The organism is Actinoplanes utahensis, assembly GCF_016862455.1.
Lineage (GTDB): Bacteria > Actinomycetota > Actinomycetes > Mycobacteriales > Micromonosporaceae > Actinoplanes > Actinoplanes utahensis.
In genome coordinates, this window is the sequence record NZ_BOMZ01000097.1 from 1 (window position 1) to 56,799 (window position 56,799).

The 56,799-nt window shown below is 70.8% G+C and carries 56 protein-coding genes (1 of these 56 only partly in view); 39 read left to right on the forward strand and 17 right to left on the reverse strand.

Going from position 1 to position 56,799, the window contains the following annotated elements; translation table 11 throughout:
- Positions 1-236: 236 nt before the first annotated feature.
- A complete protein-coding gene (gene typA, locus Aut01nite_RS35150) occupies positions 237-2,099 on the reverse strand; it encodes a translational GTPase TypA (RefSeq protein ID WP_043521766.1) in 1,863 nt (620 codons plus the stop codon).
- Between the two features lie 149 nt (positions 2,100-2,248).
- Here typA and Aut01nite_RS35155 point away from each other — a divergent pair, with 149 nt between their 5' ends.
- Both Aut01nite_RS35155 and Aut01nite_RS35160 read left to right on the forward strand, forming a co-directional pair.
- On the forward strand, positions 2,249-3,055 hold the full coding sequence (locus Aut01nite_RS35155; protein ID WP_043521503.1) for a transglycosylase SLT domain-containing protein: 807 nt from the start codon (positions 2,249-2,251) through the stop codon (positions 3,053-3,055).
- A gap of 184 nt (positions 3,056-3,239) precedes the next feature.
- Positions 3,240-3,665 (forward strand): uL11 family ribosomal protein, encoded by a 426-nt coding sequence (locus Aut01nite_RS35160; RefSeq protein ID WP_043521504.1) that lies wholly within the window; start codon positions 3,240-3,242, stop codon positions 3,663-3,665.
- A 32-nt stretch (positions 3,666-3,697) separates the two neighbouring features.
- On the opposite strand, the gene Aut01nite_RS35165 is transcribed toward Aut01nite_RS35160, so the two are convergent.
- Entirely contained in the window at positions 3,698-4,315 is a 618-nt protein-coding gene (locus Aut01nite_RS35165) for an ATP-dependent Clp protease proteolytic subunit (RefSeq protein ID WP_043521505.1), read from the reverse strand.
- A gap of 327 nt (positions 4,316-4,642) precedes the next feature.
- Here Aut01nite_RS35165 and Aut01nite_RS44510 point away from each other — a divergent pair, with 327 nt between their 5' ends.
- The 3 genes from Aut01nite_RS44510 to Aut01nite_RS35180 are packed head-to-tail and all read left to right on the forward strand — an operon-like array spanning position 4,643 to position 6,174.
- Entirely contained in the window at positions 4,643-4,984 is a 342-nt protein-coding gene (locus tag Aut01nite_RS44510; protein ID WP_052163057.1) for an aspartate/glutamate racemase family protein, read from the forward strand.
- Positions 4,981-5,490 (forward strand): SigE family RNA polymerase sigma factor, encoded by a 510-nt coding sequence (locus Aut01nite_RS35175; protein ID WP_043521506.1) that lies wholly within the window; start codon positions 4,981-4,983, stop codon positions 5,488-5,490. Before Aut01nite_RS44510 ends, Aut01nite_RS35175 begins: the two co-directional genes overlap by 4 nt.
- A 15-nt stretch (positions 5,491-5,505) precedes the next feature.
- Positions 5,506-6,174, forward strand: coding sequence for a hypothetical protein (locus Aut01nite_RS35180; RefSeq protein WP_043521507.1), 669 nt, complete (start codon positions 5,506-5,508; stop codon positions 6,172-6,174).
- 61 nt (positions 6,175-6,235) lie between these two features.
- On the opposite strand, the gene Aut01nite_RS35185 is transcribed toward Aut01nite_RS35180, so the two are convergent.
- Positions 6,236-6,880, reverse strand: coding sequence for an MBL fold metallo-hydrolase (locus tag Aut01nite_RS35185; RefSeq protein WP_043521508.1), 645 nt, complete (start codon positions 6,878-6,880; stop codon positions 6,236-6,238).
- A gap of 26 nt (positions 6,881-6,906) precedes the next feature.
- Positions 6,907-7,602 carry a maleylpyruvate isomerase family mycothiol-dependent enzyme gene (locus Aut01nite_RS35190; protein WP_043521509.1) on the reverse strand — a complete coding sequence of 232 codons (696 nt, stop codon included), beginning with the start codon at positions 7,600-7,602 and terminating at the stop codon, positions 6,907-6,909.
- 197 nt (positions 7,603-7,799) lie between these two features.
- On the opposite strand from Aut01nite_RS35190, the gene rsgA reads away from it, so the two are divergent.
- The 13 genes from rsgA to Aut01nite_RS35255 all read left to right on the forward strand — a co-directional run bounded on the left by rsgA (position 7,800) and on the right by Aut01nite_RS35255 (position 23,708).
- The gene (gene rsgA / locus Aut01nite_RS35195) at positions 7,800-8,849 is read left to right on the forward strand and encodes a ribosome small subunit-dependent GTPase A (protein ID WP_043521510.1); all 1,050 of its coding nucleotides are present in this window, start codon (positions 7,800-7,802) and stop codon (positions 8,847-8,849) included.
- Positions 8,850-8,903: 54 nt separating this feature from the next.
- Positions 8,904-10,670 carry a hypothetical protein gene (locus Aut01nite_RS35200; protein WP_052163058.1) on the forward strand — a complete coding sequence of 589 codons (1,767 nt, stop codon included), beginning with the start codon at positions 8,904-8,906 and terminating at the stop codon, positions 10,668-10,670.
- A gap of 97 nt (positions 10,671-10,767) precedes the next feature.
- On the forward strand, positions 10,768-13,722 hold the full coding sequence (gene uvrA / locus Aut01nite_RS35205) for an excinuclease ABC subunit UvrA (RefSeq protein ID WP_043521512.1): 2,955 nt from the start codon (positions 10,768-10,770) through the stop codon (positions 13,720-13,722).
- 217 nt (positions 13,723-13,939) lie between these two features.
- Positions 13,940-14,455, forward strand: coding sequence for a Rieske (2Fe-2S) protein (locus Aut01nite_RS35210; RefSeq protein WP_052163059.1), 516 nt, complete (start codon positions 13,940-13,942; stop codon positions 14,453-14,455).
- 91 nt (positions 14,456-14,546) lie between these two features.
- Positions 14,547-16,481 carry an excinuclease ABC subunit UvrC gene (uvrC, locus tag Aut01nite_RS35215; RefSeq protein WP_043521513.1) on the forward strand — a complete coding sequence of 645 codons (1,935 nt, stop codon included), beginning with the start codon at positions 14,547-14,549 and terminating at the stop codon, positions 16,479-16,481.
- A gap of 63 nt (positions 16,482-16,544) precedes the next feature.
- Positions 16,545-17,447, forward strand: coding sequence for an RNase adapter RapZ (gene rapZ, locus Aut01nite_RS35220; RefSeq protein WP_043521769.1), 903 nt, complete (start codon positions 16,545-16,547; stop codon positions 17,445-17,447).
- The gene (locus tag Aut01nite_RS35225; protein WP_043521514.1) at positions 17,444-18,457 is read left to right on the forward strand and encodes a gluconeogenesis factor YvcK family protein; all 1,014 of its coding nucleotides are present in this window, start codon (positions 17,444-17,446) and stop codon (positions 18,455-18,457) included. The genes rapZ and Aut01nite_RS35225 overlap by 4 nt, the downstream gene beginning before the upstream one ends.
- Positions 18,458-18,595: 138 nt before the next feature.
- On the forward strand, positions 18,596-19,576 hold the full coding sequence (gene whiA, locus Aut01nite_RS35230) for a DNA-binding protein WhiA (RefSeq protein WP_043521515.1): 981 nt from the start codon (positions 18,596-18,598) through the stop codon (positions 19,574-19,576).
- A 319-nt stretch (positions 19,577-19,895) separates the two neighbouring features.
- Positions 19,896-20,897, forward strand: coding sequence for a type I glyceraldehyde-3-phosphate dehydrogenase (gap, locus tag Aut01nite_RS35235; protein WP_043521516.1), 1,002 nt, complete (start codon positions 19,896-19,898; stop codon positions 20,895-20,897).
- Positions 20,894-22,096, forward strand: coding sequence for a phosphoglycerate kinase (locus tag Aut01nite_RS35240; RefSeq protein ID WP_043521770.1), 1,203 nt, complete (start codon positions 20,894-20,896; stop codon positions 22,094-22,096). The genes gap and Aut01nite_RS35240 overlap by 4 nt, the downstream gene beginning before the upstream one ends.
- Positions 22,096-22,887, forward strand: a complete 792-nt coding sequence (gene tpiA / locus Aut01nite_RS35245; protein WP_043521517.1) for a triose-phosphate isomerase — start codon at positions 22,096-22,098, stop codon at positions 22,885-22,887. The genes Aut01nite_RS35240 and tpiA overlap by 1 nt, the downstream gene beginning before the upstream one ends.
- A gap of 92 nt (positions 22,888-22,979) precedes the next feature.
- The gene (gene secG, locus Aut01nite_RS35250) at positions 22,980-23,231 is read left to right on the forward strand and encodes a preprotein translocase subunit SecG (protein WP_043521518.1); all 252 of its coding nucleotides are present in this window, start codon (positions 22,980-22,982) and stop codon (positions 23,229-23,231) included.
- Between the two features lie 135 nt (positions 23,232-23,366).
- Positions 23,367-23,708 (forward strand): RNA polymerase-binding protein RbpA, encoded by a 342-nt coding sequence (locus tag Aut01nite_RS35255; protein ID WP_043521772.1) that lies wholly within the window; start codon positions 23,367-23,369, stop codon positions 23,706-23,708.
- Between the two features lie 111 nt (positions 23,709-23,819).
- Here the strand turns inward: Aut01nite_RS35255 and Aut01nite_RS35260 are convergent, their stop codons facing one another.
- Complete coding sequence (locus Aut01nite_RS35260; RefSeq protein WP_043521519.1) at positions 23,820-24,410, reverse strand: GNAT family N-acetyltransferase; 591 nt, start codon at positions 24,408-24,410, stop codon at positions 23,820-23,822.
- Positions 24,411-24,524: 114 nt separating this feature from the next.
- On the opposite strand from Aut01nite_RS35260, the gene Aut01nite_RS35265 reads away from it, so the two are divergent.
- Both Aut01nite_RS35265 and Aut01nite_RS35270 read left to right on the forward strand, forming a co-directional pair.
- Positions 24,525-24,980, forward strand: a complete 456-nt coding sequence (locus Aut01nite_RS35265) for a hypothetical protein (protein WP_152628434.1) — start codon at positions 24,525-24,527, stop codon at positions 24,978-24,980.
- Positions 24,981-25,029: 49 nt separating this feature from the next.
- The gene (locus tag Aut01nite_RS35270) at positions 25,030-25,605 is read left to right on the forward strand and encodes an RNA polymerase sigma factor (protein ID WP_043521520.1); all 576 of its coding nucleotides are present in this window, start codon (positions 25,030-25,032) and stop codon (positions 25,603-25,605) included.
- Between the two features lie 4 nt (positions 25,606-25,609).
- Here the strand turns inward: Aut01nite_RS35270 and Aut01nite_RS35275 are convergent, their stop codons facing one another.
- The 6 genes from Aut01nite_RS35275 to tkt form a co-directional block, all read right to left on the reverse strand.
- Positions 25,610-25,999: a hypothetical protein gene (locus Aut01nite_RS35275; RefSeq protein WP_152628435.1), complete on the reverse strand. Its 390-nt coding sequence runs from the start codon at positions 25,997-25,999 to the stop codon at positions 25,610-25,612.
- A gap of 454 nt (positions 26,000-26,453) precedes the next feature.
- Entirely contained in the window at positions 26,454-27,203 is a 750-nt protein-coding gene (pgl, locus tag Aut01nite_RS35280; protein WP_043521522.1) for a 6-phosphogluconolactonase, read from the reverse strand.
- A gap of 119 nt (positions 27,204-27,322) precedes the next feature.
- A complete protein-coding gene (locus Aut01nite_RS35285; RefSeq protein WP_043521523.1) occupies positions 27,323-28,306 on the reverse strand; it encodes a glucose-6-phosphate dehydrogenase assembly protein OpcA in 984 nt (327 codons plus the stop codon).
- Positions 28,303-29,820, reverse strand: a complete 1,518-nt coding sequence (gene zwf, locus Aut01nite_RS35290) for a glucose-6-phosphate dehydrogenase (protein ID WP_043521524.1) — start codon at positions 29,818-29,820, stop codon at positions 28,303-28,305. The genes Aut01nite_RS35285 and zwf overlap by 4 nt, the downstream gene beginning before the upstream one ends.
- Before the next feature lie 77 nt (positions 29,821-29,897).
- Positions 29,898-31,034 (reverse strand): transaldolase, encoded by a 1,137-nt coding sequence (tal, locus tag Aut01nite_RS35295; protein WP_043521525.1) that lies wholly within the window; start codon positions 31,032-31,034, stop codon positions 29,898-29,900.
- A 39-nt stretch (positions 31,035-31,073) separates the two neighbouring features.
- A complete protein-coding gene (gene tkt / locus Aut01nite_RS35300) occupies positions 31,074-33,188 on the reverse strand; it encodes a transketolase (protein ID WP_043521526.1) in 2,115 nt (704 codons plus the stop codon).
- A gap of 264 nt (positions 33,189-33,452) precedes the next feature.
- On the opposite strand from tkt, the gene Aut01nite_RS35305 reads away from it, so the two are divergent.
- From Aut01nite_RS35305 to Aut01nite_RS35315, 3 genes are all read left to right on the forward strand, one after another.
- On the forward strand, positions 33,453-34,403 hold the full coding sequence (locus Aut01nite_RS35305) for a heme o synthase (RefSeq protein ID WP_083998422.1): 951 nt from the start codon (positions 33,453-33,455) through the stop codon (positions 34,401-34,403).
- Positions 34,404-34,607: 204 nt separating this feature from the next.
- Positions 34,608-34,901, forward strand: a complete 294-nt coding sequence (locus Aut01nite_RS35310; protein WP_043521528.1) for a hypothetical protein — start codon at positions 34,608-34,610, stop codon at positions 34,899-34,901.
- A complete protein-coding gene (locus tag Aut01nite_RS35315; protein ID WP_043521775.1) occupies positions 34,901-35,779 on the forward strand; it encodes an ATP-grasp domain-containing protein in 879 nt (292 codons plus the stop codon). The genes Aut01nite_RS35310 and Aut01nite_RS35315 overlap by 1 nt, the downstream gene beginning before the upstream one ends.
- Positions 35,780-36,259: 480 nt before the next feature.
- Here Aut01nite_RS35315 and Aut01nite_RS35320 read toward each other — a convergent pair whose 3' ends face one another.
- Positions 36,260-37,189, reverse strand: a complete 930-nt coding sequence (locus Aut01nite_RS35320) for a COX15/CtaA family protein (protein ID WP_043521776.1) — start codon at positions 37,187-37,189, stop codon at positions 36,260-36,262.
- A gap of 192 nt (positions 37,190-37,381) precedes the next feature.
- Here Aut01nite_RS35320 and Aut01nite_RS35325 point away from each other — a divergent pair, with 192 nt between their 5' ends.
- The 15 genes from Aut01nite_RS35325 (at position 37,382) to Aut01nite_RS35395 (ending at position 51,984) form a co-directional block, all read left to right on the forward strand.
- Positions 37,382-38,110 (forward strand): helix-turn-helix transcriptional regulator, encoded by a 729-nt coding sequence (locus Aut01nite_RS35325; protein ID WP_052163062.1) that lies wholly within the window; start codon positions 37,382-37,384, stop codon positions 38,108-38,110.
- Positions 38,103-39,524: a Fe-S cluster assembly protein SufB gene (sufB, locus tag Aut01nite_RS35330; protein WP_043521529.1), complete on the forward strand. Its 1,422-nt coding sequence runs from the start codon at positions 38,103-38,105 to the stop codon at positions 39,522-39,524. The genes Aut01nite_RS35325 and sufB overlap by 8 nt, the downstream gene beginning before the upstream one ends.
- Before the next feature lie 43 nt (positions 39,525-39,567).
- Positions 39,568-40,695 (forward strand): Fe-S cluster assembly protein SufD, encoded by a 1,128-nt coding sequence (sufD, locus tag Aut01nite_RS35335; protein WP_043521530.1) that lies wholly within the window; start codon positions 39,568-39,570, stop codon positions 40,693-40,695.
- Positions 40,685-41,017: a Rieske (2Fe-2S) protein gene (locus Aut01nite_RS35340; protein ID WP_083998424.1), complete on the forward strand. Its 333-nt coding sequence runs from the start codon at positions 40,685-40,687 to the stop codon at positions 41,015-41,017. Before sufD ends, Aut01nite_RS35340 begins: the two co-directional genes overlap by 11 nt.
- On the forward strand, positions 41,014-41,772 hold the full coding sequence (gene sufC, locus Aut01nite_RS35345; protein ID WP_043521531.1) for a Fe-S cluster assembly ATPase SufC: 759 nt from the start codon (positions 41,014-41,016) through the stop codon (positions 41,770-41,772). The genes Aut01nite_RS35340 and sufC overlap by 4 nt, the downstream gene beginning before the upstream one ends.
- A 21-nt stretch (positions 41,773-41,793) precedes the next feature.
- Positions 41,794-43,023, forward strand: a complete 1,230-nt coding sequence (locus Aut01nite_RS35350) for a cysteine desulfurase (RefSeq protein WP_043521532.1) — start codon at positions 41,794-41,796, stop codon at positions 43,021-43,023.
- Entirely contained in the window at positions 43,023-43,478 is a 456-nt protein-coding gene (gene sufU, locus Aut01nite_RS35355; RefSeq protein WP_043521533.1) for a Fe-S cluster assembly sulfur transfer protein SufU, read from the forward strand. The genes Aut01nite_RS35350 and sufU overlap by 1 nt, the downstream gene beginning before the upstream one ends.
- A gap of 257 nt (positions 43,479-43,735) precedes the next feature.
- A complete protein-coding gene (locus Aut01nite_RS35360) occupies positions 43,736-44,152 on the forward strand; it encodes a metal-sulfur cluster assembly factor (protein WP_152628450.1) in 417 nt (138 codons plus the stop codon).
- A gap of 101 nt (positions 44,153-44,253) precedes the next feature.
- A complete protein-coding gene (locus Aut01nite_RS35365; RefSeq protein ID WP_043521534.1) occupies positions 44,254-45,012 on the forward strand; it encodes a maleylpyruvate isomerase family mycothiol-dependent enzyme in 759 nt (252 codons plus the stop codon).
- 305 nt (positions 45,013-45,317) lie between these two features.
- Positions 45,318-46,571, forward strand: a complete 1,254-nt coding sequence (locus Aut01nite_RS35370) for an aspartate aminotransferase family protein (protein WP_173476622.1) — start codon at positions 45,318-45,320, stop codon at positions 46,569-46,571.
- Complete coding sequence (locus Aut01nite_RS35375) at positions 46,568-47,632, forward strand: zinc-dependent alcohol dehydrogenase (RefSeq protein WP_043521535.1); 1,065 nt, start codon at positions 46,568-46,570, stop codon at positions 47,630-47,632. Before Aut01nite_RS35370 ends, Aut01nite_RS35375 begins: the two co-directional genes overlap by 4 nt.
- Positions 47,625-48,734, forward strand: coding sequence for a glycosyltransferase family 2 protein (locus tag Aut01nite_RS35380; RefSeq protein ID WP_043521536.1), 1,110 nt, complete (start codon positions 47,625-47,627; stop codon positions 48,732-48,734). Before Aut01nite_RS35375 ends, Aut01nite_RS35380 begins: the two co-directional genes overlap by 8 nt.
- Before the next feature lies 1 nt (position 48,735).
- Entirely contained in the window at positions 48,736-49,527 is a 792-nt protein-coding gene (locus Aut01nite_RS35385) for an inositol monophosphatase family protein (RefSeq protein ID WP_043521537.1), read from the forward strand.
- On the forward strand, positions 49,508-51,142 hold the full coding sequence (locus tag Aut01nite_RS35390; protein WP_052163064.1) for a glycosyltransferase family 2 protein: 1,635 nt from the start codon (positions 49,508-49,510) through the stop codon (positions 51,140-51,142). Before Aut01nite_RS35385 ends, Aut01nite_RS35390 begins: the two co-directional genes overlap by 20 nt.
- The gene (locus Aut01nite_RS35395; RefSeq protein WP_043521538.1) at positions 51,139-51,984 is read left to right on the forward strand and encodes an LLM class flavin-dependent oxidoreductase; all 846 of its coding nucleotides are present in this window, start codon (positions 51,139-51,141) and stop codon (positions 51,982-51,984) included. The genes Aut01nite_RS35390 and Aut01nite_RS35395 overlap by 4 nt, the downstream gene beginning before the upstream one ends.
- A 77-nt stretch (positions 51,985-52,061) precedes the next feature.
- Here Aut01nite_RS35395 and Aut01nite_RS35400 read toward each other — a convergent pair whose 3' ends face one another.
- The 4 genes from Aut01nite_RS35400 to Aut01nite_RS35415 all read right to left on the reverse strand — a co-directional run bounded on the left by Aut01nite_RS35400 (position 52,062) and on the right by Aut01nite_RS35415 (position 55,677).
- Positions 52,062-53,309, reverse strand: coding sequence for an MFS transporter (locus tag Aut01nite_RS35400; RefSeq protein ID WP_052163065.1), 1,248 nt, complete (start codon positions 53,307-53,309; stop codon positions 52,062-52,064).
- A gap of 49 nt (positions 53,310-53,358) precedes the next feature.
- On the reverse strand, positions 53,359-54,048 hold the full coding sequence (locus Aut01nite_RS35405) for a histidine phosphatase family protein (protein WP_043521539.1): 690 nt from the start codon (positions 54,046-54,048) through the stop codon (positions 53,359-53,361).
- Positions 54,049-54,718: 670 nt separating this feature from the next.
- On the reverse strand, positions 54,719-55,000 hold the full coding sequence (locus Aut01nite_RS35410; protein ID WP_052163066.1) for a hypothetical protein: 282 nt from the start codon (positions 54,998-55,000) through the stop codon (positions 54,719-54,721).
- Positions 54,997-55,677, reverse strand: coding sequence for a DNA alkylation repair protein (locus Aut01nite_RS35415; protein WP_043521540.1), 681 nt, complete (start codon positions 55,675-55,677; stop codon positions 54,997-54,999). The genes Aut01nite_RS35410 and Aut01nite_RS35415 overlap by 4 nt, the downstream gene beginning before the upstream one ends.
- 156 nt (positions 55,678-55,833) lie before the next feature.
- Here Aut01nite_RS35415 and Aut01nite_RS35420 point away from each other — a divergent pair, with 156 nt between their 5' ends.
- Positions 55,834-56,487: an acVLRF1 family peptidyl-tRNA hydrolase gene (locus tag Aut01nite_RS35420; RefSeq protein WP_043521541.1), complete on the forward strand. Its 654-nt coding sequence runs from the start codon at positions 55,834-55,836 to the stop codon at positions 56,485-56,487.
- On the opposite strand, the gene ypfJ is transcribed toward Aut01nite_RS35420, so the two are convergent.
- Positions 56,465-56,799, reverse strand: partial view of a KPN_02809 family neutral zinc metallopeptidase gene (ypfJ, locus tag Aut01nite_RS35425; protein ID WP_043521542.1) — the 3' portion only. It continues 571 nt past the right edge of the window; only the last 335 of its 906 coding nucleotides appear in the window; its start codon lies off the right edge, out of view — the gene reads right to left on this strand; it ends in the stop codon at positions 56,465-56,467. The two genes, Aut01nite_RS35420 and ypfJ, sit on opposite strands and share 23 nt — an antisense overlap.

Below are 56,799 nucleotides of genomic sequence, written 5' to 3' on the forward strand. Positions count from 1 at the left end.
CAAGGCCGCAGGCGTGACGCGGACCGGGACCAGGCGACCACGCAAGGTTTTGGGCGGCGCCTTGCCCACGGAGGGATCAAGCCTGACCGCCCGGAGTGGGCAAGGCGCCGCCCAAAACCGTCCCCCGGTAGGCCGGAAGCAAATCCGGCCCGCCCAAAACCGTCCCCCGGTAGGCGGAAACGTTTCCGGCCCGCCCCGAAAGATCGAGGCGGGCCGGAAAGAAGAGCCGGAAAGGCTTACTGGTGCTTACGCCGGGCCGCGGTACGCCCACGAACCGTCTGGTCGAGCTCCACCTTCCGGATCCGAACCGCCACCGAGGTGACCTCGACGCATTCGTCCTCGCGGCAGAACTCGAGGGACTGCTCCAGGGACAGCTTGCGCGGCGGGATCACCTTCTCGGTGTTGTCCGCGCTCGCCGCACGCATGTTGGTGAGCTTCTTCTCCTTGGTGATGTTGACGTCCATGTCGTCCTCGCGCGAGTTCTCGCCGACGATCATGCCTTCGTAGACCTCGGTGCCCGGCTCGACGAAGAGCTGGCCGCGCTCCTGGAGGTTGATCATCGCGAAGCCGGTGACGGCGCCGGCCCGGTCGGCGACCAGGGAGCCGTTCTGGCGGGTGCGCAGCTCGCCGAACCACGGCTCGTGCTTCTCATAGAGGTGGTGCATGATGCCGGTGCCGCGGGTCTCGGTGAGGAACTCGGTGCGGAAGCCGATCAGGCCACGCGCCGGGACCAGCCACTCCATGCGGAGCCAGCCGGTGCCGTGGTTGATCAGCTCCTCCATCCGGCCCTTGCGGGTGGAGAGCAGCTGGGTGATGGCGCCCATGTACTCGTCGGGGGCGTCGATGGTGACCCGCTCGACCGGCTCGTGCACCTTGCCGTCGACGACCTTGGTGACGACCTGCGGCTTGCCGACGGTCAGCTCGTAGCCCTCACGGCGCATCTGCTCGACGAGGATGGCGAGGGCCAGCTCGCCACGGCCCTGGACCTCCCAGGCGTCGGGGCGGTCCGTCGGGAGGATGCGGAGCGAGACGTTGCCGATCAGCTCCTTGTCGAGGCGGTCCTTGACCATGCGGGCGGTGACCTTGGCGCCCTTGACCTTGCCGACGAGCGGCGAGGTGTTGGTGCCGAGGACCATCGAGATGGCGGGCTCGTCGACGGTGATCAGCGGCAGCGGGATCGGGTTCTCCGCGTCGGCGAGGGTCTCACCGATCATGATCTCCGGGATGCCGGCGAGGGCGATGATGTCGCCGGGGCCGGCGCTCTCGGCGGGCTTGCGCTCGAGGCCCTCGGTGACCAGCAGTTCGGAGATGCGCACGTTGGAGATCGTGCCGTCGGTCTTGCACCAGGCGACGGTCTGGCCCTTGCGGATGGTGCCCTCGTGCACGCGACAGAGCGCGAGACGGCCGAGGAACGGCGAGGCGTCCAGGTTGACGACGTGTGCCTGGAGCGGGGCGCCCTCGGTGAACGTCGGCGCCGGGATGGTGTCGAGGATCGTGCTGAACAGCACCTCGAGGTCGGTGGAGTCCTCGGGGACGGTGCCGTCCTTGGGCTGGGTCAGCGAGGCGATGCCGTCGCGGGCGCAGGCGTAGACGATCGGGAACTCGATCTGGTGCTCGTCGGCGTCGAGGTCGAGGAACAGCTCGTACGTCTCGTCGACGACCTCCTTGATGCGAGCGTCGGGCCGGTCCACCTTGTTGATGATCAGGATGATCGGGAGCTTGGCGGCGAGGGCCTTGCGCAGCACGAAGCGGGTCTGCGGCAGCGGGCCCTCGGACGCGTCGACGAGCAGCGCGACACCGTCGACCATGGTGAGGCCGCGCTCGACCTCGCCACCGAAGTCGGCGTGGCCCGGGGTGTCGATGATGTTGATGATGACCGGGTCGCCCTCGGCCGGCTGGTAGCTGATCGCCGTGTTCTTGGCGAGAATGGTGATGCCCTTTTCCCGCTCCAGGTCCATGGAGTCCATGACGCGGTCGGCCATCTCGCCGCGCGCGTGGGACTGGCTGCCCTGGCGCAGCATGGCGTCGACCAGGGTGGTTTTGCCATGGTCGACGTGAGCGATGATGGCGACGTTGCGTAGGTCGGTGCGGGTCTGCATGCCGTCCATTGTTCCCGGCTCAGGTTGCCGTTCGCGACACGGGGTCAAGTCCCGAATCTTGTGGCCTTCTGTCCGGATTTCCGGCCTGCGAAGATCATCTAGCCGCTGATAACGTTCGCCTTCGATGTTCAACGGGGAGGTGTCCGTCGATGGATAGGCGTGTCAGCGTGGCGGCCGCGGTGGTCGCACTGGTGGTCACCGCCGGGTGCGGGCTTCTGGGTTCGGGCGGCGACGACCGGGCCGCGGCGCCGGATCCGGCCTCCGAGTTGGTGTCGGTCGCGCCGGCCACGACCGAGCCGACCGTGGAGCCGACGGTCGAGCCGACGACACCGTCGCCGGCGCCGACCACGGTGAAACCCTCGGCGACCACGAAGAAACCGGCGCCGAAGCCGACGGCTCCGACGTTCAACACCCAGCTTCCGGACTGTGTGCGGTACGTCGGCAAGCCGGTCACCTACGCCAAGGCGAAGGCGGCGCTGAACGCGGCGGCGAAGAAGACGTACTGGCCGGGCTCGGCGCCGGATCTGAAGGTGCCGGCCGACCTGATCCGGGCGACTGCGTGGCACGAGAGCGGCTGGACGTCGAACATCGAGAACTGTGACGGCGGCTTCGGCCTGATGCAGGTGATGCCGGACACCGAGGCGTTCATCAACCAGCGGTTCGAGCAGTCGTACGACTATCGCGACTACCGGCAGAACGCGATCCTCGGCGCCAACCAGCTGGCCTGGCTGACGAGGTACTTCGGGGAGAAGTATTTCAAGAAGAACTACGACCTGGGCACCGCGAAGTGCAAGTCCGACGCCTCACCCTGCCTGCTGAACCTGGTGATCGACGGGTACAACATGGGCTACGGCTCGACCGAGGCGGCGTTCGTGGCGGGCAAGAAGCTGTCCAACCCGAAATACGTGCACCTCATCCGGGCGAACATGCGCGAATGTGACTGCGACACCCTCTGATCCGGGGCGGTCCCGGGGCCTCCGGAGTCGCGAGCTACACTGGTCGGCGGACCCGAGACCCCGCTTACCAGCCGTTTTGACCCTGTCGTCGACGCGGTAGTAAGGTCTCGGGGTTGTCGTGTGTCGTTGATGCTGGCGAGCTGCGTTGTCTCGGCCCGCAGCTCACCCTAAGGAGCCTTACCCAATGCCTCCCAAGAAGAAGACCCATGAGGTAACCCTCGCGCTTGAGGCGGGTAACGCCGCGATGGTCGACCTCGGTAAGATGCTCGGCCCGACCGGTGCCAACATGCGTGCCGTCAAGGTCGAGTACGACGAGGCCACCGCGAAGAACCGGGGCGAGATCATCCCGGTCATCGTGTCGGTCTACGAGGACCGCAGCCACACGCTGGCCTACAAGACGCCGCCGACCAGCTTCCTCATCCGGAAGACCCTGGGCATCAACTCCGGCGCGGCCAACCCGCTCACCACGACCGTCGGCACGCTCAGCGCCGACCAGGTCAAGGCGATCGCGGAGCGCAAGCTGCCCGACCTCAACGCGAACGACCTCGACGCCGCGATCAAGATCGTGGCCGGCACCGCCCGCTCCATGGGTGTCAAGGTCGCTGTCTGAGGTTCCTGATCTGAAGCGCGGGCCCCGGTGTCTCACCGGGGCCCGTTCTTTTTCGGTGTCACCACCTCGTCGATCAGTCCGTACTCCAGGGCCTCGGCGGCGCTCAGCGCCCGCCCGGCGGACAGGTCGTCCTCGATCCGGCTGCGCGGTTTGCCGGTGATCGCGGCCAGCCGGACCACCACCTCCTCCAGCTCCCGCAGGTGCTGCCCGGCCGCGGCGGCCACCTCGTCGGCGGTGCCGGTCACCCCGGCGGCGCGCGGCTCGGAGAGTTTGAAACGGGCGTGCCGGTACGCCGCCCGCTGATCCGCCGCCGCCAGCACCGCCAGCGCCGCCCCGCCCGCCTCGGACGTGACGAGCGCGTGCACCGGGGCGGACAGCGCGTCCAGCACGTCGACCACCGACAGCGCGGCGCCCAGCCCTCCGCCCGGACTGGACACGTGCAGGTGGACCACCTCCGGCCCGGCCGAGTCGAGGGTGAGCAGCGCCGCCGCGATCCCGGACGCGGTCTCGTGGGTGATCTGGCCGCGCAGCATCACGATCCGCTGGTCGAAGAGGCGCTCCTCGAGCCATCCCGGGAAGCCGGGGGTGAGGGCGGGCGGATGTGGCGGTTGCCATTCGGGCTGATGGTGCGGGTGCGGGAAGAGCGGCATGACGCCAGCGTAACCAGGCGGCCGCGAAACGTGCCGATAACCGGAGGCGGCTAGGGTCCGGCCATGTCCGGGCCCGGCGGCGTTCCGCCCTGCTCGCCCGGCTCGCCGATCGGCCGGCCGGCAGCGCCGGAACGCGATCGTCGACGAGTTGCGGTCCATCATCCTGTACGGCGAGGTGCCGCCCGGTTCGGCGATCCCGGTCGATGCGGTGGCGGCGGCGTTCGGGATGAGCCGGACCTCGTGGAACCTCTACAACAACCCGGAGGTGATCCACTACACCCTGGAGACGCTGGGCGCCTTCATCGGCCCGCTCGTGAGCGGTCCGGCGTGGACGGCTACGTCGTCGCCTGCTTCGGCGACCCCGGGCTCGACGCGGCCCGGCACGCCCCGGACCACGACGGCTCCGACGTCATCGTGCTCGGCTGCGCCGGGATGGCCGGGCTCTGCGCCGAGGTGTCCGCCGCCCTGGGCGTGCCGGTCGTGGACGGGGTGTCCGCGGCCACCCTGCTGGTGCAGTCGCTAGTGACATCGGGGCTGCGCACGTCGAAGCGGGACGAGTACGCTGCGCCCCCGGTCAAGCCGTACACCGGGATCTTGAACGGCTTCATGCAACCTGCGGGAGGTGAGAGTCGTCAGGGAGGCGTGAAAGCAAAGGAGGGACTCGTGTGAAGAACGAGCGTGATGAGCAATTCCACCGGTTCGTGGCCAGCCGGAGGGCCGCGCTGGTGCGGACGGCGACTCTGCTCACGGCGGGTGACGCCCACCTGGCCGAGGACCTCGTCCAGTCCACGCTGACGAAGCTGTACGTCGCCTGGCCGGCGTTCCAGCGAGCCGACAACCCGGAGGGGTACGTGCGGCGCACGCTGGTGAACGCGCTGACCGACGAGCGGCGGCGGTGGTGGCGGCGCAGTGAACGGTCGATGGCCGAGGTTCCCGACCGGGCAGCCGCGCCACATGCCGAGGGCGATCTCTCCGACGGGCTGCGCGTGGCCCTGCGGGATCTGCCACCACGGATGCGGGCGGCGCTGGTGTTCCGCTACTTCTACGACCTCGACGTCGCCGACACCGCCGACGCCCTCGGATGCTCCGAGGGGACGGTGAAGAGCCAGACCGCCCGGGCCCTCGACCGGCTCCGCGCGGTGCTCGGCTCGAACCCCTCCCTGGCAACCCTCTGATCAGGAGAAACTGAGATGATGAACCTTCACGACGGGTTGGCGCAGCTGGCCGGCCCGGCCGCTGAGCCGACTCCGGACACGGTCGCGGCCGACCTGGCCCGGGGCCGGCGGGCGCTGCGCCGCCGCCGGACCGCGCAGGCCGCCGCCGGATCCGCCTTCACCGTCGCCGCCGTGGCCGCGGCGTTCGCGTTCGCCACCGCCGGTTCGACGGCGCCCACTCCCGGCCCGGTCGAGGCGAAGGCCCCGGCCACCGTCGCCACGATCCCGGCCGGCGGTTTCAAACTGGTCGACTACCGCGGCGCCCAGCCGGAGGCCTTCACCGTCGGCAAGGTCCCGGCCGGCTGGGAGGTCCAGGGCGTCACCGTGAGCTCCCTCACCGTCGGCCCGGTGGGCATGGCCGACAAGGACCCGAACAGCTTCGTCGGCAAGGTCGCCGTGATGCTGCAGTCCGCCGACGAGCACGGCGAGATGCCCGGCACACCGACCCGCGTGCGGGTCGGCGACCAGGAGGGCTTCTTCGTGCAGCGAACCGGCTCCCAGGGGGTGACGCTGTTCGTCAAGCAGCCCAACGGCATCAACCTGGAGATCCAGGTCTGGGAGGGCATCGACTGGACCCGTGACCAGATCGTCGCGTTCGCCGAGGGCGTGCACGTGAGCCCGGACGCCAAGCAGGGCGTGGGCTGACAGTAAGGAAGAGGACGGGGAGACCGGGACGAGGTAAGCGCCCCGGTCTCCCCGCGTCCGGTCACCAGCTGCGGGCGCGCCACTCCGGCAGGTGCGGGCGCTCGGCGCCGAGGGTCGAGTCCCTGCCGTGGCCGGGATAGAACCAGGTGTCGTCGCCGAAGCGGCCGAAGATCTTGTGCTCGACGTCGTCGATCAGCGAGGCGAAGTCCTTCTTCACCCCGCGCGTGTTGCCCACCCCGCCGGGGAAGAGGCTGTCGCCGGTGAAGAGGTGGGCGCCCCGGTAGGCCAGGACGATCGAGCCCGGGGTGTGCCCGACCACGTGGATCACGTCCAGGACGTGGCCGCCGACCTCGACCGTGTCGCCGTCACGCAGCGTGCGAGTCACCACCGGGATCTCCGCCGCGTCGTCGGCGTGGGCCAGCGACTCGGCGCCGGTGGCCTTCACCACCTCGGCCAGGGCCTGCCAGTGGTCGCCGTGCCGGTGGGTGGTCACGACCGTGCGCAGGCCGGCCGGGCCGATCAGGTCCAGCAGGGTCGCCGCGTCGTTCGCCGCGTCGATCAGGAGCTGCTCGCCGCCGGCACTCAGCAGGTAGGCGTTGTTGTCCATCGCGCCGACCGAGACCTTCGCCAGGGTCAGGCCGTCGCCCAGGTCACGGACGGCGGGCTCGCCGCCGCGGACGACGTCTCCGGTGTATGCGGTGCTCATCTACCACCCCGGTATGCGGTGCTCGTCTACCACTTCGCGGGCGTGGGAAGCTCGCCGTCCGGCGAGACGGTCAGGTCGGCGCCGTCGGCCCGGCCGGCCAGCCAGGCCGCGAGCGACCGGGTCGGCCCGCCGATCACCGGGCCGTCCGCCGAGCCGATCACCAGCGGATGCTCCAGACCGGCCGGGCGCAACACCATGTCGGGCGAGCCGGGCGGCGGGTCGCCGACGGTCGTGCGGAGCAGCCGCAGCGCGAACGCCTCCGGCCAGTCCCCCGGGGTGTAGCCGCGGCCCAGATCGACCCGGTGGATCTCCACCTCGCACAGCCGCAGCCACGGCACCACCGCCGCGCTGCGGGCCATCGGCAGCGGGGTGGCCCAGGCCGCCGCCGGCATCGCCGCGGCCGCGTCGGCGAACCGCTCGTGCGCGGCCCGGATGTCGGCGACCTGCTCGGCGACCGGGCGGGCGGCGCCCGCGGCGATGCCGGCCTCGCGGGCCTCCGGTGACGCGTAGGCCGGGGTCTCCACTCCGGTCCGGGCCCAGGTCAGCAGGTTGGTCAGAGCGTCCGCGTTGCGCGCCAGATGGGTCAGCACATGCCCGACGGACCAGCCGGGCAGCAGTGATGGGGCGCCGACCTCGCCGTCGGACAGCGGCTCCGCGGCGCGCAGCAACGCCGCGGTGGCGTCCTCCACGTCGGTCATCAGCACGAGCGGATCGATCGTCACCCACCGACCCTAACCGGCCGGGGCGGAATTCGCTTTCGCGCCGCATCCCTCCGCCGTACCGTCGTTGCCAGACACGATCGTTCGACCCGCGGAGGAGGTGAGGACCGTGCAGTTCCGAGTCGCCGTGTCCCTTCACCAGGGGGCCTTCGCCTGATCTCGCAGGCCACGCCGTCCCCGAAAGACCGTAAAGGGTTCCCATGTCGTACCACCTGTCCCAGCTCGGCTGGGACGAGCACTTCACATCCTCGTTCCGCCGGTTCGACCGGGCCGACTCCAGCCCGGGGCGGGTGCTCCGCGCCGACCGCGGCGTCTGCACGGTGCTGACCGCGGACGGGCCCACCCGGGCCGGTCTCGGCGGGTCCGTCATGCTGGACGCCGCCCGGGATCCCGCCAACCTGCCCTGCACCGGCGACTGGGTGGTGTTACGCCACTGGCCGGACCGGCGCACCACGATCGAGCTGGTGCTGCCGAGACGTACCACCCTGATCCGGCGCACCGCCGACAAGGACTCGTCCGGGCAGGTCCTGGCCGCCAACATGGACACCGTCGCGGTCGTCGAGCCGATCCATCCCGAGCCCGACGACACCCGGGTGGAGCGTCTCCTCGCCCTCGCCTGGGAGTCCGGCGCCGACCCGATCCTCGTCCTCACCAAGAGCGACACCACCACCGATCCGGCCGCCGTGGCCCGGCAGCTCGGCGACCTCGCGCCCGGCGTGCCGGTCCTGCCGGTCAGCGTCCAGCGCGGCGAAGGACTCGACGCCCTGCGCGGGTACGCCGGCCCCGGCCGCACCCTGGCCCTGCTCGGCCGGTCCGGCGCCGGCAAGTCGACGCTCGTCAACGCCCTCGCCGGGACGACCGTCATGCCGGTGCAGGCGATCCGGGACGCCGACGGCAAGGGCCGGCACACCACCGCCTACCGCAACCTGGTCGTCGTCCCGGGCGGCGGCACGGTCATCGACACCCCGGGCATCCGGGGCGTCGGCCTGCTCGACACCGGCAGCGGCCTGGAACGCGCGTTCGCCGACGTCACCGACCTGGCCGGCCGGTGCCGCTTCGACGACTGCTCGCACGACAGCGAGCCGGGCTGCGCCGTCCAGACCGCCCTCGCCGACGGTTCCCTGCCACCGCGCCGCCTGGCCAGCTGGCGCAAACTCCGCCGTGAGGTCGAGGTGGAGAGCGGCCGGCGCTCGGCCCGGCTGGCCCGCCAGCGCCGCATTCCCACCCCGCCGAGCGCCCGGCGGCTGTGACCGGTCACCGCGGCGCCGGACGTCGCGGACGGGCCCTCTGGCAGAATTCGGCCGGTGCATGCGGCTGACGAGATGACCGGGGAGCCGGCGGCGCAGGTCGCGGAGCGCAGGCCGCGGCGGTGGCGGTGGCGGTCGATCGACACCGTGGTCCTGCTCGGGTTCCTGGGGCTGGCCGTGCTGGTGCTCGGCCGGCTCTGGGCCGACCCGAACGGGCGGGTGCTCGACGGCAACGACGACGACCACGGCATCTTCCTGTTCATGCTGGCGCACGCCGAACGGGTGGTCTTCGACGGCGCCGCACCGTTCGTCACCGACCGGTTCAACGTGCCGGTCGGGGTCAACATGATGGCGAACACGTCCATCCTGGCCCTCGCCCTGCCACTGGCCCCGCTGACGCACTTCCTCGGCGGCGGGGTGACCGTCGCGCTGCTGATCACCGGCGGCCTCGCCGGGACCGCGTTCGCCTGGTACTGGGTGCTCTCCCGTCATCTGCTGGAGAGCCGCCTCGCGGCCTGGATCGGCGGGCTCTGGTGCGGGTTCGCGCCGGCGATGATCTCGCACGCGGCCGGGCATGTGAACTTCGTCAACAACTACGTGCTGCCGTTCATCGTCTGGCAGGTGCTGCGGCTGGCCGAGCCGGGCCGGGTCCGCCGGGGCGGGATCGTCCTCGGGCTGCTGATCGTGCTGCAGATCTTCATCAACGAGGAGGCGCTGCTCTTCACCGCGCTGACCCTGGGCGTCTTCGCGGTCGCCTGGGCCGCGATGGCGCGGGACGAGGCGCGGCGGGTGTGGCGGCACTTCACCGCCGGGATCGGGGTGGCCGCGCTGACGTCGGGCGTGCTGCTGGCGTACCCGCTCTGGTATCAGTTCTTCGGGCCCGGCAACTATCATGGGCAGCCGTTCCGGCCCACCGACTACGTCACCGACCTGGCCTCGCTGGGTGCGTTCCCGCGGCAGTCGGTGGCCGGCAGCGAGGCGATCGCGCAGCGGCTCAGCGTGAGCGCCACCGAGGACAACACGTTCTTCGGGCCGGCCGGGCTGGTGATGATCCTGGTGGCCGCGGTGGTGCTGTGGCGTTCGGTGGCGTTGCGGGCGACCACGATCGCCGGGCTGGTGCTGCTGCTCATGTCGTTCGGGCCGAAGCTGCGGGTGGCCGGGCAGGACACCGGGATCCCGTTGCCGTTCGGCCTGATCAGTCATGTGCCGGTGATCGACCTGGTCAGTGTGACGCGGTTCGCGATGGTGCCGGCGACGGTCGCCGGGGTGCTGCTGGCGTTCGCCGCCGACCGGATCCGGCGCCGGCGGCGGCTGTTCTGGATCGGGATGGTCCTCGCCCTGGTGCCGCTGGCGCCGAAACCGCTGCCGGTGGTGCAGGGGATCCCGATGCCGGAGTTCCTCACCGCGGGGACCTGGCGGCAGTACGTCCCGGAGGGCCGGACCCTGGTCACGGTGCCGCTGCCGGACGTGACGAGTGGCCGGACCGGGCAGCGCTGGGCCACCCTCAACAATCTGGACTACCCGACGCCGCGCGGCTACTTCATGGGCCCGGCGCGGCCACCGTTCGACGACACCGGCTCCTGGTCGGCGCCGCACACCTACACCTCGCGGCTGCTGCTGAACGTGCAGATGTACAACCGGCCACCGGTCGCCGTCGACCGGGCCGCCGTGCTGGCGGACCTGGCGTACTGGCGGGCGGCCGTGGTCGTGCTCGTCCCCGGGGTCCGCAACGGCGACCTGCTCCGCACCGTCCTGGTCGGGGCTCTCGGCGAGCCACAATGGGTGGGCGGCGTGGAGATCTGGCGGGTTCCCCCGGAAGAGTGAGGGGGCTGCTGCCGGAAAATGTCGTACCCCGTCGTTAGAGTGACTGGTCGACTTCAAACACCTGTACGGACTCGCCTTCAAGGCAGAGAGGCTGGCCGTGGCCGACCGACTGACAATCCGTGGCGCGCGCGAGCACAACCTGCGCGACGTCAACCTCGACCTGCCCCGCGAAGCCATGATCGTCTTCACCGGGCTCTCCGGTTCGGGCAAGTCCAGCCTCGCGTTCGACACGATCTTCGCCGAGGGGCAGCGGCGTTACGTCGAGTCCCTGTCGTCGTACGCGCGGCAGTTCCTCGGCCAGATGGACAAGCCGGACGTCGACTTCATCGAGGGTCTGTCGCCGGCGGTGTCGATCGACCAGAAGTCGACGAACCGGAACCCGCGTTCCACCGTCGGCACGATCACCGAGGTCTACGACTACCTGCGGCTGCTGTTCGCCCGGACCGGCATCCCGCACTGCCCGGTCTGCAAGGAGCGGATCAGCAAGCAGACCCCGCAGCAGATCGTCGACCGGGTCCTGGCGATGCCCGAGGGCACCAAGTTCATGGTCCTCGCCCCGGTGGTCCGCGGCCGTAAGGGGGAGTACGTCGACCTCTTCGCCGACCTGCAGGCCAAGGGCTACGCCCGGGCCCGGGTCAACGGCGTGGTGCACGCGCTCACCGAGCCGCCGAAACTGAAGAAGCAGGAGAAGCACACCATCGAGGTGGTCATCGACCGCCTCAGCGTGAAGTCGTCCAGCAAGCAGCGCCTCACCGACTCGGTCGAGGCCGCGCTCGGCCTGGCCGGCGGCATCGTCCTGCTCGACTTCGTCGACCTGCCGGAGGACGACCCGGACCGGGAGCGGCGCTTCTCCGAGCACCTGGCGTGCCCCAACGACCACCCTCTCGCCATCGAGGACCTGGAGCCGCGGGTCTTCTCCTTCAACGCGCCGTACGGCGCGTGCCCCGAGTGCACCGGCCTCGGCACCAAGAAGGAGGTCGACCCCGAGCTGATCATCCCGGACGAGGAGAAGAGCCTCAGCGCCGGCGCGATCCAGCCGTGGGCCGGCGGTACCACCCAGGAGTACTTCCTGCGCCTGCTGGAGGCCCTCGCCAACGCCGAGGGCTTCTCCCTGGACGCGCCCTGGCGGGCGCTGCCCAGCCGGGTGCAGAAGACGATCCTGTACGGCGCCGACGACCAGGTCCACGTGCGGTACCGGAACAAGTACGGCCGCGAGCGCTCCTACTACACCGGCTTCGAGGGCGTGGTGCAGTGGATCGAGCGGCGCCACAACGACACCGAGAGCGACTGGTCGCGCGAGAAGTACGAGGGGTACATGCGCGACGTGCCCTGCTCGGTGTGCGGCGGCGCCCGGCTCAAGCCCGAGGTCCTGGCCGTGACGGTGGCCGGCAAGAGCATCGCCGAGGTCTGCAACCTGTCCGTCGGCGACTGCGCTCAGCTGCTGGCCGGTCTCCAGCTCGACGACCGGCAGAAGATGATCGCCGAGCGGGTGCTCAAGGAGATCAACGCCCGGCTGCGGTTCCTGGTCGACGTCGGCCTGGACTACCTCTCGCTGGACCGGGGCGCCGGCACGCTGTCCGGCGGTGAGGCGCAGCGCATCCGGCTCGCCACTCAGATCGGCTCCGGCCTGGTCGGCGTGCTCTACGTGCTGGACGAGCCGTCGATCGGCCTGCACCAGCGGGACAACCACCGGCTGATCGAGACCCTGGTGCGGCTGCGCAACCTGGGCAACACGCTGATCGTGGTGGAGCACGACGAGGACACCATCCGGCAGGCCGACTGGATCGTCGACATCGGCCCGGGCGCGGGGGAGCACGGCGGGCAGATCGTGCACTCCGGCACGGTGGACGGGCTGCTGGCCAACGAGAAGTCGCCGACCGGCGCCTATCTGTCCGGCCGCAAGTCGATCCCGGTGCCGGCGACCCGGCGGCCGCAGACGCCGGACCGGGAGGTCGTGGTGCACGGCGCCCGCGAGCACAACCTGCGCAACATCACGGTGCCGTTCCCGCTGGGCCAGTTCATCGCGGTCACCGGGGTGAGCGGTTCGGGTAAGTCGACGCTGGTCAACGACATCCTGCACACCGTCATGGCGAACCAGATCAACGGCGCCCGCCAGGTGCCGGGCCGGCACACCACGGTGACCGGCCTGGAGCACGTGGACAAGGTCGTCGGGGTGGACCAGTCACCGATCGGGCGGACCCCGCGGTCCAACCCGGCCACCTACACCGGTGTCTTCGACCACATCCGCAAGCTGTTCGCCGAGACCACCGAGGCCAAGGTCCGGGGGTACGGCCCGGGCCGGTTCTCGTTCAACGTCAAGGGCGGCCGCTGCGAGAACTGTTCGGGCGACGGCACCATCAAGATCGAGATGAACTTCCTGCCGGACGTCTACGTCCCCTGCGAGGTGTGCAAGGGCGCGCGGTACAACCGGGAGACCCTGGAGGTGCACTACAAGGGCAAGACCATCTCCGAGGTGCTGAACATGCCGATCGAGGAGGCCGCGGAGTTCTTCTCGGCGCTCCCGGCGATCCACCGGCACCTGCGCACGCTGAACGAGGTCGGCCTGGGTTACGTGCGGCTCGGCCAGCCCGCCACCACCCTGTCCGGCGGTGAGGCCCAGCGCGTCAAGCTCGCTTCCGAGCTGCAGAAACGCTCCACCGGCCGGACCGTCTACGTGCTCGACGAGCCGACCACCGGCCTGCACTTCGAGGACATCCGCAAGCTGCTGCTGGTGCTCAACGGCCTGGTCGACAAGGGCAACACGGTGATCACCATCGAGCACAACCTGGACGTGATCAAGACCGCGGACTGGCTGATCGACATGGGCCCGGAGGGCGGCAGCAAGGGCGGTCTGGTGCTGGCCACCGGCCGGCCGGAGGAGCTGGCCGAGGTGGCGGAGAGCCACACCGGGCAGTTCCTGCGGCACATGCTCGGACTGTCCGGGGAGGCGGCCGGGGCGGCGGCGGCGACCGCGCGGGCGGCCAAGGCGAACGGCGCCGCGCCCAAGACCCGGGCCACCCGCTCGCGGGCGAAGGCGACCGCGGCGACTTAAGAAGTTCTTAGACGACTCTCAGCGACCGCACCTGGTTGATCTCCTAAGGTCGGCCGGGTGCGGCGGTGGGTCGGCACCCCGACGGACCGACGGGCAAACGCGGAGAAAGCGGGAGAATCTCGCTTTGGTTACGTTGAACTGATCACGGCATCGATCCGTACTCCGTAGCGACTCCGCGTGACATTGGCGGCAGAGAACAGGTAGTGGAGGGCGACAAATGACTGACGTGCAGCCGAGGACCGACGCCGAGATCCAGCAGGACCGTCCCGGGACCACCTCGACCCGCCGCGTCGTCCTGATGGGGGCCGGGGCGCTCGGCGCGACCGCGGTCCTGGCGGCCTGCGGCACCGACTCCAGCGGCTCCAACCCGAACGGCTCCGACTTCGCCGACAACCCGATTCCGGCCGGCAGCACGGCCGCCGACGGCAGCACCAGCGGCGGCGCCGGCGGCACCGTCCTGGTGGCGGCGGCGAAGGTGGCCGTCGGTGGCGGCGTGATCCTGGACGATCTGGTGGTCACCCAGCCGACCGCGGGCACCTACAAGGCGTTCAGCAACATCTGCACGCACCAGCAGTGCAAGGTGTCGGAGGTCAAGAACGGCTCGATCGTCTGCCGGTGCCACAACAGCCTGTTCTCGATCAACGACGGGGCGCCGTCCTCGGGCCCGGCCAGCACGCCGCTGTCCGAGACCAAGGTCGAACTGGACGGCGACAACGTGGTGACCGCGGCCTGACGGAGGTCAGGACCGGAGACCCGGGCCGTGGCGGCGGCGCCGGGCCTCCGGCCGGGCAATTCTGTCAGTCCCACGCACTATCGTTGAGCTTGTGCCAGACCCGTCCACTTATCGCCCCGCTCCCGGTACCATCCCGGAGTCTCCCGGCGTCTATCGTTTCCGCGATCCGGCCGGCCGGGTGATCTATGTCGGCAAGGCGAAGAACCTGCGTAACCGGCTGAATTCCTATTTCGCCGACGTCTGGTCGCTGCACGCCCGGACGCAGCAGATGGTCACCACCGCCGCCGGTGTGGACTGGGTCACCGTCGGCACCGAGGTCGAGGCGCTGCAGCTGGAGTTCTCCTGGATCAAGGAGTTCGACCCCCGCTTCAACGTGAAGTATCGCGACGACAAGTCGTATCCGTTCCTCGCCGTCACCCTCGACGAGGAGTTCCCCCGCCTCCAGGTGATGCGCGGCGCGAAGCGCAAGGGCGTCCGCTATTTCGGGCCCTATTCGCACGCCTGGGCCATCCGCGAGACCCTCGACCTGCTGCTGCGGGTCTTCCCGGCCCGCACCTGCAAACTCGGCGTCTTCCAGCGCGCCCACCAGATCGGCCGGCCCTGCCTGCTCGGTGACATCGGCAAGTGCTCGGCCCCGTGCGTCGGCCGGGTCAGCCCCGAGCAGCACCGGGCGATCGTCGACGAGTTCTGCGACTTCATGGGCGGGCGCACCGACCTGTTCCTCAAGCGGGTCGAGCGGGAGATGCTGCAGGCCTCCGAGGACCTGGAGTTCGAGCGCGCCGCGCGGCTGCGTGACGACCTGATGGCCCTGCGCCGGGCTCTGGAGAAGCAGGCGGTCGTGCTGGGCGACGGCACCGACGCCGACGTCGTCGCGTTCGCCGAGGACCCCCTCGAGGCCGCCGTCCAGGTCTTCCACGTGCGTGGCGGCCGGATCCGCGGTGAGCGCGGCTGGGTGGTGGAGAAGGTGGAGGATCTGACCACCGGCGACCTGGTGCACCACTTCTGCCGGCAGATGTACGGGGAGGAGCAGGGCGAGGGCGACGTGCCCCGGGAGATCCTGGTGCCGGCCCTGCCCGACGACGCCGACGCGCTCGCCGTCTGGCTCTCCGGGCGGCGTGGCAGCCGGGCCACCCTGCGGGTGCCGCAGCTCGGCGACAAGAAGACGCTGATGGAGACCGTCGCCCGCAACGCCTCCGGGGTGCTGCAGCGGCACAAGCTGCGCCGCGCCGGCGACCTGACCACCCGCAACAAGGCGCTCGAGGAGATCGCCGAGGCGCTCGGCATGGACAGTGCGCCGCTGCGGATCGAGTGCTTCGACGTGTCGCAGATCCAGGGGACCGACGTGGTCGCCTCGATGGTGGTCTTCGAGGACGGGCTGGCCCGCAAGAGCGAGTACCGCAAGTTCATCGTCCGGGGCAATCCCGACGGCAGCGGCCTGGACGACCTGTCGGCGATGAGCGAGGTGATGCGGCGGCGGTTCGCGCGGGTCAAGGCCGCTCCGGCGGAGCCCGCCGAGGGCGAGATGCCGGGGATCGACCCGCTGACCGGCAAGGCGCGCAAGTTCGCCTACCCTCCTCAGCTGATCGTCGTCGACGGCGGCCAGCCGCAGGTCAACGCGGTCGCCGAGGTGCTGTCCGAGTTGGGTGTCACCGACGTCGCGCTGTGCGGCCTGGCCAAGCGGCTGGAGGAGGTGTGGCTGCCCGCCGACGACTTCCCGGTCATCCTGCCGCGCACCTCGGAGGCGCTCTACCTGCTGCAGCGAGCGCGTGACGAGGCGCACCGGTTCGCCATCACCTTCCACCGGCAGCGGCGGTCGCAGCGGATGACCGAGTCCGCCCTCGACGACGTCGCCGGGCTGGGCGAGGTGCGGCGCAAGGCCCTGCTCCGGCATTTCGGGTCGCTGAAACGGCTCGCCGAGGCCACCCCGGAGGAGATCACCGAGGTGCCCGGAATCGGCCGGCGGACCGCGGAATCGGTGCTGGCCGCGCTGCGTTCACCCGAGACGGGGAAGACCGCGGAGGGATAGCCCTTCCCGGCCTACCATGTTGTGTCCGCGAAACCGACGCAGGAGGCGTGCGTGACCGAAGCGATGCCGGACCTCGGAAACGACGAGGTTCTGGAACCCGACGAGGCCGGGACGGACCTGGTGGTGGTGACCGGGCTCTCCGGCGGTGGGCGCAGCACGGTCGCTCGGGCGCTGGAGAACGTCGGCTTCTACGTGGTCGACAACCTGCCGCAGGCGCTGATGCTGGAGATGGCCGAGCTGGCGTTCGCGGCCGGCGGCGCCGCCCGGCGGACCGCCATGGTGCTGGACGTGCGCAGCCGCGCCTTCTCCACCGACCTGGCCGGCGCCGTGCGGGCGCTGAAGGAGCGCGGTTTCTCGCCGCGGGTGGTCTTCGTCGACGCCGACGACGAGGTGCTGATCCGGCGCTTCGAGTCGGTGCGGCGCTCGCACCCGCTGCAGGGCGACGGGCGGCTGGCCGACGGCATCGCCGCCGAGCGCAAGCTGCTCGAGGAGGCCCGCGAGCAGTCCGACGTCATCATCGACACCAGTCACCTGAACGTGAACCAGCTGCGCCGCCGGGTGGAGGAGCTGTTCGGCGGGGAGGACAGCCGCAAGCTGCGGATCACCGTCCTCTCCTTCGGCTTCAAGTACGGCCTGCCGCCGGACGCCGACTACGTGCTGGACGCCCGCTTCCTGCCCAACCCGTTCTGGGTTCCCGAGCTGCGCGAGCACACCGGCCTGGAGGAGGGCGTGAGCAGTTACGTCCTGGGCCAGGAGGGCGCCACCGACTTCGTGGCCACCTACGCCGGCCTCATCGCCGCCACCGCCCCCGGTTTCGAGCGGGAGGGCAAGCGCTACCTCACCGTCGCGATCGGCTGCACCGGCGGCAAGCACCGCAGCGTCGCCATCACCGAGGAGCTGGCCGCCCGGCTCAGCGACATGCGCCTGTCCGCCCACACCTCGCACCGCGATCTGGGGCGCGAGTGACGGCGATCCGGGTGGTCGCCTTCGGCGGCGGACATGGGCTGAGCGCCTCGCTGCGGGCCCTGCGGCACAGCGCACGGGACCTCGACCTGGAGATCACCGCCATCGTCACGGTGGGCGACGACGGCGGTTCCAGCGGCCGGCTGCGGGTCGAGCGGGACGCCCTGCTGCCTCCCGGCGACCTGCGCCAGGCCCTCGCCGCGCTGGCCGCCGACAACCCGGCGCACCGGCTCACCGCGACCCTGATGCAGCACCGGTTCGCCTCGATGGCGCCGGGGGCCGCCCCGGCCCCCGGCCGGGGGCCGCGCGTCGAGCGCCGCGCCGACCGCAGCAAGGACACCCTGGCCGGGCACGCGGTCGGCAACCTGGTGCTGCTCGGGCTGATCGAGATGCTCGGCGACCCGGTCGCGGCCCTGGACCACGCCGCCGCCATGGTCGGCGCGCAGGGCCGGGTGCTGCCGATGGCGCTGCACGCGGTCGGGATCGAGGCCGACGTGGTGGCGCCGGACGGTGCCCGGGTCACGGTCTCCGGGCAGCACTCGGTGGCGGTCGCCGACGGCCGGGTGGTGTCGCTGCGGCTGCGGCCGGAGCACCCGCCGGCCTGCCCGGAGGCGGTCGCCGCGGTCCGCGACGCCGACTGGCTGATCTTCGGCCCCGGCAGCTGGTACACGAGCGTCCTGCCGCACCTGCTGGTCCCGGACCTGGCCGCCGCGATCGTGGCCAGCCCGGCCCGGCGGCTGGTCACGCTGAACCTGAGCCCCGACCGGGAGACGTCCGGGCTGTCCACCGCCGACCACCTGGCCGCCCTGCACTGGTACCTGCCGAACCTCCGGGTCGACACGGTGGTCGCCGACGCCAAGTGGGTGGGCGAGCCGGAGCCGGTCCGGGCCGCCGCCGCGGAGCTGGGCGCCGACCTCGTTCTGGTACCCGTCGCCGTTGCCGACGGCAGCCCACGGCATGATCCTGAGTCATTGGGCGCCGCCCTGGTGCCAGTATTGGGCGCCACTCGTTGATTAGAGACGTAGTGCGGCACACCGAGGCTTGTTCATGACCCACCTCGGCCCCGGTGTCGCCGAAGGTAAGGACGACGGTCCCCACCGTCGTGAGTAAGGCTCAGTTGTTCAAGATCCGGCGCATGAGGTGACAACACGATGGCGATGACGGCAGCGGTCAAGGACGAGCTGAGCCGGGTCGACGTGCCCAAGCCCTGCTGTCGCCGGGCGGAGATGGCCGCTCTGCTGCGCTTCGCCGGTGGCCTGCACATCGTCTCCGGCCGGGTGGTCGTGGAGGCGGAGCTGGACACCGGCGCGGTGGCGCGGCGGCTGCGGCGGGAGATCGCCGACGTCTACGGGTACCCGAGCGAGGTTCACGTGCTGGCCTCCGGCGGCCTGCGCAAGGGCAGCCACTACATCGTCCGGATCGTCAAGGACGGCGAGGTCCTGGCCCGCCAGACCGGCCTGCTCGACGTGCGCGGCCGTCCGGTTCGGGGCCTGCCGCAGCACGTGGTCAGCGGCAACGTGTGCTGCTCGGTGGCGGCTTGGCGGGGCGCCTTCATGGCACACGGCTCGCTCACCGAGCCGGGCCGCTCCAGCGCGCTGGAGATCACCTGCCCGGGCCCGGAGGCGGCGCTGGCGCTGCGCGGCGCCGCGCGCCGGATCGGGATCACCGCCAAGGACCGTGAGGTCCGCGGCGTGGACCGGGTGGTCATCAAGGACGGCGACGCGATCGCCGCGCTGCTCACCCGGGTCGGCGCGCATTCCAGTGTGCTGGCCTGGGAGGAGCGGAGGGTGCGCCGTGAGGTGCGCGCCACCGCGAACCGGCTGGCCAACTTCGACGACGCCAACCTGCGGCGCTCGGCCCGCGCGGCGGTCGCGGCCGCGGCCCGGGTCACCCGGGCGCTGGAGATCCTCTCCGAGGAGGCGCCGAACCACCTGACCTCCGCCGGCCAGCTGCGGCTGGAGCACCGGCAGGCGTCGCTGGAGGAGCTGGGCGCCCTGGCGGACCCGCCGCTGACCAAGGACGCGATCGCCGGCCGGATCCGGCGGCTGCTGGCGCTCGCCGACAAGCGGGCCCGGGACCTCGGCATCCCGGACACCGAGGCGGCGGTCACCCCGGAGATGATGGTCTGCTGATCGGGTGATGCCGATCACCCCCGCGGGGGGACCTTCGGTCCTTATCGCCGAGGGGACCGGCGGGGAAGGCTGAAGGTGCTTCCGGTAACGCCGCCGTGATCCAGTTAGGTAACGTTCAGGTCGCGCCCCGGCGCTTCGTGGGCATACGGGCTCGGATAGGGTCACTGGTGACGGCGACGGTGCCGGCAGTCCGGTCGAGCCCCCCGTCTTCGCTTGTGGGCGCGGCAGCTGGACGCCTTGTGCCGGCCGTTCACCCGGTCGGCACGCAGACCCCTCCGCCGGTCGCAGATTCCGGCGGACCGTAAAGAGGAGACCACCTGTGACCATCCGGGTTGGCATCAACGGCTTCGGCCGTATCGGTCGTAACTTCTTCCGGGCGGTTCTCGCCTCCGGCGCCGACATCGAGATCGTCGGTGTGAACGACCTGACCGACAACGCCACGCTGGCTCACCTGCTGAAGTACGACAGCATCCTGGGCCGCCTCGGCCAGGAGGTCAAGGCGACCGCGTCGGACATCACGGTCGGCGGCAAGACGTTCCGCGCCTCGGCCGAGCGTGACCCGAGCAAGCTGGCCTGGGACGCCGTCGGCGCCGACATCGTCATCGAGTCGACCGGCTTCTTCACCGACGCGCAGAAGGCGAAGGCGCACGTCGACGCCGGCGCCAAGAAGGTCATCATCTCGGCTCCGGCCAAGAACGAGGACGTCACCATCGTGATGGGTGTGAACGACGGCACCTACGACGCCGCGGCGCACACGATCATCTCGAACGCGTCCTGCACCACCAACTGCCTCGCCCCGATGGCGAAGGTCCTGAACGACACGATCGGGATCGAGAAGGGTCTGATGACCACGATCCACGCGTACACCCAGGACCAGAACCTGCAGGACGGCCCGCACAGCGACCTCCGTCGCGCCCGCGCCGCCGCTCTGAACATCGTCCCCACCTCGACCGGCGCCGCCAAGGCCGTCAGCCTGGTGCTGCCGGAGCTCAAGGGCAAGCTGGACGGCTTCGCGCTGCGCGTGCCGATCCCGACCGGCTCCGCCACCGACCTGACCTTCACCGCCGCCCGTGACACCACGGTCGAGGAGGTCAACGCCGCGATCAAGGCCGCCGCCGAGGGCCCGCTCAAGGGCATCCTGGTCTACACCGAGGACGCGATCGTGTCGGCCGACATCGTCACCGACCCGGCCTCCTGCATCTTCGACGCCGGCCTGACCAAGGTCATCGGCGGCAACCAGGTCAAGGTCGTCGGCTGGTACGACAACGAGTGGGGCTACTCGAACCGCCTCGTCGACCTGGTCAAGCTCGTCGGAGCCTGATCTTGAAGACTCTCGACGACCTGCTCGCCGAGGGTGTCTCGGGTCGGCGCGTCTTCGTGCGCGCCGACCTGAACGTGCCCTTCGACAAGAGCAAACCGGGTGTCATCAGCGACGACGGCCGTGCCCGCGCGGTGTTGCCGACGCTGATCGCCCTGCGTGACGCGGGCGCCCGCGTGATCGTGGCGTCCCACCTCGGCCGCCCGAAGGGCGCGCCGGACCCCAAGTTCACCCTCGCGCCGGTCGCGACCCGTCTCGGTGAGCTGCTCGGCTCGTCGGTGGTCTTCGCTTCCGACACCGTCGGCGTCGACGCTCAGGCCAAGGCCGGGGCGCTCGCCGACGGTGAGGTGCTCCTGCTGGAGAACCTGCGTTTCAACGCCGGCGAGACGTCGAAGGACGACGCTGAGCGGGCCGCCTTCGCGGACCAGCTGGCAGCGTTCGCCGACTTCTACGTCGACGACGCCTTCGGCGCCGTGCACCGCAAGCACGCCTCGGTGTACGACGTCCCCGCCCGTCTCCCGCACTACGCCGGTGGTCTCGTCCTGAAAGAGGTCGAGGTCCTGCGCAAGGTGTCGGAGACGCCGGAGCAGCCCTACGTGGTCGTGCTCGGCGGCTCGAAGGTCTCCGACAAGCTCGCCGTCATCCAGGCGCTGCTGCCGAAGGTCGACAAGCTGCTGGTCGGCGGCGGCATGTGCTTCACCTTCCTCAAGGCCCAGGGCCACGAGGTCGGCAAGTCGCTGCTCGAGGACGAGATGGTCGCCGTCTGCGCGGACCTCCTCGCGCAGGCCGACGGCCGGATCGTGCTGCCCGTCGACGTCGTGGCCGCCACCGAGTTCTCGGCCGACGCCACGCACGACGTCGTCGCGGCGTCCGAGATCCCGGCCGACCGGCTCGGTCTGGACATCGGCCCGAAGTCCACGGAGCTGTTCGCGTCGGCGATCGCCGGAGCGAAGACGGTGTTCTGGAACGGCCCGATGGGCGTGTTCGAGCTGGCGCCGTTCGCCGCGGGCACCCGCGGCGTGGCCCAGGCGATCACCAAGATCGACGGCTTCTCGGTCGTCGGCGGCGGTGACTCCGCGGCCGCCGTGCGCACGCTCGGCCTGGACGAGTCCGCGTTCGGTCACATCTCCACCGGCGGGGGCGCGTCCCTGGAGTACCTCGAAGGCAAGACGCTGCCGGGCGTCGCCGCTCTGGAGAAGTGATGGGTGACGTGACCCGCAAGCCGATCATCGCCGGCAACTGGAAGAGCAACCTCAACCACTACGAGGCCAATCTCCTGGTGCAGAAGCTGGCCGCCAGCCTGACCCCCGAGCAGCTCGCCGCGGTCGAGACCGTGGTGCTGCCCCCGTTCACCGACCTGCGCACCGTGCAGACCGTGATCGAGGGCGACAAGCTGGCCATCGGGTACGGCGCGCAGGACATCTCGGCGCACAACGGTGGCGCGTACACCGGTGAGATCGCCGGGTCCTTCCTGGCGAAGCTGGGCGCCACCTACGTAGTGGTCGGGCACTCCGAGCGCCGTGAGTACCACAACGAGAGCGACGAGCTCATCAACGCGAAGAACAAGGCGGCCTTCGCGGCCGGCCTCGTGCCGATCTTCTGCGTGGGTGAGGGCCTGGACATCCGCGAGGCGGGCAACCAGGTGTCGCACGTGCTGGCGCAGGTCGACGCGGGCCTCGAGGGCCTGAAGACCGAGCAGCTCCAGCAGATCGTGATCGCGTACGAGCCGGTCTGGGCGATCGGCACCGGCAAGACCGCGACGCCGGAGGACGCCCAGGAGGTCTGCGGCGCGATCCGGGGCCGCCTCGCCGAGAAGTTCGGCGCCGAGGTGGCCGACGTGGTCCGCATCCAGTACGGCGGATCCGTCAAGTCCGGCAACATCGCGCAGATCATGGCGAAGCCCGACGTGGACGGCGCCCTGGTCGGCGGCGCGAGCCTGGACGCCGAGGAGTTCGCCTCCATCGTGCGTTTCCCGGAGCACGTCGCACGCTAGAAGCAGAATCGCGCGTGCCCGGCCGTATCATGCGGCCGGGCACCCGCTATTGTGGGACCGCTGCTGTGCCCTTCGAGAGGAATGACCCGACGATGCCGATCGCGTTCGCTTACACGTTGATCGTGTTGCTGATCATCACGAGCATCCTGCTGACGCTGCTGATCCTGCTGCACCGGGGCAAGGGCGGCGGCATGTCGAGCATGTTCGGCGGCGGCGTTACCTCCAGCCTCGCCGGATCCTCGGTCGCGGAGAAGAACCTGGACCGATACACGGTGCTGGTGGGAATCATCTGGTTCGCCTGCATCGTCGGGTTGGGCTTCTGGCTGAAGGTCCAGATCGCCTGACAGCGCGCCGTAGTCGTACAATCTGCCGCGCGGCCGGTTCTTCCGGCCGCGCGGTTTTTCGTCTCCGCTGTCCGGTTCAGCCCTCCCCGCGGTGGCGGACAGCCTTCGAGGCCCCTCGAGACAGGAGTGACGTCCGTGTCCAGTGGCAGCGCTATCCGCGGTAGCCGCGTCGGGTCCAGCCCGATGCGTCCCGACGAGCGCACCGAACCCGCGCCGCGCAGGCAGGTCACCTATTACTGTGCGGCCGGGCACGACAGCATCATCTGGTTCGCGGCCGAGGCCGCCAACCCCGACACCTGGGACTGCCCGCGGTGCGGGCAGCCGGCCGGGCTCGACCGGGCCAACCCGCCGGGAAAGGCGCGTACCGAGCCGTACAAATCGCATCTCGCGTATGTGAAGGAACGCCGCAGCGACGAGGACGCCGCAGCGATCCTCGCCGAGGCCCTCGCCAAGGTCCGCCGCCGCCGCGGCGAATGACGACCGGCGTACGGAGTTCGGGCGCGCACATGACGGCCGGACTCCGCACGCCGGTGACGGCTGGTGTCGCGGCCGCGCTCCGCACGTCGGGGGCGGCCCGCACCGCACAGGTCAGAGAGGGCTGGTGTCGCGGCCGACGAAACGCGCGCCGGCGTCCGCCACCTCCAGGTCGTGGAAGCCGAGCCGGCGGTAGAAGGCGTACGCGCCGTGGTTCTCCGCCGCCATCCCGAGGTGCACCCGCAGGACCCCGGCGGCGCGCAGACCGTCCAGGAAAGCCCTCATGAGCCCCTTGCCCTGGCCCTTGCCCTGCCAGTCCGGCAGCAGGTCGATGTGCAGATGTGCCGGGTAGTCCGCGAACTCCGGGCGGATCATCCGCTCCGGGTTGCGGTGCAGGGCGGCCAGTTCCTCGTCGTCCACGAACCGGTCGATGGTCGCCGGCAGCCACGTCGACCGGTACCAGTCCACGAAGGCCGGGGTGTCGGCAGTGCCCAGGATGTAGCCGACCGCTCGGCCGGTGCCGTCGTCGAGGACGTGCGCGTGCTCCGGCTCCCGGGTCACGTAGGGGGCCGCCCACACGTCGCCGAGCAGGCGGTCCGAGCTGTGCCTGCCGCGTGCGTCACCACCGGACGCGGCGGTGCGCACACAGATGTCGTAGATCGCGTCGAGGTCGCCGGGCCGGTAAGCACGGATGATCGGCTGCATCCCGGAAGTTTATGATCGTGACCCGCATCACATCGACCCCGCCAACCTTCCCGGGGGCCGCGCGTCTACTCCTGCGACAGCGCAAGCAAGGCGATGACAAGCAGGAGAGTCCCGATGCGTATCTCGTCCCGTGGCCTGGCCATCACGTTCGGCGCGGCAGCAGTCCTGGCGGTCGGCGGCCTGTCGGCGGCGGCGTTCGCCGACGACGCCGCCCCGGCCCCGAAACCCGCCCCCACGACGGCCGCCCCGGCGCCCGCGGAGCCCGCCGCGTCCCCGACGGCCGCGCACCCGGCGCCCGCGAAGCCCGGCGCCACCCCGTCGGCCTCGCACCCGGCCACGGCGGCGCCCGCGAAGCCCGGCGCCACCCCGGCAGCCTCGCACCCGGCCACGGTCAGGCCCGCGAAGCCCACCGTCAGCCCGGCACCCGGGAAGCCGGCCGCCACCCCCGGGTCCGGGAAGCCAGCCGCCACCGCAGCGCCCGGGAAGCCGGCTGTCAGCCCGGGATCGGGCAAGCCCGCCGCCACCCCGGCGCCCGCGAAACCGGCCCCCACGCCGTCGCGGTCGCTCTGACCCGGAAGGTACCGTTCGTTTCCGCCGATCGACCTCCGAGGCCGCGCCTGTGATCTCCGTTCTGCCGTTCCCCGCACTGCTGGCCTGGCTGCGTGGGCTCTCCGCCGGGGTGTGGACCCCGGGCCGTGACGCGCCGGACACGCCGCCCGCGATCAACGAGCTCTACCACGCACGGCGGCTCAGCCTGGTCCGGCTGGCGGTGCTGATGGTCGACGACCTGCCCACCGCGGAGGACATCGTGCAGGACGTGTTCACCGCCCTCTACCGCAAGCACGGGCCGGAGCTGCGGGGCGTGACGGATCCGCACGCGTACCTGATCACCGGCGTGACCAACGCGGCACGGTCCGCGCTGCGCCGCCGCCGGACCGCCCGCGCCTATGTTCCACCGCCACCGGGCGCGGTGCCGGCGGCGGAGGACGAGGCGCTGCTCGGGGCGAGCGACCGGGAGATGCTGCGGGCGCTGCACGGCCTGACCGCCCGGCAGCGGCAGGTGCTGGTGCTGCGCTACTGGTCGGAGCTCTCCGAGGGGGAGATCGCCGACACGCTGCGGGTCTCCCGCGGCACGGTCAAGTCGACGGCGCACCGGGCGCTGGCGATCCTGCGGGACAGATTGGGGGAGCGGTGACCGATCAGGTCGAGGCACGGCTGAGAACCGCCCTGGCGGCCCGGGCCGCGCAGATCACGCCTGACCGGCTGCGGTTCGGAACGCCGCCGACGCTGGCCACGGCACCCGCCCGATCACCGTGGCGGCGGTGGCTGCCGCTGCCGGTCGGGGTGGGGATCGCGGCGGGGGTGCTGGCGTTCACCCTGCTACCCGGTTCCCCGCCGCCGGACCCGCCGGCCCCGCCCGCCGGGCCGGCGGTGGTCACGCCGTCGCCATCGTCCGTCTCGCCCACACCGACGGCCTCCGGGACGCCGTCGCCGTCCGGCTCCCGGTCACCGGCGGTGTCCCGTTCGGCGTCACCGGCGACGTCCGCGCCGGGCAAGCCGGCCGTCTCGACGGGCTCCCCCCCGGACACCGCGGCCCCTGAGGCGACCCCAGCCGGCTGAAGCAGCCCGCCGCAGGTCACCACGCCGCCGCGCCGCAGGTTGGGTGGTGTTCTGCGGCGCGCAGCGCGCCACACGTCACCACAATGCCGTGGCGCGGATTGTCGTAGCGTGCCGCGGGCCGCCACCTTCCTCGTACTGCGGATGGTGTGGTGTTCTGCGGTGCGTGGTGCGCCACAGGTCGCCACCTTGCCGTGGCGCGGGTTGTCGTAGCGTGCCGCGGGCCGCCACGTTCGTCGTGCTGCGGGTGGTGTGGTGCTCTGCGGTGCGTGGCGTGCCGCAGGTCGCCACGCGGCCGCGCTGCGGGTTGTGTGTGGTCTCTTGCGGCCCGTAGCGCGCCGCACGTCGCCACGCAGCCGCGTTACAGCCCGTGTGGTGACCTGTGGCTCGATTCGAGCCACAGGTCACCACACGGGTTCGCGGGGGTTATGGCTGAGCGGGCACGTTCGCGGCGGCTGCCTTGTCCAGGAGCCAGAGCGTCCTGTGTACGCCCGTCGCGTTCGCCGCCGGCAGATGGCCGCCGGACAGCACGGTGCCGATCGGGGCGGCCTTGTCCGGCCCGGCCGCGATCAGCCACACCTCGTCGGCGCTCTGGATGGTCGGCAGGGTGAGCGTCACCCGGACGGGCGGCGGTTTCGGGCTGTCGAAGGTGGCGGCCGTCGTGCCGGTCTCCTGCAGCACCGGGTGGTCCGGGAAGAGTGACGCCACGTGCCCGTCCTCGCCGACGCCGAGCATCAGCACGTCGAAGCGGGGCAGCGGGCCGGCGCCGGGACCTGCTGCGGCGGCGAGTTCGCCGGCGTACCGGCCGGCGGCGGCGATCGCGTCCCCACCGTCCGGGCCGTCGGAGGCCGGCATGGCGTGCACCCGGGCGGGGTCCAGCGGCAGTTCGTCGAGCAGCGCCTCGCGGGCCTGGGTCTCGTTGCGGTCCGGGTCGCCGGATGGAAGGTACCGTTCGTCGCCCCACCACAGGTCCACCCGGGACCAGTCGATCGCGGCGGAGGCGGGTAGTTCCCGTACCGAGCGCAGCACCTTCGCCGCGACCCGGCCGCCGGTCAGCACCACGCTCGCCGAGCCGTGCGCCGCCTGAGCGTCGATGATCTTGATGACGAGCCGAGCCGCCACCGTGGACGCCAGGATGTCGGCGTCCGGAACCACCACGACCACGGTCTCACTCAATGGGGTTGTCTCCCTTATGAAGCGGCCGCCCACCGCGGTGCGGCGGGCGGCCTCGATCTTGAAACTTGCGGTGTGTGCGGTTCGGCCGCGGTGTGCGCCCGAACCACTCACATGGATATCTAGGCGGGCGAGCCGGCGATCGCGGCGAGCGCCGGATCCTTCCAGACGTGCACCCGCTGCGGGCTGCGGTGGTCCAGGCCGGACAGGCCGGCCATGGCGCCGAGCGCCTCCGCGTAGATCTGGTCGGGGTCGAGACGGCGCAGCTCCTCGGCCAGCTCGTCACCGACCGGCCGCTTCGGCAGCGGCATGTAGCGGTCCTCCTGGCCGGTCCGGCTGAACAGCGCCGTGCCCTCCTCGCGGGTGACCCGGACGCAGTCGCCGTTCTCGCACTGCAGCTCCACCGCGTGCATGCGCGGAGCCCGGTCGGTGTGCTCCAGCACCGGTTCGATACCGAGCCGGGACTTCAGCCAGCCGAGCATCAGCCAGGCGGTGGGGTCCCGGTCCGGCGCCACGATCCGGGCGCCGATGACGCGCGCCTCGGTGCTGTCGAACGCGCCGGCGACCAGGGTCCGCCACAGCGTGATCCGGGTCCAGGTGAGGTCGGTGTCGCCGGGCGCGTAGTCGACGGCCCGCTGCTTGAGAGCGGCGACCGGGTCGGGCGACTGTGCGCTGTCGGTGATCCGCCGTTCCGAGACGACGCCCAGGAAGTCGTTGGCGATCATGTTCGGCGGCTCCTCGTGCCACCAGGTGACCACCGGCACGTCCGGGGCGAGCAGCGGCATCACGACCGACTCGGCGTGCAGGGCGAGACGGCCGTACATCCGCATGACGACCGCCTCGGCCGGGCCGAGACGCCCGCCTACGACGATCTCGGCGTCCAGCCGGCTGCGGCCCTCCAGGTCGGAGCGGACCACGATGAGCAGGCGGCACGGGTGCGCGGCGGCGGCGATGGTGGCCGCGGCCTCGGCCTCCCGGACCTTCTTCTCCTCGACCACGGCGATCAGGGTCAGCGCCAGGCCGGAGGCCACGCCGCCGGCGCTGCGGCGCTCCGCGGCCAAGGCCTTGACGACCTCGTTGCCGGTGGTGTCCCACAGACCGATCATGCCCGCCTCCAGGTACGGCCTTCACGCGCCAGCATCTCGTCGGAGGCCCGTGGCCCCCACTCGCCGGCCCGGTACGGTTCCGGCTTGGTGTCCGCCCAGGCGGCTTCCAGGGGGTCGATGACCCGCCAGGACTGTTCGATCTCGGCGGCGTCCGGGAAGAGGGTCCGGTCACCGATCAGCACGTCCAGGACGAGACGCTCGTACGCCTCCGGGCTGGACTCGGTGAACGCCTCGCCGTACTGGAAGTCCATCGCGATGTCGCGGACCTCCATCGAGGTGCCCGGCACCTTGGAGCCGAACTTCAGGACCACGCCCTCGTCCGGCTGCACGCGGATGACCAGCTGGTTGTGGCCCAGCATCTCCACGTCGGCCGGGTCGAACGGCAGGTGCGGCGCCCGCTTGAAGAGGATCGCGATCTCGGTGACCCGGCGCGGCATCCGCTTGCCGACCCGCACGTAGAACGGGACGCCGGCCCAGCGCCGGTTCTGGATGCCGAGGCGGACGGCCGCGTACGTCTCGGTGGTGGAGCCGGCCGGGATGTTCGGCTCCTCCAGATAGCCGACGGCACGCTCACCGGCGACCCAGCCGGGAAGGTACTGCCCGCGGACGGAGCCGGTGGAGATGTCCGGCGGCAGACTGATGGCCCGGAGGACCTTCAGCTTCTCCGCGCGTACCTCCTGGGGGTCGAAGCTCGTCGGCTCCTCCATGCCCACCAGGGCGAGCAGCTGCAGCAGGTGGTTCTGCAGCACGTCGCGGGCGGCGCCGGAGGCGTCGTAGAACGCCGCCCGGGTGCCGATGCCGACGTCCTCGGCCATGGTGATCTGCACACTGTCGACGTACTTCGAGTTCCACACCGGCTCGAACAGGCTGTTCGCGAAGCGCAGCGCCAGGATGTTCTGGACCGTCTCCTTGCCGAGGTAGTGGTCGATCCGGAAGACGTCCTGCGGGTTGAAGACGTTGTCGACCAGCTCGTTGAGCTGCACGGCGCTCTGGTAGTCGTGGCCGAACGGCTTCTCCACGACGACCCGCCGCCAGCCGCCGGTCTTGGCGTTGTCGGCCAGGCCGGTCCGGTTCAGCTGGTTGAGCACCAGCGGGAACGCGGCAGGCGGGATGGAGAAGTAGAAGGCGGTGTTGCCGGTGATGCCGTTACGGACGCGGAGGTCGTCGAGGGTCTCGGCGAGCTTGTCGAAGTCCTCGTCGTCGTCGAACGATCCGGGAACGAAGTGGAACTGGCTGGTCAGGCGCTGCCAGACATCCTCGCGCCACGGGGTCCGGGCGCCCTTCTTGGCGGCCGCGTAGGCCAGCGACTCGAAACTGCCGTCACCCCAGTCGGCGCGGGCGAAGCCCACCACCACGAAACCCGGGGGCAGCAGACCGCGGTTGGCCAGGTCGTACACGGCCGGGATGAGCTTCTTTCGGGACAGGTCACCGGTGACCCCGAAGATCACCAGAGCGCAGGGCTCCGGGATCCGTGGTAGCCGTCGGTCCTGTGCGGTGCGCAGCGGATTACCCACGTTGCCATCCTGCCAGTTTTTTGAAGACGGAGCGGCCTGTCGCGAGGTCTCCCGCGACAGGCCGCTGATGCTGCTCGTCAGGCAGCGTCGCTGGGGTTCTTCGCGCCGGAGGAGGCGGCCTTGAGGGACTTGGCGACGCCCTCCAGGAGCTCCTTCCAGCTGGCCTCGAACTTCTCGACGCCCTCGTCCTCCAGGACCGTGAAGACGTCGGCGAGGTCGACGCCGACGGCCTCGAGGTCGCTGAAGACCTTGTGGGCGTCCGCGTAGGCGCCGGTGATGGTGTCACCGCGGGTGGTGCCGTGGTCCTCGTACGCGAAGATGACCGACTCCGGCATGGTGTTGACCGTGCCCGGCGCGATCAGCTCCTCGACGTAGATGGTGTCGAGGAAGTCGGGGTTCTTCGTGCCGGTGGACGCCCAGAGCGGACGCTGCGGGTGGGCGCCGGCGGACTCCAGGGCCTTCCAGCGGTCGGTGCCGAAGACCTCGGTGTACGCCTCGTACGCCAGCCGGGCGTTGGCGATGGCCGCCTTGCCCTTGAGCGCCTTGGCCTCGTCCGAGCCGGTCTTGTCGAGGCGCTTGTCGATCTCGGTGTCCACGCGGGACACGAAGAACGACGCGACCGAGCCGATCTTGGAGAGGTCGTGGCCGTTCGCCTTCGCCTGCTCCAGGCCGGCCAGGAACGCGTCCATGACCGCCCGGTAACGCTCGACCGAGAAGATCAGCGTGACGTTGACGCTGATGCCCTCGGCCAGCACCCGGGTGATGGCGGGCAGGCCGGCCAGCGTCGCCGGGATCTTGATGTAGAGGTTGGGCCGGTCGACCAGCCACCACAGCGTCTTCGCCTCGGCGACGGTGGACTCCGTCTCGTGCGCCTTGCGCGGGTCCACCTCGATCGAGATCCGGCCGTCGACGCCGTTGGACGCGTCGTACGCCGGGCGGAACACGTCGGCCGCCCAGCGGACGTCCTTGGCGGTCATCAGGCGGATCGCCTCTTCGACCGTCACACCCTGCGCGGCCAGGTCACGCAGCTGCTCGTCGTACGCGTCGGCGTCGGACAGCGCCTTCTGGAAGATGCTCGGGTTCGTGGTCACGCCGACCACGTGCTGCTCGGTGCGCAGCTTGTCCAGCGAGCCGCTGGTCAGCCGGACCCGGGAGAGGTCGTCGAGCCACACCGCGACACCCTGGGCGGACAGTTCGGCCAGTCTGTCGGTCATTTCCCTCAACTCCTGAATGAAGGTCGAATCGAATAGAAGTCAGTTGCCGGTCTTGTGACCGGTGATCTCGCCGACCCTGGCAAGGGAGGCATGGGCCTTCGCGACGACGTTGTCAGCGGTGAAGCCGAACTGCTCGAACAGGACCTTCGCCGGCGCGCTGGCGCCGTAGTGCTCGATGCTGACGGCCTCGCCGGCGTCGCCGAGGAGACGGTCCCAGCTCATCCGGATGCCGGCCTCGACGGTGACGCGGGCCTTCACCCCGTTCGGGAGGACCTGCTGCTGGTAGGCGGTGTCCTGCTGGAAGAACCACTCCTGGCAGGGCATCGACACGACCCGGGTCGGGGTGCCCTCGGCCTCCAGGCGCTCCTGCGCGGTCAGCGCGATCGACACCTCGGAGCCGCTGGCGATCAGGATCACGTGGGGCTGGCCGCTGGACGCCTCGGAGAGGATGTAGCCGCCCTTGAGGGTGCCCTCCGCCGACGCGTACTTGCTGCGGTCGACGGTCGGCAGGTTCTGCCGGGACAGCGCCAGCGCGGTCGGCCGGTCGGTGTGCTCCAGGGCGCCACGCCACGCGTACGCGGTCTCGTTGGCGTCGGCCGGGCGGACCACGTCGAGGCCGACGATGGCGCGCAGCGCGGTCAGCGTCTCGATCGGCTGGTGCGTCGGGCCGTCCTCGCCGAGACCGATCGAGTCGTGCGTCCACACGAAGACGACAGGCAGCTTCATCAGCGCGGAGAGGCGAACCGAGCCGCGCATGTAGTCGGAGAAGACCAGGAAGGTGCCACCGTACGGCCGGGTGCCGCCGTGCACCGCGATGCCGTTGAGGATCGAGCCCATGCCGTGCTCACGGATGCCGAAGTGCAGCGTGCGGCCGTACTCGTGGCCGGGGAACTCCTTGGTCGCGTACTCCGTGGGGATGAAGGACGGCTCGCCCTTCATGGTGGTGTTGTTGCTCTCCGCCAGGTCGGCGGAGCCACCCCACAGCTCGGGGAGCACCGGCGCGAGCGCCTCCAGGATCTTGCCGGACGCGGCGCGGGTGGCCAGGCCCTTCTCATCCGCGGGGAACTCCGGCAGCGCGGAGTGCCAGCCCTCCGGCAGGGTCCGGGTGGAGAGCCGGTCGAACAGCGCCTTGCGCTCGGCGTTGGCGGAGGCCCAGGCGTCGAACTTCTGCTGCCACTCCGCGTGCGCGGCCTTGCCCCGCTCGACGACCTGCTGCGCGTGCTTGACGACCTCGTCGTCGATCGCGAAGGGCTCGTCGGCGAAGCCCAGGATCTCCTTGGTGGCGGTGATCTCGGCGGCGCCCAGGGCGGAGCCGTGGATCTTGCCGGTGTTCTGCTTCTTCGGCGCCGGGTAACCGATGATCGTCTTGAGGACGATGAACGACGGCTTGTCGGTCACCGACTTGGCGGTCTGGATCGCGTCCCAGAGCGCCTCGACGTCCTCGTTGTACTCACCCTCGCCCCGCCAGTTGACGGTCTGGACGTGCCAGCCGTACGCCTCGTAGCGGGCGCCGACGTCCTCGTTCTTGGCGATCCGGGTGTCGTCCTCGATGGAGATCTCGTTGTCGTCGTAGATCACCACGAGGTTGCCGAGCTTCTGCACCGACGCGATGGCGCTCGACTCGTGGCTGACGCCCTCCTCGATGTCGCCGTCGGAGGCGATCGAGTAGACGTAGTGGTCGAACAGGGACTCACCGGCCGGGGCGTCCGGGTCGAGCAGGCCGCGCTCCCGGCGGGCCGCCATGGCCATGCCGATCGCGTTGCCGATGCCCTGGCCGAGCGGCCCGGTGGTGATCTCGACGCCGGGGGTGTGCCCGTACTCCGGGTGGCCCGGGGTCAGCGAGTCCCACTGGCGCAGGGACTTGAGGTCGTCGAGGGACAGGCTGTATCCGTTGAGGTACAGCTGCACGTAGAGGGTGAGGCTGGAGTGACCGCAGGACAGCACGAACCGGTCGCGCCCCGCCCACTCCGGGTCCGTGGGGTCGTGCCGCAGCACTTTGTTGAACAGCAGGTAGGCCGCGGGCGCGAGGCTCATGGCGGTGCCGGGGTGGCCGTTGCCGGCCTTCTCCACGGCGTCCGCGGCCAGCACCCGGGCGGTGTCCACCGCCTTGCGGTCGAGGTCGGACCAGTTGAGAGCGGGGTTAGTGGCAGCCACGTCGGTTGTGCTCCTCGGGCAAAATTATGGAACCCTTTTCGGCTTGACCCTATCCAGTAGGGCTAAACGTCCGCGCAGCGAACGCCCCAGGCACATACGCTGTGAGCGGACACGCCAGTTCAACGGATGTGACCGTCTGCACCCGTACCGGGTGCCCCCAGCAGCGGAGACGACGGCGCGTAGGCTGTCCGGGCGAGCCGCCGGGTCGTACCCGGTTCACGGCCGCGAAATAAAGCCGATGCCGGAAGGTGGCTGTCCGTGAGCATGATCACCGAGCGTCCCGTCCAAAGGCGGACGCCCGGCGTGGCAGAGCGCCCTGCGGGCGCCGAGGCCCGGCGGAGCTGGCTCGCGCTCTTCCGGGCGTACCTCGCCCTCACCAAACCGCAGATCGTCGAACTGCTGCTGGTCACGACCGTGCCCACGATGATGCTCGCGGCGAAGGGCTGGCCGGATCCGGTCACCTTCGCTGCGGTGCTGGTCGGAGGCGGTCTGGCGGGTGGCGCGGCGAGCGCGCTCAACTGCTACATCGACCGTGACATCGATCAGGTGATGCGGCGTACGAAGCGGCGCCCGCTCCCGGCGAACGTGATCACCCCGAAGGCCGTGCTCATCTTCGGCCTGACCCTGGCTGTGATCTCGGTCGCGCTGATGGCGGTTCTCACCAATTGGTTGGCCACCGCGCTGACCGCCTTCTCGATCTTCTACTACGACGTCGTCTACACGCTCTGGTTGAAGCGGCGCACCCCGGCGAACACGTTCTGGGGTGGCGTGTGCGGCGCGGCGCCGGTGGTCATCGGATGGGCCGCGGTGACCGGGACGATCCCGGCGATGGCGTGGGCCCTGTTCGGCATCGTCTTCTTCTGGCAGATGCCGCATTTCTACGCACTTGCCGTGAAGTACAAGGACGACTACGCCCGGGCCGGCATTCCGATGCTGCCGGTGGTGCGCTCGATGCAGCGGGTGAACTTCGAGATCCTCGTCTACACCGTTCTCACGGTGGTGGTCTCGCTGGTCGCCTGGCCGCTGGGGCACGGACTGGGCCCGATCTACGGGGTGACGGCGATCGTGATGGGCGGTGTCTTCCTGGCCGAGGCGATCCGGCTGGTCCGGCAGACCCGGGCCGGCGTGACGGTCAAGCCGATGCGACTGTTCCATCTGTCCATCACGTACCTCACGGTGGTCTTCATGGCCGTCGCGGTCGACGCTCTGATCTGACCCGGCCGTCGCACAGGATGCCCGGATTGCCCACTAGTGCTAGTTACTGTCCGTCACTCGAAGGGCGGATTGGCGGGCGCGTCGCAATTCGGGCGTAATCGGTCTAAAACAATGGCCCGAATCTTGAAACCTGCAGGTAACACGAGTCACAAAAATCGATCGGAGTGCACACGGCGCGCCGGTTGACTGCTTAGGCTGCGGACCATGGCAGAAGGTTCCGTAACGACGCTGACCTCAGAGATCAAGTCTTTCGCCGCCGGTCACGGCGGCGCCAAGGCGGTGATCGAGTACGTCGGCAAGCGCGGCGCCCGCATCGTCCTCGTCGGAGGCGACGGCGAGTGGTCCGACCAGTTCGCCCCGGACACCGGTGTCGCGCGTGAGGCGTGCGACCACGCGGGCGTCCAGGTGGAGAACGAGTGGGAGCGCGAGCTCCTGGAGCAGATGCGGCCCAGCAACGACCTGTGGCGTTCGATGTCGCGGCGGAGCATGGCCCGCTGATGGGCCGTGACGCCCGGATCGCCCTGGTCACCTCGGCGGACCTCCCCGATCTGTGGGACGACGACCACCCCCTGCGCGACGCGCTGCGCGAGCGCGGGGTGACCGTCGAGGCGGTCCGCTGGGACGATCCGGCGGCCGACTGGTCCGGCTACGACCTCGCGGTGATCCGGTCCCCATGGGACTACGTGGCCCGCCGTGAGGAGTTCGTCGCCTGGGCCCGCACCGTCCCGCGCCTGGCCAACCCGGCCGCGATCGTCGCCTGGAACACCGACAAGCGGTACCTGCGCGACCTCGCCGCGGCCGGCATCCCGATCATCCCGACCGAGTTCATCGGCCCGGGGGAGAGCTGGACCCCGCCGTCCCAGGGCGAGTGGGTGGTCAAGCCGACGATCAGCGCCGGCAGCCAGGACACCTCCCGGTACCGGCTCCCCGGCGACGCCACGCTCGCCACGGCACATGTGGAGCGGCTCACCGGCGCCGGGCGGACCGCGATGATCCAGCCGTACCTGTCCGCGGTGGACACCGCCGGCGAGACCGCGGTGCTGTGCACCCCGGACGCCTCCGGCGAGCTGACGTTCAGCCACGGCATCCGGAAGGCGCCGATGCTGACCGGGCCGGCCGGCGCGCCGATCGACGCGAGCTCGGAGCGCATCACCCCGCGTGACCCCTCGCCGGCGGAGATCGAAGCGGCGGCGCGGGTCCTCGCGGTCATCCCGGGCGGGGCCAAGCAGCTGCTGTACGCGCGGGTCGACCTGATCCCCGGCCCGGACGGCACGCCGACGCTCATCGAGCTGGAGCTCACCGAGCCGTGCCTGTTCCTGCGGACCGCACCCGGTTCCGCCGACCGCCTGGCCGACGCGATCCTGGCCCGCCTCTGACCCGGCGGCGGCCCTTGCCCGCCTCCGGCGCGGCGGCGTTCATCGCCGTCTCCGGCACCACGAAAGGCCGCCTCCGGCGGCCTTTCGTATGCGGGGACCGACCGGTCTTCCCTGGTGCTGCCGCGGCCCATCGCGTCGAGTGGTTCCGCAGTTCTGCGTGGACAGCTGCGGTCCGTTTCGTGCCGCAGCTGTCCACGCAGTGGTGGGGGCGGTTGTGTGGTGGGTTGCGGTCCGTTTCGTGCCGTAACTGTCTACGCAGTGGTAGGGCTGGTTCTGTGGTGGGTTGCGGTCCGATGCGAGCCGCAGCTGTCCACGCAGCCCTGCCCGTCCCGGTCGGGGTGACCGGGACGGGCATGCATGATCGGCACCGGGGGACGGCCGGGAGGGAACGCCTGCCGCAGCCGCCGCGAGTCACGGGACCTTCGTGGCGCGTACCGGAGAAGGGTCTGGGAAGAGCAACCGCGGACCGTCAGCCGGGGGTTATGCCGGGATCGGTTCGCTGACCCGGGCCGGGGTGGCGGGGGTCAGGGCCGGGCGGGAGCGCAGCGACCACAGCACCGCCAGGGTCGAGGTCCAGACCAGCGCGGAGCCCAGCATGTGCGCGGCGACCAGTGCCACCGGCAGGTGGGTGAAGTACTGCACGAAGCCGATCAGCCCCTGCCCCATCTCGACCCCGAACAGCACGGCGGCGGCCCGGACGGCGGCGGCCGGGGCGTTCACGGCGCGCAGCGCGAACCACAGCGCCACGGTCAGGCCGATCAGCAGGAACACCAGGTCGGCGTGCACCTGGGAGATCTGCACCGGGTCCAGGCCGTTGCGCTTGGCCCCCTGGTCGCCGGAGTGCGGGCCGCTGCCGGTCACCACCACGCCGGCGGCGATCACCGCGAAGCCGGCGGCGACGGTCACCCAGGCCAGCTGCCGCAGCGGGGCGGGGACCAGCGGGACCGGGTCGCCGTCGCCCTCGTCCACCCGGCGCCACAGCGCGTACGCCCCGGCGACCAGCGCGATCGACAGGATGAAGTGCAGGCCGACCACCCACGGGTTGAGGTTCGTGAGCACCGTGATGCCGCCGATGACACCCTGGCCGGGGATGCCGATCGCGACCGCGACCGCGAGCTTGACCAGGGAGCGGCGCCGGCGGGCCAGCGCGCCGAGGACGCAGGCGATCGCGATCGCGACGAGCACGAAGGTGAGCAGCCGGTTGCCGAACTCGATGACGCCGTTGATGCCCATCTCGGGCGTGGTCGTGTACGACTCGTCGGTGCACCGGGGCCAGGTCGGGCAGCCGAGCCCGGATTTGGTGAGGCGGACCGCGGCGCCGGTGACGATGATGCCGATGTTGGCGATCAACGAGGCGAGCGCCAGGCCGCGCAGCGAGGAGCCCAGCCGGCGGAGCGGGCGGGAATCCAGGACGGCGAGCGCCCGGTCGCGCGGGGAGGGCCGGGATCCGGGGAATCCGGACGCCGGGCGCACCTTGGAGGACTTCACCCCGCGCATCGTACGCGCGCGCCCGAGCGTGATTTCCCCAGCTCCGGTAGCCGGTGGGGTGGATCACCGGGGTGCGGTTTGCAGGGGTCGAAGGAAATACGTAACGTTGGCGTAGTGAAAAACGAGGTGTTGATCCAGATCGGCGTGGCGGCTCCGGCCGGCGCGGCCGACGGTCGCACCCGTGACCGGGTCGCCCAACTGCTGCTGAAGCGTGGCGCGACCACCGCGGCCGAGCTCGGGGCCGCGCTAGGCTTGAGCTCCGCCGCCATCCGCAAACACCTCGACGCGATGCTCGCCGAGAACCTCGTGGAGACCCGCGAGGTCCGCCGGGACAAGCCGCGCGGCCGGGGCCGGCCCGCCAAGGCCTTCGTGCTCACCGCCGCCGCCCACGAGGATCTGAATCCTCATCACTACGACGGCATCGCCACCGCCGCGCTGCGCTGGATCGCGCAGCAGCACGGTCCGGAGGCCGTCTCCGCCTTCGCGTCCGCTCAGGTCGAGGCGCTCGAGGAGCGCTGCACGGCGGCGCTGCGCGAGGCCGGCTCCGATCCGATCGTCCGTGCCGAGGCTCTCGCCGAGGTCCTGACCGCCGAGGGTTACGCTGCCAGCGCCTCGACGATCGCGTCCGGCGGGCAGCTGTGCCAGCATCACTGCCCGGTGGCTCACGTGGCTGCCGAGTTCCCTCAGCTGTGCGACGCCGAGACCGAAGTCATCTCGCGGCTCATCGGCACCCACGTGCAGCGCCTCGCCACCATCGCGCACGGCGACGGGGTGTGCACCACGCACATCCCATCCGCGCCGGGCGCACCACCGCAATCACGGTTAGGACAGATACATGACTGACCAGATCGTCACTCAGGAAGAGCACCTCGCCGCTCTTGGTCGGTACGAGTACGGCTGGGCCGACACCGACACCGCGGGCGCGACCGCTCAGCGTGGCCTGTCCGAGGCCGTGGTGCGTAACATCTCCGGGCTCAAGAGCGAGCCGCAGTGGATGCTGGACCTGCGACTGAAGGGCCTGCGGCTGTTCGACCGCAAGCCGATGCCGCACTGGGGCGCCGACCTCACCGGGATCGACTTCCAGAACATCAAGTACTTCGTGCGCTCCACCGAGAAGCAGGCCGCTTCCTGGGAGGACCTGCCCGAGGACATCAAGGCGACGTACGACAAGCTCGGCATCCCGGAGGCGGAGAAGCAGCGTCTCGTCGCCGGTGTCGCCGCGCAGTACGAGTCGGAGGTCGTCTACCACGCGATCCGTGAGGACCTGGAGCAGCAGGGCGTCCTGTTCCTGGACACCGACACCGCGCTGAAGGAGCACGAGGAGCTCTTCAAGGAGTACTTCGGCACCGTCATCCCGGTCGGCGACAACAAGTTCGCCGCGCTGAACACCAGCGTCTGGTCCGGTGGCTCGTTCATCTACGTGCCGAAGGGCGTGCACGTGGACATCCCGCTGCAGGCCTACTTCCGGATCAACACGGAGAACATGGGCCAGTTCGAGCGGACCCTGATCATCGCCGACGAGGACTCGTACGTGCACTACGTCGAGGGTTGCACGGCGCCGATCTACTCGTCGGACTCGCTGCACTCCGCGGTCGTCGAGATCGTCGTGAAGAAGAACGCCCGGGTGCGGTACACGACCATCCAGAACTGGTCGAACAACGTCTACAACCTGGTCACCAAGCGCGCCACCTGCGAAGAGGGCGCGACCATGGAGTGGGTCGACGGCAACATCGGTTCCAAGGTGACGATGAAGTACCCCGCGGTCTACATGACCGGCCCGCACGCCAAGGGCGAGGTGCTCTCGATCGCGATGGCCGGGGCGGGCCAGCACCAGGACTCCGGCGCCAAGATGGTGCACGCCGCGCCGCACACCTCCTCGACGATCGTCTCCAAGTCGATCGCCCGGGGCGGCGGCCGCACGTCGTACCGGGGTCTCGTCCAGGTCCTGGAGGGCTCGTCCAGCTCGAAGAGCACGGTCAAGTGCGACGCGCTGCTGGTCGACACGATCTCCCGGTCGGACACGTACCCGTACGTCGACATCCGCGAGGACGACGTCAACATGGGTCACGAGGCGACCGTCTCCAAGGTCAGCGAGGACCAGCTCTTCTACCTGATGAGCCGGGGCCTGACCGAGGACGAGGCGATGGCGATGATCGTGCGCGGCTTCATCGAGCCGATCGCCAAGGAGCTCCCGATGGAGTACGCGCTCGAGCTGAACCGCCTGATCGAGCTGCAGATGGAAGGGGCCGTGGGTTAACCGACCCGCCCGGCCATCAGAAGAAGCGGACATAAAGGACGAAATGACTACCGAGGCCATCGCCCCGCCGAGCACCAAGTCGCAGGTGCTGCGCTCCTTCGACGTCACCGAATTCCCGGCTCTCAACGGCCTGGAGGAGGAGTGGCGTTTCACTCCGCTCAAGCGGCTGCGTGACCTGGTCACCGCCACGTCGCTGACCGGGGCGGCTCCCACGGTGGAGTACGCCGACCTGCCCGCCGGTGTGACGGTGTCGGACGCGGACGACGTGGAGCCGGTGCTCACCCCGTTCGACCGGGTCAGCGCTCTCGCGTACGGCTCGGCCGCCGGCGTCACCGTGATCGAGGTGGCGCCCGAGGCCGAGCCGGCCGAGGCCGTGGTCATCCGGCTGATCGGCAAGGGCGGTGACGCGGCCGCCGCGCGCACCTTCGTGAAGGTGGGCGCCTTCGCCAAGGCGACGATCGTGCTGGAGCAGACCGGCACGGTCACCCTGGCCGACAACATCGAGGTCGTCGTCGGCGACGGCGCCCAGCTCACCTTCGTCACGCTGGCGGAGTGGGAGCGGGATGCGGTCCAGGCCCAGCACGTCAAGCTCCGGGTCGGCCGGGACGCCCGGGTGCAGCACGTGCAGGTGACCCTCGGTGGCGACCTGGTCCGCCAGTTCACCTCGGTGGAGTACACCGGCCGCGGCGGCGACGCCGAGCTCTGGGGGCTGTACTTCGCCGACTCCGGCCAGCACCACGAGCACCGCCAGCTCGTCGACCACGCGGTGCCGGACTGCCGCAGCAACGTCGGCTACCGGGGGGCGCTCCAGGGCAGGTCGGCGCAGACCGTCTGGGTCGGCGACGTGCTGATCCGGGCCGCGGCGACCGGCACCGACACGTACGAGATCAACCGCAACCTGCTGCTGACCGACGGTGCCGTCGCCCACTCGGTGCCGAACCTCGAGATCGAGACCGGTGAGATCGCCGGTGCCGGGCACGCGAGCGCGACCGGCCGGTTCGACGACGAGCAGCTGTTCTACCTGATGGCGCGCGGCATCCCGGAGAAGGAGGCCCGCAAGTTGGTGGTCCGCGGCTTCTTCGCCGAGCTGATCAACAAGATCCCGGTCGAGAGGCTGCGCGAGCGGCTCGGCGACGCCATCGAGGCCCGGCTGGTCGACAGTGGCCTTTGAGAACGTCGGCCCGGTGACCGACATCGCGAAAGGCACCGTGCTCCAGGTGGAGATCGACGGTGTCGAGATCGCGGTCGTGCACGCCGACGACGACAACTTCTACGCCGTCCGCGACGAGTGCAGTCACGCCTCGGTGGCGCTCTCCGAGGGGGAGGTGGACGGGTGCACGCTGGAATGCTGGCTGCACGGCTCCCGGTTCGACCTGCGCACCGGTGAGCCCTCCGGGCCGCCTGCCTTCAGTCCGGTGGCGGTCTACCCCGTCGAGATCCGCGACGGCGACATCTACGTTTCGACGACACCTAGCAATGGAGTAGAGCCGTGAGCACCCTGGAGATCCGCGACCTGCAGGTTTCGGTGAAGCTGCCGGATGGCGAGCTGAAGCCGATCCTCGCCGGGGTCGACCTCACCATCAAGTCGGGCGAGACGCACGCCATCATGGGCCCGAACGGCTCCGGCAAGTCGACCCTGGCCTACTCCATCGCCGGCCACCCGAAGTACGAGATCACCGGTGGTTCGGTGACCCTGGACGGCCAGGACATCCTCGAGCTGAGCGTGGACGAGCGCGCCCGGGCGGGCCTCTTCCTGGCGATGCAGTACCCGGTCGAGGTCCCCGGTGTCTCGGTGGCCAACTTCCTGCGGACCGCGAAGACCGCGATCGACGGTGAGGCGCCGAAGCTGCGCACCTGGGCCGGCGAACTGCGCGGCGCCATGGAGAAGCTGCAGATGGACCCCGCGTTCGCTCAGCGCAACGTGAACGAGGGCTTCTCCGGCGGTGAGAAGAAGCGGCACGAGATCATGCAGCTCGAGCTGCTCAAGCCGAAGATGGCGATCCTCGACGAGACCGACTCCGGCCTCGACATCGACGCGCTGCGTGTCGTCAGCGAGGGCGTCAACCGGGTCCGCGAGACCGGCGCGACCGGCTTCCTGCTGATCACCCACTACACCCGGATCCTGCGCTACATCAAGCCGGACTTCGTGCACGTCTTCGTCGCCGGCCGGATCGTCCAGGAGGGCGGCCCGGAGCTGGCCGAGGAGCTCGAGGCGTCGGGTTACGAGAAGTTCCTGACCAAGGCCTGATCTTTCTTCTTTGGAGAAGCCGTGAGTTTCGACGTCGAGCAGGTCCGTAAGGACTTCCCGATCTTCCAGCGGGAGGTCAACGGTCACCCGCTGGTCTACCTGGACAGCGCCAACACCTCGCAGAAGCCGGTTCAGGTGCTCGACGTCATGCGCGCGCACCAGGAGCGGTACAACGGCAACGTGTCCCGCTCCGTGCACACGCTCGGCACCGAGTCGACCGAGGCCTACGAGGGCGCCCGGGCGCGCATCGCGACCTTCATCGGCGCGGCGAGCCCGGACGAGGTGGTCTTCACCAAGAACTCCACCGAGGCGCTCAACCTGGTCGCGCACTCGGCCGGGCAGCACCTGCGGCTCGGCCCGGGCGACGAGATCGTGATCTCCGAGATGGAGCATCACTCGAACATCGTGCCGTGGCAGCTCCTCTGCGAGCGGACCGGCGCGACCCTGCGCTGGTTCGGGATCACCGACTCCGGTTTTCTGGACGAGTCGAACCTCGACGATCTGATCAACGAGCGCACCAAGATCGTCTCGCTGGTGCACATGTCGAACGTGCTCGGCACGATCAACGACGTGTCCCGGATCGCGGCGCGTGCCAAGACGGTCGGTGCGCTGCTGGTGCTGGACTGCTCGCAGTCGGTGCCGCACCTGCCGATCGACGTCCGGGAGCTGGGCGCCGACCTGATCGCCTTCACCGGCCACAAGATGCTCGGCCCGACCGGCATCGGCGTCCTCTGGGGCCGTTTCGACCTGCTGGAGCAGCTTCCGCCGTTCCTCGGCGGCGGTTCCATGATCGAGACCGTCACCATGACCGGTACGACCTACGCCGCCCCGCCCGCGCGCTTCGAGGCGGGCACTCCGCCGATCACCGAGGCGATCGGTCTCGGCGCGGCGGTGGACTACCTGACCGGGCTCGGCATGGCGGCGATCCACGAGCACGAGCAGGCGATCACGTCGTACGCCCTCGACGCCCTCACCTCGGTGCCCGGCGTCCGGATCTTCGGGCCCGCCTCGCCGGTGGGCCGGGGCGGCACGGTGTCGTTCGGCGTCGAGGGGGTACACCCGCACGATGTGGGACAGATCCTGGACGCGCTCGGTGTCGAGGTGCGGGTCGGGCACCACTGCGCGCGGCCGGTGTGCGCGCGGTTCGGTGTGCCGGCGATGACCCGGGCCTCGTTCTACCTCTACACGACCACGGACGAGATCGACGCTCTGGCGCGCGGCCTCGACCAGGTGAAGAAGGTGTTCGGCTGATGATGCTCGACGGTCTCTACCAGGAGATCATCCTCGATCACTACAAGAACCCGCACGGCCGTGGCCTGCGGGATCCGTTCGACGGCGAGGCGCACCACGTCAACCCGACGTGCGGCGATGAGATCACGGTCCGGGTGAAGTCCGACCTGACCGACATCTCGTACGACGGTCTCGGCTGCTCGATCAGCCAGGCCTCGGCGTCCGTGCTGCACGAGCTGGTGCAGGGCAAGACCTCGGCGGAGGCGTCGGAGATCCACCACGCCTTCGTGGAGCTGATGCAGGGCCGTGGTCAGGTCGAGCCGGACGAGGAGGTCCTCGGCGACGGGATCGCGTTCGCCGGTGTGGCCAGGTTCCCGGCCCGGGTGAAATGCGCGCTGCTGCCGTGGATGGCGTTCAAGGACGCGGCGGCGCGTGCCGGCGTGGAGGTGGGCGTGAGCCCGGAGGTGAAGGCATGAGTACAGATCAGACCGATACCGCTCGGACCGTGGCCTCGGTGCCGGCTTCCGGGGCGGCTCCCGGCGCCGGGGAAGAGGTGCCGGACTGGCTGGCGGAGGAGCGGGCCGCCGCTGCCGAGGCCGGCGAGCCGGTGGAGACGCCATCGGTGAGTGTCTCGGCCTCGCCGGACGCCGCCTTCGGCGGGGACGCGCCGTCGGCGGCCGACGCCGCGGTGGGCGCGGACGCGGCCCCGGCCGACGCGATCGCCTCCGACTCGATCTCCGGCGGAGGCCCGGCCGACGAGGCGCCCACCGGCGATGTCTCCGGCGCGGCGAAGGAGCCGATCGAGGGTGCCGCTTCCGGCAAGCCGAAGGCGTCGCTCGCCGACATCGAGGAGGCGATGAAGGACGTCGTCGACCCGGAGCTCGGCATCAACGTCGTCGACCTGGGCCTGGTCTACGGCACCCACGTGGACGACGACAACGTGGTCACCATCGACATGACGCTGACGTCGGCGGCTTGCCCGCTGACCGATGTCATCGAGGACCAGACCCGGCAGGCGCTGACGGGCGGCCCCGGCGGCGGCCTGGTGAACGACTTCCGGATCAACTGGGTGTGGCTCCCGCCGTGGGGCCCGGACAAGATCACCGATGACGGCCGCGACCAGCTGCGGTCGCTCGGCTTCAACGTCTGACAAGGGTTTTTCACCCGCAGAAGCACCCCAGAGGCACCCCGGAGGGCGGTACGCGTTCGTGCGTGCCGCCCTTCACCGTGCCCGGTGGTAGAAACCGGGGCATGACTTCGACTCCGCCGTTTCCCGAGCTGCTGTCGCTGATCGAGGCCCGGTCGGCGGCGCTGCGCGCGGCCGCCGCCGTCGTGCCCGACCGGACCGTCGCGGTCCCCGGGTGCCCCGGCTGGTCGCTCACCGACCTGATCACCCACCTGGGCGGTGTCCACCGTTTCTGGGCCGCCACCGTGGCTCTCGGCGACGACTCCGGCCCGCCCGCGCCCGAGCATCACGGTGACCTCGCCCCGCACGGTGACCTCCTCGACTGGTCGGCCGCCTCGACCGAGCTGCTGCTCAGCCGGTTGCGGGAGGCCGGTCCGGAGGCGCCGTCGTGGGCCTGGTGGGCCGGGTCCGATGCGGCGCCGCTGACCGCCGGCGCGATCGCCCGGCATCAGGTGCAGGAGGCGGCGGTGCACGCGTTCGACGCCCAGGAGGCCGCCGGCCGTCCCGAGCCGCTTCCGGCCGCGGTCGCGGTCGACGGGGTGGGCGAGTTCCTCACCGTCTGGATGGGGTCGCGGGAGGCGTGGCCGCACCGGCCCGCGCGTGTCGCGTTCCAGGCGATCGAGGGCCCGTCCTGGACGCTCGACCTCTCTCCGGCGGGCGCCCGGACCGATCCGCCGGCCAGCGGTGATCCGGTCACCCGGGTGCAGGCGACCGCGAGCGATCTGGTGCTCGCCCTCTACCGGCGCATCCCCCTGGCGGACGTCCGGGTGGACGGTGACCGTGAGGTCGCCGAGCAGTTGGTGGAGTGGAGCAGAATGGACTGATTTGCGAGTGTGCGGGCGGGCCGGGGAGGAATCCCCGGCCCGTTTTATTTTTTAATGGTTCGGCAATTCTTGCTTGTCACCCCGGAAACGCGATGGTGACCTGCGACTCACTTAACTGCAATTGCGCCTTCCGGTGACGAACGGCACACCGTCCACTGTGGCCTGCAAAGACGCTCGAGTAACCCACGCTTAACCGGTTCAGGACTTGACGCCACGAGGCGGTCACCGCCAGTGTTGGGAGCGCTTCCATCGAAGGTTTCCGAACGACGCGAAGCGTTGCGCGAACTCTCGCGGAAAGGTCAATGATGAGTTCAAGTGTTGTCTCACGGCCGGTCACCGGCCTCCCGGAATATGTCGGTGACGGCATCTATCTGCACGTCGACGGGGAACGGTTCGTCGACTGCGCCTCCGGGACGTTCAACGTCTCCCTCGGTTACTCCACGCCGGAGATCATCGACGCGCTGCACGGCCAGCTCGACCGGGTCGCCCACCTGTCCTCGGAATTCACCCGGGCCAAGTCCGCCGAGATCTTCGAGCTGATGCGCCCCGAGCTGCCGCCGCAGATCGGCGCCTTCTGGTTCCGTGACATCACCGGATCCGGGGCCAACGAGGCGGCGATCAGAATCGCGCAGAAAGCGACCGGCAGGTCCGACATCTTCTCGTTGTTCCTGTCGCATCACGGACAGACGGTGGGCACCACCGGAATCTCCGGAAACGCTTTCCGGAATCGCAGTTTCTCGCTGCCGTTCGCGCATTCCGTCAAGATCCCCGGACCGGACTGCGCGAACTGCTTCTACGGCCAGGTCCCGGGCAGTTGCGCGATGATGTGCGCCCGGCGGCTCGAGGACTTCGTCGAGTACGCGTCGAGTGGCCAGGTGGCCGCCCTGGTCGTCGAGCCGGTGATGGGCAACGGCGGCAACATCGTCCCGCCGCCGGACTACTACCGGGTCCTCCGGGAGACCTGCGACCGGCTCGGCATCCTGATCATCGCCGACGAGGTGCAGACCGGCTTCGGGCGTACCGGATCGTTCTTCGCCTCCACCGGTTACGCCGCCGGCCTGCGCCCGGACATCATCACCTTCGCCAAGGGCGCCGGTGGCGTCGGCATCCCGGTCGCTGGTGTCCTGATGCGCCCCGAGCTCGACGTCCTCGAGTCGTGGGAGCACTCCAGCACCTCCGGCGCCAACCCGCTCGCCCTGGTCGCCCTCGAGGAGACCGTGCGTTACATCCGGGACCGCGGCGTCCTCGGCAACGTGACGGCGGCCGGCGCCCGGCTGCACCGCGGCCTGCTCGCCCTCTCCCGGACCTTCCGCGACATGACCGGTGTCCGCGGCGTCGGCCTGATGCAGGCGTTCGACCTGCCCACCAGCGTCGACGTCGAGCAGTTCATCGCCCTCGGGCGGCGGCACGGCCTGATCCTGCGCGGCAGCCGGTACGGCTTCGGCCGCGCCGTCAAGGTCCGCCCGCCCCTGATCATCACCGGCGAGCAGGTGGACGACCTGCTCGACCGCCTGCACGCGACCCTGCAGTCCTTCCAGAAGGAGGCCACCCGGCCGTGAAAGCACTCAAGTTCCGCAGCGCCTGGGACGTCGACCTGGCCGAGGTTCCGGACCTGCACGTGATCGGTGACGACGACGTGGTCGTCGACATCAAGTTCTGCGGCGTCTGCGGCACCGACCTGGGCATCGTCTCCGGTTCCTACCCGGTCGCCGTCCCCGGGGTCACTCTCGGCCACGAGGCGAGCGGCATCGTCGCCGAGACCGGCGCCGCGGTCACCACCGTCGCGCCGGGCGACCGGGTGGTGATCAACCCGACCCCGTACTGCGGCCGCTGCCGGATGTGCCAGACCCAGCGGATCAACCACTGCGTCAACAAGCACGGCACCGAGAGCGGGGTCAGCTACGACGGCGCGTACGCCGGGAAGTACCGCACCACCTCGGCGTTCGTGCACCGGGTGCCGGACGACGTCTCGCTGCGGGCGGCCGCCCTGACCGAGCCGCTGAGCTGCGTGGTCGCCGGTGCCCGCAAGATCCAGCCGCCGTCGCTGAGTGCGTTCACCTACGTCTTCGGCGCCGGCCCGCTCGGCCTGCTCTACACCTGGGTGCTGTCGCTCAAGGGCCTGACGCCGGTCGTGATCGAGCACTCGGCGGCCCGCTTGGAGTACGCCCGGGACCGCCTGCCCGACGGCACCGCCGCGTACGCCTCCCTGGAGGAGGCCCGCACCAAGTACTTCAACGACCCGCAGGCGCCGATCGACATCGTCGTCGACACCACCTCGATGCTGCTGGAGGACCTCTTCCCGCAGATGGCGCCCGGTGGCACGTACATGTCGATCGGCCTGAAGGAGAAGCTCGCGTCGATCGACACGATGCTGCTGGCCGACCGCAGCCTGTCGGTGATCGGCTCGATCGACTCCCTGCACGGCTCGTTCACCGAGGCGTTCCACCTGATCACCACCGGCCGGATCCCGGCCGAGCGGCTGGTCAGCCACGTGATCCCGCTCGACGACTTCGCGACCGGGTTCGCGGCGCTCGGCTGCGACATCGACGGCAAGCGGTTCGGGCCCGCCGACCAGGCCAGCTGCAAGGTGCTGATCGCTCCCGGAGGCATCGATGAGTGAGCCCCGGATCAGCGTGATCATCCCGTACCGGGACCGGGTCGAGAACCTGCGCCTCGCCCTGTCCGCGCTCGCCGAGCAGACCCTGGCGGCCGGCGCCTTCGAGGTGGTGCTCGGCGTCCTGGACGACAGCGGGGAACACGCCGAGGTGTGCCGGGAGTTCGCCGGCCGGCTCGACATCGTCACGGTGTCGTCGGCCCGGCCCTGGCAGGTCGGCCTCGCCCGCAACCTGGCGCTGCGGCAGGCCACCGGCGAGACCGTGGTGCTGATGGACGTCGACATGGCGCTGCCGCCCCGCTGCCTGGAGGATCTCTGGGACCGGCACTTCGCGTACGGGCAGCGGATCTGCGTGGTCGGCCAGATGATCGACTACGACAACAACACCGGCGACGTCACCGAGGTCGGCGTCCTGCCCTATGAGCACTACCGCAAGCTGCTCGCCGATCTGCAGGTGACCGGCACCGGCGACCAGGACCCGCGGATGACCGCCGAACACGTCATCCCGTGGTCGTTCGCGTGGACCGCGCTCGTCGCGCTGCCCCGTGAGCTGGCCGGGGATTTCGACCTGAACTTCCACGGGTACGGGGTCGAGGACCTGGAGTGGGCGTACCGGGTGTCCCGCACCGGGACGCCGGTCGTGATGGGCCGCGACTTCTTCGGCGTGCACCTGCCGCACGTGCGTGACGTCGCCGCCAACAAGCGCACCGAGGCGCCCAACTACCGCTACTTCCTGCGCCGCTGGCCGGGCGCCGACGTCGAGTTGGCCTGCGCGTTCGGCGACTTCGAGGCCAACGAGCGGTACCCGGGGTTCCGCCGGGCCGTGGCGGAGGCCACCGGGGTGCCCGGGGGCACGCTGACCGTCGTACACGGAAAGGTCGAAGGTCGGCGCGAACTGGTGGTCGGTGTGCCCGCCGGAACCACCGCCGTGCTGCCCGCGACGGCCACCGAGGTGGAGGTGCTGCCGCTGGCGGGGCTGGCGCTGCCCTACGCGGACGGCGCCGTCGACCGCTGCCGGGTGCTCGGCCCGGTGACCGCGCTGCCCGAGGTGTACCGGGAGCGGATCCTCGCCGAGGTCCGCCGGGTCAGCCGCCTGGTGGGGCCCTGAGGTGCCCCTCGTCGAGCTGCTCGACGCGGCGGTGGCGGCGGCCCGGGCCGGCGCGCGGGTGATCCGGGACGCCGGGACGGTCCAGGCGATCCGGCACAAGTCCAGCGGCACCGACCCGGTGACCGAGATCGATCTGGCGGCCGAGGCCGCGATCACCGCGTCGCTGTCCGCCGCGCGGCCGCACGACACCCTCATGGGCGAGGAGGGCACGGCACGGGCGGGGACCTCCGGCTTGCGGTGGGTGGTGGATCCGGTCGACGGCACGACCAATCTGCTGTACGGGTCTCCGCACGTCACCGTGAGCATCGCCGCCGAACGACAACTCCCGGACGGCGCCTGGCGGGCCGTCGTGGGCGTCGTCGCCGACCCGTCCCGCTCCGAGATGTTCACCGCGGCGCTCGGCCGCGGCGCCCGCCGCAACGGCACACCGATCCGCGTCAACGATCCGGTGCCGCTCGACCGGGCCCTCGTCACGACCGGTTTCGCCTACCTTCCGGAGTCCCGGGCGCGGCAGGCGGCGGTCGTCGCGGACCTGCTGCCCCGGATCCGGGACATCCGCAGCCACGGCAGCGCCGCCCTGGAACTGTGCTGGCTCGCCGCCGGCCGCTGCGACGCCTACTACGAGGACGAGCTGGCGCCCTGGGACTGGGCGGCCGGGGCGCTGATCGCCGCCGAGGCGGGCGCGGTCGTCACCCCGTTCGGATCCGGGGTGCTGGCCGCCGGGCCCGCCCTCCAGCCGGCGCTGGCCGGACTACTGCAGACAAGGACAGGACATGCAGCCGTACCGCATTGATCACATCACCGACCGCAACCCGCCACGCCTGCGCGTGCTGTACGCCGTCTTCATGACCCTCGCCCCGATCTTCGTGGTGTGGCGGACCGCCGTCGTCAACTGGACCGTCTGGTACGGGCCGGTGGCCTGGGCCGCCGAGATGTTCGCCGTCGTCACCACCGCCATGTTCGTGGTGTCGCTGCGCACCCGCACCCGGCCCGTGCCGCTGACCGTCACCACGCCGGTGAGCAGCACCGTCGACATCCTGGTGCCGACCGTCAACGAGCCGCTGCCGGTGCTCGAGCCGACGGTCCTCGGCGCTCTGCGGGTCCGCGGCGTCCGGGACGTGATCGTCCTCGACGACGGCGACCGCGCCGAGATCCGCGCGATGGCGGCCCGGCTCGGCGCCCGGTACCTGCCGCGGACCACCAGCGAGGGCGCCAAGGCCGGCAACCTCAACCACGGGCTGAGCGTCACCGACGCCGAGTTCGTCGTCACGCTCGACGCCGACCACATCCCGCTGCCGGAGTTCATCGAGAAGACCCTCGGCTACTTCGCCGACCCCGACGTGGCGGTCGTCCAGTCGCCGCAGTCGTTCTACAACACCGAGTCGTTCACCTTCCGCCCGCGGCGCGGGACCGAGGCGGCCTGGCACGAGCAGGAGATGTTCTACGGCGGGGTGCAGCCCACCAAGAACAGCACCAACAGCGCCATCTACACCGGGACCTCGGCGATGCTGCGCCGGTCCGCGCTGGACGCCGCCGGCGGCTTCGCCGAGGACACGTCCACCGAGGACATCCACACCTCGCTGCGGCTGCACGCCCGCGGCGGGAAGTCGGTCTATCTGGAGGAGCCTCTGGCGTACGGGCTCGAGGTCGACAATCTGCGCCAGTACTACGGGACCCGGCGGCGGTGGGCGATCGGCAGCCTGCACCTGCTGCTGCGGCACCCCGACTCGCCGCTGCGGGCCCGCGGGCTGACGTTCCACCAGCGACTCAACTACACCAGCGCGATGATCGCCCACTTCCAGGGGCTCAACCGGCTGCTCTACCTGCTGATCCCGGTCGCGGCGCTGACCACCGGCGTGGCCCAGGTGACCGGCCCGTACGCGGTCTACGGCTTCGCGTTCCTGGCGTTCACCGTGTTCTCCATCCACACCGTGGTCAGCTTCGGCCGGGGGCACTACCACATGCTGCACAGTGAGGCGTTCGCCGTGGCGGACACCCTGCCGATGCTCGCGGCGCTGCCGGCCGCGCTGTTCGGGGAACGGCAGTTCGGCGTCACCCAGAAACGGGCGCGGCGCACCACCGATGCCCCGCTCAAGTGGGCGTACCGGGTGTTCGCGCTGGCCGAGGTGGGTGCGCTCGGGTTCGCGGTGACCCGGCTGATCCAGGGCGAGCACGTCGTCATCGCGGCCTGGGCGGCGGCGTCCCTGGCGCTGAGCGCCGGGTACACGCTGTTCTTCCTGGCCGGGACGGAACGGTACGAGCGCAGGCCGGTCACCCCCTGGTACACCGACCTCGCACCCGCCGACCTGTATGAGCGCATCGTCGCCCTCTCCGCGCCTTCTCCCGCCGGTCCTCCCGCCGCTGATCCTTCTGTCGCGGGCCCCGGCCGGGAGAAGATCCCGGCATGACGATTCTCGGCGCGGTCTGTCTGCCCCAACTGCCACCGGAACGCCTCCGCGGTGTCGCCGAAGCCGCCGACGAGGCCGGCCTCGACGAACTGTGGCTGTGGGAGGACTGCTTCCTGACCGGCGGGGTGGCCACCGCCGCGGCGGTGCTCGCCTGGACCCGCCGCCTGCGGGTCGGCGTGGGCCTGCTGCCGGTGCCGCTGCGCAACGTGGCCCTGACCGCGATGGAGCTGTCGGCTCTGCACCGGCTCTTCCCGGACCGGGCGATCATCGGGGTGGGCCACGGCGTCCAGGACTGGATGGGCCAGGTCGGCGCGCGGGCCGATTCGCCGATGACGCTGCTCCGGGAGTACGTCACCGCCCTGCGCGCCCTGCTCGCCGGGGAACGCGTCACCGTCGACGGCGCGTACGTGCGCCTCGACGACGTCGCCCTGGACTGGCCGCCGCCGCGTCCCGCGCCGATCCTGATCGGCGGCACCGGCCCGCGCACCCTGCGGCTGGCCGGTGAGATCGGCGACGGCACGATCCTCACCGGCGGCACCACGCCGGGCCAGGTCCGCCGGGTACGGGAGTCCCGGGGTGACGGGAACCTGGTCGTCTACCTGCACGCGGCCACCGGCCCGGACGCGGAGGCCCGGATGGAGGGGGAACGGGTCCGCTGGGGGTACCCGTCGATCACCGACCGGGCCGTGACCGGGGACGCCGGTGCGATCGCGGCGGGAGTCCGCCGTTGGGCCGAGGCCGGCGCCGGCACGGTCGTGCTCCAGCCGACCCCGGACGACCCGGACCCGGAAGGTTTCGTCCGTTTCGTCGCCCAGCAGGTCCGTCCCCTGCTCACCTCGTAGCGCCCGCCGAAACCCCGGCTGGTCGTCCGGGCTGTCTCGGTGCCGTCGAGACAGCCCGGACGACCAGCCGGACCGCCTCAGGCGGTGGCGACCGCCGCGGTGGCGTCGGCCCGGGGATGGGCGTCCAGCTCGCGCCACGCCGGGAAGACGAACGGGGCGGCGGTCACCGCCAGATAGCCGCCGGCCGCGACCAGCGCGGCGGTGCGCAGGCCCAGCAGGTCGGTGGCCCAGCCGCCGACCACGCCGCCGAACGGGATGCCCGCCCAGGAGACGGCGATCAGGACGCTGATCGCCCGGCCGTGCAGATGCGTCGGCACCCGGCGGTAGACCGCGGCCATCAGGATCGGGTTCACCGTGGACATCAGCGCACCCGCGCACGCGGCCGTGACCAGGACCATCCACACCCGCTCGCTCAGGGCCAGGGCGAGAAGCTGGGCGGGGCCGCCGAGGAAGAAACAGATTCCGAAGGTACGGCGGCGCGGCAGTCGCGGGGCCAGCAGGGTGTAGAGGATGTTGCCGGCGACCGCGCCCAGGCCGAACGCGGTCCCGATCGCCCCGAGAGCGGCCGGCCCGTGCAGGCCGTCACGCACCCACACCGGCACGAACACCGTCGCGAACGCCTGGTCGAACATGTTGGTGACCAGCAGCATCGACATCACGCCGAGGATGAGACGGTCCGACCGTACACATCGGAACCCGTCCCGCAGCGCGTCGGCGTACCCCTGCTCCCGGCTCTGGGCCAGCGCCGCGGCGTCGGCGGAACCGACCCGGACCGCCGTCGCGATGATCAGCGCGCTGGCCGCGAACGACAGCGCGTCGAACAACAGCACCGCGGCCGGGTGCGACGCCGCGATCAGCAGCCCGGCCAGTGGCAGGCCGACCAGGGTCGAGGCGCGGCAGATGCCGTCGTACATCGCGGTGCCGCGCTCGGTCGACACGCCCGCCGCGGCGAGGGTCCGGGGGAGCAGCGCGCGCTTGGCCGCGTCGCCGAACCCGCGCAGCGCCCCGGCCAGCGCGATCAGCATCATCAAGGCGGTCAGCGACATCCCGTCGCAGTAGGCGACCAGCGGGATGCCGGCGACCGCGAGCACGCTGGCGGTGTCCGCCACGACAGCGGTCGGCCGCGGGCCGACCCGGTCCACGATCGGCCCGCCGATCAGTCCCGCCAGCACGTACGGCAGCATCTCGGCCAGCCCGGCCAGCCCGGCGAGCAGCGCGGAGTCCTGGGTGGTGAGGACCAGCCAGGGTACGGCCACGAAGGTGATCCGGCTGCCGAGCATGGAGATCGCTTCGGCCGTGAGAAGCGCACCGAGCTGGCGGTTCACCGGTCGGCCGGATCATTTAAATAGACCATCATCAATGTCTGAGGGTATGTCACGCCGGCGGCAGATGGTCGATCACGTTGTAGCGGTCCAGCGTCAGCGTCCCGGACGAGCCGTCGAAACGCGAGATCGAAGCATTGCGTACGCTCCCCGCGTCCCGCTCCACCTCCAGCACCTCGTCCCAGCTCAGCTGCTCGATCACGGCCCGCATCATCAGCACCACCGCGTCGTGGGCGACGACGATCACCCGCTCGCCGGCATGATCGGCGTGCAGGTCGTCGAGGAACGACGTCAAACGGACCGCGATGTCGGCGAACGACTCGCCGCCCGGCGGGGCGTACTCGAACTCGCCCGCCTTCGCCCGCCGCGCCGCCTCATCCGGGAAGCGGGCCGCCACCGCCGCGCGGGTGAGCAGCTCCAACTCGCCCATCAACCGGTCGACGAGCCGATCATCGGTCCGGGGCTCCGGCAGAGCCAGCCCGGCCGACTCCGCGGCGATCCGCCACGTCTCCCGGGCCCGCAGATAGGGCGAGGTGATCACCACCTGCGGTCGGCGATCCTCCGGAAGCGTGGCCAGCCAGCGGCCCAGCGCGGCCGCCTGCTCCGCGCCGGTCGCGGTGAGAGGCACCTCGGCGTCACGCCCGCTCACCGCCGCTTCCATCAGCTCGTCCTCGTCGGCTGCGGGGAAGGCGACATTGGCCAGGCTCTGCCCGTGCCGGACCAGAATCAGTTCAGCGACCATGATCGGACCCTATCGGCCCGACCGCCCACCGGTCACGCACCGGATTCACCGGCACCGCTCCGAGTAACCGCACCCTCCGCCGGAAACGACCCGCCATTGCATCAGCAGATCCATTCGGACGTGCGGCACCCTTCTCCCTTCCGGTGTGGGATGAAGGCCGGGGTGGTGGCGAGGGACAGCCGGCCCGCCGGCGGGCAAGCCCGGTACCGGCTTCCTTCCGGCTGGTCGTCACTGCTGACCTGCTGGTCAAATGCTTGCCCGCCGGTTGTCGATCTTGCGAGGTCGTGGTGAATCGGTTCGTCCGAAATTCACTAGACCTCGCGCGGAAGGGGTGTCTCCGGCCCGGGCGGGCGGGTTTTCGTCGCTGGGTCGGATCTGGTGAGCGAGGGGTGGCGCGGACAGCGCGATCTCCACCATCGACAACGGCCGGCGAATTGGCCGGCAGGGTCGCTGCTGTCTCAACGCGCGGGAGACGGCACTGACAGCCGGCCGGGGAGATCCGGCGCTACGCGGACAGTTCCGGTGGCGATGCGGATCAGCCGGTTGCGGGAGGTTCCTCCGGGGCGCCGCCTGCGGTGAGGTGGTGGGGAAGGGTGCTGGTGTCGCCCGCGGCGGTGCGGGCGGGACGGACCGCCTCGGCGGAACCTCGATGTCGAGGCCGGAACTTTCTCTATGTCGAGGCGGTGTCGGGCTCGTCGTCGCGGCCGAGGCGGCGCAGGTGGGTGGCGAGGGCGCGGGCGGCGTGCCGGTCGGTGGCGCCGAGCACGCCGAGTTCGGCCCAGCGGCCGGCGCGGGCGAGGAGGTCCAGGTGCCACAGGTGGCTGTTGTGCCGGAAGGGGTCGGCGCTGTAGCACTCCGCGTGTGGTGCGACGAGCGCGATCGCCCTGTCCCAGTCGCCGTGCTCCTGGGCGGTGATCGCTTCGTCATACCACTCGTACGGCTCGTCGGTCATAGGTGTTTGGCCGCCTCCCGGAGGGAGAGAGGGGACAGGCGGTCGGCGTGGGCGGTGAGGAACGTCCGGACGGCGCCGGGGTCGGTGCGGGCGTAGTGGCGCAGGGCCCAGCCGATGGCTTTGCGAACGAAGAAGTCGGGGTGGCCGGCCTGACGGGCGCAGTAGCCGAAGAGGCGGTCGGTGTCGGTCTCGGCGCGGTAGAGCAACTGGTGCAGGATCGCGGTGCGGATCAGCCACACGTCGCCGGCGATGGACCACTCGTCCACCCGGGTGATCAGGGCGGGGTGGCGGCGGACCAGGCCGGCGACGACGTGGGTCGCCAGCGGGTCCACGGTGTCCCACCAGGATCTCGTGGTGATCAGCTCGGCGACGGTGTCGAGGAAGGCCGGGCCGGGGACGCGCACGTGGGTGGTCAGGTAGTCGCAGGCGAACTGCTGGAACTCGCGCTCCTCCCGCGCCCAGCAGGCCAGGGCCACGGCACGCAGGTCGGGCTCGGAGGGTTTCGGCAGACCGGTCAGCGCGACCGTGGCCCGGGCGCGGCGGACGGCGCTGGTCAGGCCGAGGAACGGGAACTGGTCACGCATGTAGGCGGCCGCTCCGACGGCCCGCACCGGGTCGCGGGCGGTCTCGAACGCGCCGGTGAGGCGGTCCATCAGCACCGCCGCGAAGTCGCTCATGCCGGGAATGATGCCAGCGGGGTATGACAGGAATCGGCGCGTCACCCCGTACCGGGAAGAGAAGTGGGCCGGAAGCCGCGGCGACCGGAAGCGGAACGCGGACCCGGTGAGGCGGGTGTGGCGGGGGACCGCGGCGGGCGGTCGTAGGCTGGGGGGATGGCGGAACGGGCGGCGGCCGGTGGCGGCAAGTGGGTCGATGTCGCGCCGGAGCGGCTGCCCCGGTGGCTGGAGAATTTCGCGACGCGGCACGGGGCGTACACCGCGGAGGGATTGACCCTGACCGCGGCGGACGGCGCGGTGGCGACGCTGCACCTGCCCCCGGGGGCCGGCCCGGTGACGACGGTGGATGACCTGATCCGGGAGGCGCGGACCCCACGCCGGCTGGGACTGCTGCTGGCGCGCAAGGGCGCGGTGGCGGTCGGCATCGCCGACGGTGAGGAACTGACGGCCTCCAAGGTGGACACCCACTATGTGCAGGGGCGCACGGCTGCGGGCGGCTGGTCGCAGCAGCGCTTCGCGCGCCGCCGGGACAATCAGGCGAAGGCGGCGGCTGCGGACGGCGCCGGGATCGCGGCCCGCATCCTTCTCCCGGAGGTACGGTCGATGGCCGCGCTGGTGACCGGCGGCGACCGTGCCGCGATCGACGCGATCCTGGCGGCGCCCGCGTTGGCGGCGGTGGCCGCGCTGCGTGCCGGACGGGTCCTGGACGTGCCGGAGCCGCGGCACGCGGTCCTGGTGTCCGCCGTGGCCGCGGCTCGAGCCGTGCCGATTCTGATCAGCGAGCCGGTTACCCCAGCGCGCCGGCCTTGAAGGTGTCGCACTGCTTCGGGTCACCGGATTCGTAACCGACCCGGAACCAGTGCTGCCGCTGCTCGGACGTGCCGTGCGTGAACTGCTCGGGGTTGATCTCCCCGCCGCCGCGCTTCTGCAGCGTGTCGTCCCCGATCTGCCCGGCGGCCTGGATGCCCTCCTGGATGTCGGTCTCGGTGAGGCTGGTGAAGATCTTGTCACCGTCCTTGTCGACGGTGTTCGCCGCCGCGTGCGCCCAGGCGCCGGCGTAACAGTCGGCCTGGAGCTCCAGTTTCACCGACTCCTCGTTGGCGCTGCCCGGGTCGCGCTGCT

Bases quoted from the DNA above. Each gene is read 5' to 3' on its own strand.
- typA (WP_043521766.1), bottom strand. From the start codon at position 2,099: ATGCAGACCCGCACCGACCTACGCAACGTCGCCATCATCGCTCACGTC.
- Aut01nite_RS35155 (WP_043521503.1), top strand. From the start codon at position 2,249: ATGGATAGGCGTGTCAGCGTGGCGGCCGCGGTGGTCGCACTGGTGGTC.
- Aut01nite_RS35160 (WP_043521504.1), top strand. From the start codon at position 3,240: ATGCCTCCCAAGAAGAAGACCCATGAGGTAACCCTCGCGCTTGAGGCG.
- Aut01nite_RS35165 (WP_043521505.1), bottom strand. From the start codon at position 4,315: ATGCCGCTCTTCCCGCACCCGCACCATCAGCCCGAATGGCAACCGCCA.
- Aut01nite_RS35180 (WP_043521507.1), top strand. From the start codon at position 5,506: ATGATGAACCTTCACGACGGGTTGGCGCAGCTGGCCGGCCCGGCCGCT.
- Aut01nite_RS35185 (WP_043521508.1), bottom strand. From the start codon at position 6,880: ATGAGCACCGCATACACCGGAGACGTCGTCCGCGGCGGCGAGCCCGCC.
- rsgA (WP_043521510.1), top strand. From the start codon at position 7,800: ATGTCGTACCACCTGTCCCAGCTCGGCTGGGACGAGCACTTCACATCC.
- Aut01nite_RS35210 (WP_052163059.1), top strand. From the start codon at position 13,940: ATGACTGACGTGCAGCCGAGGACCGACGCCGAGATCCAGCAGGACCGT.
- rapZ (WP_043521769.1), top strand. From the start codon at position 16,545: ATGCCGGACCTCGGAAACGACGAGGTTCTGGAACCCGACGAGGCCGGG.
- whiA (WP_043521515.1), top strand. From the start codon at position 18,596: ATGGCGATGACGGCAGCGGTCAAGGACGAGCTGAGCCGGGTCGACGTG.
- tpiA (WP_043521517.1), top strand. From the start codon at position 22,096: ATGGGTGACGTGACCCGCAAGCCGATCATCGCCGGCAACTGGAAGAGC.
- secG (WP_043521518.1), top strand. From the start codon at position 22,980: ATGCCGATCGCGTTCGCTTACACGTTGATCGTGTTGCTGATCATCACG.
- Aut01nite_RS35260 (WP_043521519.1), bottom strand. From the start codon at position 24,410: ATGCAGCCGATCATCCGTGCTTACCGGCCCGGCGACCTCGACGCGATC.
- Aut01nite_RS35265 (WP_152628434.1), top strand. From the start codon at position 24,525: ATGCGTATCTCGTCCCGTGGCCTGGCCATCACGTTCGGCGCGGCAGCA.
- Aut01nite_RS35285 (WP_043521523.1), bottom strand. From the start codon at position 28,306: ATGATCGGTCTGTGGGACACCACCGGCAACGAGGTCGTCAAGGCCTTG.
- tal (WP_043521525.1), bottom strand. From the start codon at position 31,034: ATGACCGACAGACTGGCCGAACTGTCCGCCCAGGGTGTCGCGGTGTGG.
- Aut01nite_RS35305 (WP_083998422.1), top strand. From the start codon at position 33,453: ATGATCACCGAGCGTCCCGTCCAAAGGCGGACGCCCGGCGTGGCAGAG.
- Aut01nite_RS35310 (WP_043521528.1), top strand. From the start codon at position 34,608: ATGGCAGAAGGTTCCGTAACGACGCTGACCTCAGAGATCAAGTCTTTC.
- Aut01nite_RS35315 (WP_043521775.1), top strand. From the start codon at position 34,901: ATGGGCCGTGACGCCCGGATCGCCCTGGTCACCTCGGCGGACCTCCCC.
- sufB (WP_043521529.1), top strand. From the start codon at position 38,103: ATGACTGACCAGATCGTCACTCAGGAAGAGCACCTCGCCGCTCTTGGT.
- sufD (WP_043521530.1), top strand. From the start codon at position 39,568: ATGACTACCGAGGCCATCGCCCCGCCGAGCACCAAGTCGCAGGTGCTG.
- sufU (WP_043521533.1), top strand. From the start codon at position 43,023: ATGATGCTCGACGGTCTCTACCAGGAGATCATCCTCGATCACTACAAG.
- Aut01nite_RS35365 (WP_043521534.1), top strand. From the start codon at position 44,254: ATGACTTCGACTCCGCCGTTTCCCGAGCTGCTGTCGCTGATCGAGGCC.
- Aut01nite_RS35370 (WP_173476622.1), top strand. From the start codon at position 45,318: ATGAGTTCAAGTGTTGTCTCACGGCCGGTCACCGGCCTCCCGGAATAT.
- Aut01nite_RS35380 (WP_043521536.1), top strand. From the start codon at position 47,625: ATGAGTGAGCCCCGGATCAGCGTGATCATCCCGTACCGGGACCGGGTC.
- Aut01nite_RS35390 (WP_052163064.1), top strand. From the start codon at position 49,508: ATGCAGCCGTACCGCATTGATCACATCACCGACCGCAACCCGCCACGC.
- Aut01nite_RS35395 (WP_043521538.1), top strand. From the start codon at position 51,139: ATGACGATTCTCGGCGCGGTCTGTCTGCCCCAACTGCCACCGGAACGC.
- Aut01nite_RS35405 (WP_043521539.1), bottom strand. From the start codon at position 54,048: ATGGTCGCTGAACTGATTCTGGTCCGGCACGGGCAGAGCCTGGCCAAT.
- Aut01nite_RS35410 (WP_052163066.1), bottom strand. From the start codon at position 55,000: ATGACCGACGAGCCGTACGAGTGGTATGACGAAGCGATCACCGCCCAG.
- Aut01nite_RS35415 (WP_043521540.1), bottom strand. From the start codon at position 55,677: ATGAGCGACTTCGCGGCGGTGCTGATGGACCGCCTCACCGGCGCGTTC.
- Aut01nite_RS35420 (WP_043521541.1), top strand. From the start codon at position 55,834: ATGGCGGAACGGGCGGCGGCCGGTGGCGGCAAGTGGGTCGATGTCGCG.